The organism is Pseudoalteromonas sp. Of7M-16 (assembly GCF_022347805.1).
In the GTDB taxonomy this organism is placed as follows: Bacteria; Pseudomonadota; Gammaproteobacteria; order Enterobacterales; family Alteromonadaceae; genus Pseudoalteromonas; species Pseudoalteromonas luteoviolacea_F.
The window spans coordinates 173014-230684 of sequence record NZ_JAKRFY010000002.1; the positions used below are offsets into that span (position 1 = coordinate 173014).

50 protein-coding genes (2 of these 50 only partly in view) are annotated in these 57671 nt (G+C 42.1%); 22 read left to right on the forward strand and 28 right to left on the reverse strand.

Annotated elements, in window-relative coordinates:
* Both MHN81_RS02710 and MHN81_RS02715 read right to left on the reverse strand, forming a co-directional pair.
* Positions 1 to 916, reverse strand: partial view of a dihydroorotase gene (locus MHN81_RS02710; RefSeq protein ID WP_023400351.1) — the 5' portion only. The gene continues 416 nt to the left of window position 1, outside the view; the window shows 916 of its 1332 coding nt (coding positions 1-916); it begins with the start codon at positions 914 to 916; its stop codon lies off the left edge, out of view.
* Between the two features lie 65 nt (positions 917 to 981).
* Positions 982 to 1470: a transcriptional repressor gene (locus tag MHN81_RS02715; protein WP_023400350.1), complete on the reverse strand. Its 489-nt coding sequence runs from the start codon at positions 1468 to 1470 to the stop codon at positions 982 to 984.
* Between the two features lie 160 nt (positions 1471 to 1630).
* On the opposite strand from MHN81_RS02715, the gene MHN81_RS02720 reads away from it, so the two are divergent.
* Positions 1631 to 3010: an alkaline phosphatase PhoX gene (locus MHN81_RS02720; RefSeq protein ID WP_239424979.1), complete on the forward strand. Its 1380-nt coding sequence runs from the start codon at positions 1631 to 1633 to the stop codon at positions 3008 to 3010.
* 73 nt (positions 3011 to 3083) lie between these two features.
* Here the strand turns inward: MHN81_RS02720 and MHN81_RS02725 are convergent, their stop codons facing one another.
* The 5 genes from MHN81_RS02725 to MHN81_RS02745 form a co-directional block, all read right to left on the reverse strand.
* Entirely contained in the window at positions 3084 to 3599 is a 516-nt protein-coding gene (locus MHN81_RS02725; RefSeq protein WP_023400348.1) for a PepSY-associated TM helix domain-containing protein, read from the reverse strand.
* Positions 3600 to 3607: 8 nt separating this feature from the next.
* Positions 3608 to 5488, reverse strand: coding sequence for a TonB-dependent receptor (locus MHN81_RS02730; protein WP_239424980.1), 1881 nt, complete (start codon positions 5486 to 5488; stop codon positions 3608 to 3610).
* Between the two features lie 193 nt (positions 5489 to 5681).
* Positions 5682 to 8954, reverse strand: coding sequence for a glycosyl hydrolase (locus MHN81_RS02735; protein ID WP_239424981.1), 3273 nt, complete (start codon positions 8952 to 8954; stop codon positions 5682 to 5684).
* A gap of 358 nt (positions 8955 to 9312) precedes the next feature.
* Positions 9313 to 10320, reverse strand: coding sequence for a protease SohB (gene sohB, locus MHN81_RS02740; protein ID WP_023400345.1), 1008 nt, complete (start codon positions 10318 to 10320; stop codon positions 9313 to 9315).
* 277 nt (positions 10321 to 10597) lie between these two features.
* Positions 10598 to 13051, reverse strand: a complete 2454-nt coding sequence (locus tag MHN81_RS02745) for a VolA/Pla-1 family phospholipase (RefSeq protein ID WP_239424982.1) — start codon at positions 13049 to 13051, stop codon at positions 10598 to 10600.
* A gap of 251 nt (positions 13052 to 13302) precedes the next feature.
* Here MHN81_RS02745 and MHN81_RS02750 point away from each other — a divergent pair, with 251 nt between their 5' ends.
* A complete protein-coding gene (locus tag MHN81_RS02750; RefSeq protein ID WP_239424983.1) occupies positions 13303 to 14046 on the forward strand; it encodes a YciK family oxidoreductase in 744 nt (247 codons plus the stop codon).
* Between the two features lie 68 nt (positions 14047 to 14114).
* Here the strand turns inward: MHN81_RS02750 and rluB are convergent, their stop codons facing one another.
* Genes rluB through MHN81_RS02775 form a run of 5 tightly spaced genes read right to left on the reverse strand, consistent with a single transcriptional unit; the run spans position 14115 to position 17889 of the window.
* Positions 14115 to 14975, reverse strand: a complete 861-nt coding sequence (gene rluB / locus MHN81_RS02755; protein WP_023400342.1) for a 23S rRNA pseudouridine(2605) synthase RluB — start codon at positions 14973 to 14975, stop codon at positions 14115 to 14117.
* Positions 14972 to 15559: an SMC-Scp complex subunit ScpB gene (gene scpB, locus MHN81_RS02760; protein WP_023400341.1), complete on the reverse strand. Its 588-nt coding sequence runs from the start codon at positions 15557 to 15559 to the stop codon at positions 14972 to 14974. The genes rluB and scpB overlap by 4 nt, the downstream gene beginning before the upstream one ends.
* A 50-nt stretch (positions 15560 to 15609) precedes the next feature.
* Positions 15610 to 16416, reverse strand: coding sequence for a ScpA family protein (locus MHN81_RS02765; protein ID WP_239424984.1), 807 nt, complete (start codon positions 16414 to 16416; stop codon positions 15610 to 15612).
* A 2-nt stretch (positions 16417 to 16418) separates the two neighbouring features.
* Positions 16419 to 17039, reverse strand: a complete 621-nt coding sequence (locus MHN81_RS02770; RefSeq protein ID WP_023400339.1) for an L-threonylcarbamoyladenylate synthase — start codon at positions 17037 to 17039, stop codon at positions 16419 to 16421.
* A 1-nt stretch (position 17040) separates the two neighbouring features.
* Entirely contained in the window at positions 17041 to 17889 is an 849-nt protein-coding gene (locus tag MHN81_RS02775; protein ID WP_023400338.1) for a PHP domain-containing protein, read from the reverse strand.
* A gap of 504 nt (positions 17890 to 18393) precedes the next feature.
* On the opposite strand from MHN81_RS02775, the gene MHN81_RS02780 reads away from it, so the two are divergent.
* The 6 genes from MHN81_RS02780 to trpA are packed head-to-tail and all read left to right on the forward strand — an operon-like array spanning position 18394 to position 24913.
* Positions 18394 to 19974 carry an anthranilate synthase component 1 gene (locus MHN81_RS02780; RefSeq protein WP_023400337.1) on the forward strand — a complete coding sequence of 527 codons (1581 nt, stop codon included), beginning with the start codon at positions 18394 to 18396 and terminating at the stop codon, positions 19972 to 19974.
* Positions 19964 to 20548, forward strand: a complete 585-nt coding sequence (locus tag MHN81_RS02785) for an aminodeoxychorismate/anthranilate synthase component II (protein ID WP_023400336.1) — start codon at positions 19964 to 19966, stop codon at positions 20546 to 20548. The genes MHN81_RS02780 and MHN81_RS02785 overlap by 11 nt, the downstream gene beginning before the upstream one ends.
* Before the next feature lie 8 nt (positions 20549 to 20556).
* Positions 20557 to 21561, forward strand: a complete 1005-nt coding sequence (trpD, locus tag MHN81_RS02790) for an anthranilate phosphoribosyltransferase (protein ID WP_239424985.1) — start codon at positions 20557 to 20559, stop codon at positions 21559 to 21561.
* Entirely contained in the window at positions 21554 to 22918 is a 1365-nt protein-coding gene (gene trpCF / locus MHN81_RS02795) for a bifunctional indole-3-glycerol-phosphate synthase TrpC/phosphoribosylanthranilate isomerase TrpF (RefSeq protein WP_239424986.1), read from the forward strand. The genes trpD and trpCF overlap by 8 nt, the downstream gene beginning before the upstream one ends.
* Before the next feature lie 10 nt (positions 22919 to 22928).
* Positions 22929 to 24110 (forward strand): tryptophan synthase subunit beta, encoded by a 1182-nt coding sequence (trpB, locus tag MHN81_RS02800; RefSeq protein ID WP_023400333.1) that lies wholly within the window; start codon positions 22929 to 22931, stop codon positions 24108 to 24110.
* The gene (gene trpA, locus MHN81_RS02805) at positions 24107 to 24913 is read left to right on the forward strand and encodes a tryptophan synthase subunit alpha (protein WP_239424987.1); all 807 of its coding nucleotides are present in this window, start codon (positions 24107 to 24109) and stop codon (positions 24911 to 24913) included. Before trpB ends, trpA begins: the two co-directional genes overlap by 4 nt.
* Positions 24914 to 24919: 6 nt before the next feature.
* On the opposite strand, the gene MHN81_RS02810 is transcribed toward trpA, so the two are convergent.
* The gene (locus MHN81_RS02810; protein WP_023400331.1) at positions 24920 to 25195 is read right to left on the reverse strand and encodes an HU family DNA-binding protein; all 276 of its coding nucleotides are present in this window, start codon (positions 25193 to 25195) and stop codon (positions 24920 to 24922) included.
* Between the two features lie 122 nt (positions 25196 to 25317).
* Here MHN81_RS02810 and MHN81_RS02815 point away from each other — a divergent pair, with 122 nt between their 5' ends.
* Together MHN81_RS02815 and MHN81_RS02820 are read left to right on the forward strand one after the other, a co-directional pair.
* Positions 25318 to 25929 carry an inner membrane-spanning protein YciB gene (locus tag MHN81_RS02815; protein WP_023400330.1) on the forward strand — a complete coding sequence of 204 codons (612 nt, stop codon included), beginning with the start codon at positions 25318 to 25320 and terminating at the stop codon, positions 25927 to 25929.
* Between the two features lie 131 nt (positions 25930 to 26060).
* Positions 26061 to 26705: a CPBP family intramembrane glutamic endopeptidase gene (locus MHN81_RS02820; RefSeq protein WP_239424988.1), complete on the forward strand. Its 645-nt coding sequence runs from the start codon at positions 26061 to 26063 to the stop codon at positions 26703 to 26705.
* A 33-nt stretch (positions 26706 to 26738) separates the two neighbouring features.
* On the opposite strand, the gene MHN81_RS02825 is transcribed toward MHN81_RS02820, so the two are convergent.
* Positions 26739 to 28163, reverse strand: a complete 1425-nt coding sequence (locus MHN81_RS02825; protein ID WP_239424989.1) for a sodium-dependent transporter — start codon at positions 28161 to 28163, stop codon at positions 26739 to 26741.
* Between the two features lie 176 nt (positions 28164 to 28339).
* Between MHN81_RS02825 and MHN81_RS02830 the strand changes: the two genes are divergently transcribed.
* The 5 genes from MHN81_RS02830 (at position 28340) to MHN81_RS02850 (ending at position 31378) form a co-directional block, all read left to right on the forward strand.
* A complete protein-coding gene (locus MHN81_RS02830; RefSeq protein WP_239424990.1) occupies positions 28340 to 28639 on the forward strand; it encodes a YciI family protein in 300 nt (99 codons plus the stop codon).
* Between the two features lie 79 nt (positions 28640 to 28718).
* Positions 28719 to 28967, forward strand: a complete 249-nt coding sequence (locus tag MHN81_RS02835; protein WP_023400326.1) for a PepSY domain-containing protein — start codon at positions 28719 to 28721, stop codon at positions 28965 to 28967.
* 2 nt (positions 28968 to 28969) lie between these two features.
* A complete protein-coding gene (locus MHN81_RS02840) occupies positions 28970 to 29644 on the forward strand; it encodes a response regulator transcription factor (protein WP_023400325.1) in 675 nt (224 codons plus the stop codon).
* Positions 29638 to 30981: an ATP-binding protein gene (locus MHN81_RS02845; protein ID WP_023400324.1), complete on the forward strand. Its 1344-nt coding sequence runs from the start codon at positions 29638 to 29640 to the stop codon at positions 30979 to 30981. The genes MHN81_RS02840 and MHN81_RS02845 overlap by 7 nt, the downstream gene beginning before the upstream one ends.
* Entirely contained in the window at positions 30965 to 31378 is a 414-nt protein-coding gene (locus tag MHN81_RS02850; RefSeq protein WP_023400323.1) for a hypothetical protein, read from the forward strand. The genes MHN81_RS02845 and MHN81_RS02850 overlap by 17 nt, the downstream gene beginning before the upstream one ends.
* On the opposite strand, the gene MHN81_RS02855 is transcribed toward MHN81_RS02850, so the two are convergent.
* The gene (locus tag MHN81_RS02855) at positions 31368 to 32399 is read right to left on the reverse strand and encodes an AI-2E family transporter (RefSeq protein ID WP_036976696.1); all 1032 of its coding nucleotides are present in this window, start codon (positions 32397 to 32399) and stop codon (positions 31368 to 31370) included. The two genes, MHN81_RS02850 and MHN81_RS02855, sit on opposite strands and share 11 nt — an antisense overlap.
* Positions 32400 to 32547: 148 nt before the next feature.
* Between MHN81_RS02855 and MHN81_RS02860 the strand changes: the two genes are divergently transcribed.
* Together MHN81_RS02860 and MHN81_RS02865 are read left to right on the forward strand one after the other, a co-directional pair.
* Entirely contained in the window at positions 32548 to 33453 is a 906-nt protein-coding gene (locus MHN81_RS02860; protein WP_023400321.1) for a TIGR01777 family oxidoreductase, read from the forward strand.
* Between the two features lie 288 nt (positions 33454 to 33741).
* On the forward strand, positions 33742 to 35736 hold the full coding sequence (locus tag MHN81_RS02865) for an EAL domain-containing protein (RefSeq protein WP_239424991.1): 1995 nt from the start codon (positions 33742 to 33744) through the stop codon (positions 35734 to 35736).
* Positions 35737 to 35974: 238 nt separating this feature from the next.
* On the opposite strand, the gene MHN81_RS02870 is transcribed toward MHN81_RS02865, so the two are convergent.
* Positions 35975 to 36256 (reverse strand): hypothetical protein, encoded by a 282-nt coding sequence (locus MHN81_RS02870; RefSeq protein WP_239424992.1) that lies wholly within the window; start codon positions 36254 to 36256, stop codon positions 35975 to 35977.
* Between the two features lie 863 nt (positions 36257 to 37119).
* On the opposite strand from MHN81_RS02870, the gene MHN81_RS02875 reads away from it, so the two are divergent.
* On the forward strand, positions 37120 to 38694 hold the full coding sequence (locus MHN81_RS02875) for a serine hydrolase (protein WP_239424993.1): 1575 nt from the start codon (positions 37120 to 37122) through the stop codon (positions 38692 to 38694).
* 158 nt (positions 38695 to 38852) lie between these two features.
* Here the strand turns inward: MHN81_RS02875 and MHN81_RS02880 are convergent, their stop codons facing one another.
* The 8 genes from MHN81_RS02880 to MHN81_RS02915 all read right to left on the reverse strand — a co-directional run bounded on the left by MHN81_RS02880 (position 38853) and on the right by MHN81_RS02915 (position 50726).
* Positions 38853 to 39074 (reverse strand): hypothetical protein, encoded by a 222-nt coding sequence (locus MHN81_RS02880; RefSeq protein WP_239424994.1) that lies wholly within the window; start codon positions 39072 to 39074, stop codon positions 38853 to 38855.
* A gap of 397 nt (positions 39075 to 39471) precedes the next feature.
* The gene (locus MHN81_RS02885) at positions 39472 to 42282 is read right to left on the reverse strand and encodes a bifunctional aconitate hydratase 2/2-methylisocitrate dehydratase (RefSeq protein ID WP_023400316.1); all 2811 of its coding nucleotides are present in this window, start codon (positions 42280 to 42282) and stop codon (positions 39472 to 39474) included.
* A gap of 555 nt (positions 42283 to 42837) precedes the next feature.
* Positions 42838 to 45522, reverse strand: coding sequence for a DUF349 domain-containing protein (locus MHN81_RS02890; RefSeq protein ID WP_023400315.1), 2685 nt, complete (start codon positions 45520 to 45522; stop codon positions 42838 to 42840).
* On the reverse strand, positions 45512 to 45793 hold the full coding sequence (locus MHN81_RS02895; protein WP_023400314.1) for a DUF1315 family protein: 282 nt from the start codon (positions 45791 to 45793) through the stop codon (positions 45512 to 45514). Before MHN81_RS02895 ends, MHN81_RS02890 begins: the two co-directional genes overlap by 11 nt.
* A 2-nt stretch (positions 45794 to 45795) precedes the next feature.
* Positions 45796 to 46122 (reverse strand): hypothetical protein, encoded by a 327-nt coding sequence (locus MHN81_RS02900; RefSeq protein ID WP_023400313.1) that lies wholly within the window; start codon positions 46120 to 46122, stop codon positions 45796 to 45798.
* A gap of 72 nt (positions 46123 to 46194) precedes the next feature.
* Entirely contained in the window at positions 46195 to 47907 is a 1713-nt protein-coding gene (locus tag MHN81_RS02905) for an AGCS family amino acid carrier protein (RefSeq protein WP_023400312.1), read from the reverse strand.
* Between the two features lie 66 nt (positions 47908 to 47973).
* Positions 47974 to 49101, reverse strand: a complete 1128-nt coding sequence (locus MHN81_RS02910) for a M14-type cytosolic carboxypeptidase (RefSeq protein WP_023400311.1) — start codon at positions 49099 to 49101, stop codon at positions 47974 to 47976.
* 182 nt (positions 49102 to 49283) lie between these two features.
* Complete coding sequence (locus MHN81_RS02915) at positions 49284 to 50726, reverse strand: glyceraldehyde-3-phosphate dehydrogenase (protein ID WP_023400310.1); 1443 nt, start codon at positions 50724 to 50726, stop codon at positions 49284 to 49286.
* 331 nt (positions 50727 to 51057) lie between these two features.
* Between MHN81_RS02915 and MHN81_RS02920 the strand changes: the two genes are divergently transcribed.
* On the forward strand, positions 51058 to 51867 hold the full coding sequence (locus MHN81_RS02920) for a DUF2989 domain-containing protein (protein WP_023400309.1): 810 nt from the start codon (positions 51058 to 51060) through the stop codon (positions 51865 to 51867).
* A gap of 13 nt (positions 51868 to 51880) precedes the next feature.
* On the opposite strand, the gene MHN81_RS02925 is transcribed toward MHN81_RS02920, so the two are convergent.
* The 3 genes from MHN81_RS02925 to MHN81_RS02935 all read right to left on the reverse strand — a co-directional run bounded on the left by MHN81_RS02925 (position 51881) and on the right by MHN81_RS02935 (position 54773).
* A complete protein-coding gene (locus MHN81_RS02925; RefSeq protein ID WP_023400308.1) occupies positions 51881 to 52468 on the reverse strand; it encodes an ABC transporter substrate-binding protein in 588 nt (195 codons plus the stop codon).
* A 371-nt stretch (positions 52469 to 52839) separates the two neighbouring features.
* Positions 52840 to 54444: a bifunctional diguanylate cyclase/phosphodiesterase gene (locus MHN81_RS02930; RefSeq protein ID WP_239424995.1), complete on the reverse strand. Its 1605-nt coding sequence runs from the start codon at positions 54442 to 54444 to the stop codon at positions 52840 to 52842.
* Positions 54445 to 54530: 86 nt separating this feature from the next.
* Positions 54531 to 54773 carry a DUF465 domain-containing protein gene (locus tag MHN81_RS02935; RefSeq protein ID WP_023400306.1) on the reverse strand — a complete coding sequence of 81 codons (243 nt, stop codon included), beginning with the start codon at positions 54771 to 54773 and terminating at the stop codon, positions 54531 to 54533.
* 352 nt (positions 54774 to 55125) lie between these two features.
* Here MHN81_RS02935 and purM point away from each other — a divergent pair, with 352 nt between their 5' ends.
* From purM to MHN81_RS02950, 3 genes are read left to right on the forward strand one after another with little or no spacing between them, the layout of a single operon-like run.
* Positions 55126 to 56178, forward strand: a complete 1053-nt coding sequence (purM, locus tag MHN81_RS02940) for a phosphoribosylformylglycinamidine cyclo-ligase (RefSeq protein WP_239424996.1) — start codon at positions 55126 to 55128, stop codon at positions 56176 to 56178.
* The gene (purN, locus tag MHN81_RS02945; RefSeq protein ID WP_023400304.1) at positions 56178 to 56822 is read left to right on the forward strand and encodes a phosphoribosylglycinamide formyltransferase; all 645 of its coding nucleotides are present in this window, start codon (positions 56178 to 56180) and stop codon (positions 56820 to 56822) included. The genes purM and purN overlap by 1 nt, the downstream gene beginning before the upstream one ends.
* Positions 56770 to 57531 carry a DUF3108 domain-containing protein gene (locus tag MHN81_RS02950; protein ID WP_023400303.1) on the forward strand — a complete coding sequence of 254 codons (762 nt, stop codon included), beginning with the start codon at positions 56770 to 56772 and terminating at the stop codon, positions 57529 to 57531. Before purN ends, MHN81_RS02950 begins: the two co-directional genes overlap by 53 nt.
* A 38-nt stretch (positions 57532 to 57569) precedes the next feature.
* Here the strand turns inward: MHN81_RS02950 and MHN81_RS02955 are convergent, their stop codons facing one another.
* Positions 57570 to 57671, reverse strand: partial view of a class II glutamine amidotransferase gene (locus tag MHN81_RS02955; RefSeq protein WP_023400302.1) — the end only. 663 nt of this gene lie beyond the right edge of the window; the window shows 102 of its 765 coding nt (coding positions 664-765); its start codon lies beyond the right edge, outside the window; it ends in the stop codon at positions 57570 to 57572.

Sequence of the window (57671 nt, forward strand, 5' to 3'; positions counted from 1 at the left end):
CGGTCGCAATGATATCCAAACGACCATCATTTATCGCATTGATCAAAGCAAGTCGATCCGATTCAGCTTTGATTGCTGGATTACATTTTATTAAATTTCCTAAACGTTCATAATCGTCTTGGTTGAACCACAGGTGGTGTACACAAGCTTCCGCAGTAATTTGCTTGTTATCAATCGGTCCTGACTCAAATAAATCTAGTTCTTTGGCAGTGGTTAAATGCAGTACATGAAGCTGTGTGCCATATTTTTTTGCAAGGCTCACAGCATAGGAAGAAGACTGATAACAGGCGTTGGCATCACGAATAACCGGATGATCTTGTATTGTTAGATCCTTCCCTCCTAATCTAGCTAGGTTGTCACTGATCACATCACCTTTTTCACAGTGGGTCGCAATTAACACCGGACATTCTCTAAAAATGGCTTCAAGTGCGCTGGGATGTTCAACGAGCAAGTCTCCCGTTGATGCACCCATAAATACTTTTACCCCACATACAAAACTGGGATCACACGCCTTGATCTCATCTAGATTGTCAGGTGTTGCGCCAAGGTAAAAGGAGTAGTTTGCTACAGATGTCTCAGCAGCAATATGATGCTTTTGGATCACTGCCAGCTTGTCTGTCGTCGCAGGACTCACATTGGGCATCTCCATGAAGCTGGTTATACCACCAGCTACCGCGGCGCGTGATTCTGTTCCTATCGTACCTTTCCAATCTAAGCCTGGTTCTCTGAAATGCACCTGATCGTCAATCATGCCGGGAATTAGGAAGTCACCTCTCAAGTCAATAACTTGCTCTATCCCTGTAGGTGTAATATCAACTGCAATTTTGTCAATCCGTTGCCCGACAATTCTTACATCACAGCGCTCAACTTTGCCTTCATTTATTAGCTGAGCATTTTTTAATAGGATATTCGCCATTTCTACTTCACCTTTAAACACGCGTTAAAAAATCTATTTAGACAATACAGCAAGCTAGTCACTAACTAAGCGTTGGCCATTTGCCCTTCCTCCAGCGCCTGACAAGCAGTACAAATACCTTGAAACTCAAACTGGGGTGAGTTCAACTGATAACCATGAGATTGGATTTGCGCAGACAGTTGTGCCATCAAATCAGCAGGCATATGTACTTCTTCTACTTTTTGACACATGGAGCAAATTAAAAACTGGGTATGGGGGTGGGGCTTATGGCAGTCGATATGTGTGCAGCAGATATATTTGTTCACAGTATCTAATTTGTGCACCAAATCTGCCGCAACAAGTAAGTCGAGAATACGATAGATCGACACAGCAGGCAGCGTTAAGCCCAAATTCTGCTTACAATATTGAACTAACTCGTAGGGAGATAGAGCCTTACCAGCCATCTTCAGGCCTTTGAAAATCGCGATTCTTTTCTCTGTTGGTTTGATTCCTGCGTAATTAAAAATTTCCACAAATTCATCAGATTGGTTATTTTTATTATTTTTTTGACTCATATAGACTAATTTCCTTGCCACCCCGCAATTAATGTTACAGTATAACATATCACAAAATACCTACATTAAGTACTTATTTTCGTGTATCACGGCAAGTGACACGAAAGCATCATTAAGCACCGTTAAGATTATTACGTTAATTGCTTTGGGAGTATTAAGCATGGTCACACGTAGACAATTCACAAAAAGCACCGTGGCATTGGCATTTTTAGGCCTCAATAGCAGCATACTAGGTTGCGCACGCAAACAAGGTATCACGCCAACCCCAACTACCACGGGGTATGGTCCTCTTATCCCTGACCCAAAAGGTTTATTAGACTTGCCAAAGGGATTTAGTTATCAAGTTATTTCTGCGTTAAATGATAAAATGGACGATGGTTTGAGCGTGCCTGACAACGCGGATGGTATGGGTTGTATTGCTCTTAGTAGCAATCGTATTGCTTTGGTTAGAAACCATGAACTAAGTCCAAAACATTTGCAAAATGCGGCATCAGATATTGCCGCACATAGAACAAAAAAAGCCTACGATACATTCAACCAAGACGTCGCGCTGCCAGGTGGTACCACAACCTTAGTTTATAACCTTGATACACAACAAATCGAACAACAATACTACAGTCTTGTCGGTACCATTCGTAACTGTGCTGGCGGAACAACACCTTGGGGTACGTGGCTAAGCTGCGAAGAAACAGTGCGTTTAGCAGACAGTGAAATTGATAAAGATCACGGTTATATATTTGAAGTCCCGGTCGACCAGCCTGGTTTATGCGACCCTATACCACTGGTAGACATGGGGCGCTTCAACCATGAAGCCGCAGCAGTAGATCCCAGAACAGGTATAATCTACCTGACTGAAGATAGAGGCGATGGCCTTTTTTACCGTTTTATACCTCACCAAAAAGGTAGGCTTGCGCAAGGTGGCATATTACAAGCTTTGGTATTTAAAAGCCTAAATAAGTTCGACACGCGAAACTGGCAACAACAAAATATGCCGCTTTCAAATTGGTACGAAGCTGAATGGGTAACACTAGACAATCCGCAAAGCCCAGAAGACGATCTTAGAATACGTGGATATGACCTTGGTGCAGCAGTATTTGCACGCGGAGAAGGGATCCATTTTGGTGACAATGAACTGTACTTTTGCTGCACAAATGGCGGCGGGAAACAGTTAGGCCAGATCATGCGCTATCAACCCTCAGCATACGAAGGCACAGATAAAGAGGCTACTTCGCCCGGTCAAATTCAGCTTTTTTTAGAGAGCAGTGATAAATCTCTGTACGACTTTGGCGACAATCTAACCGTGACACCGCAAGGGCACCTTCTAGTATGTGAGGACCAGTATACATCCAACCCAAGCAACCACTTGAGAGGCGTTTCACCACAAGGAGCTGTTTATCCTTTTGCTAAATTGCGAACCACTACCGAATTGGCAGGAGCCTGCTTTTCTCCAGATGGTACAACGTTATTCGTCAATGTCTACTCTCCGACTAAAACACTAGCAATTACCGGAGATTGGCAAAATTATCACAGTGTGGGATAAGGACTATTGCAGCCAGTTTTCGCTGGCTGCAAGACGCACTCTCAGTGCAAAAATAGACTTAATCGCCTCAACGTTACGCGTGATGTCGTCTATTACGTCGTCTTTTCAGGTAGGGGAAAAAGAACAGCACTAGCCCTGTTACAGAAATCACTAAGGTCGCAAAGGACACAGGTAACATTAACCAAATATTGGCATTTTTCTCAAAAAAGGTGCCATCGTGAAGGCTTTCGATTAATTCTGAGTTACGTTTTGCGACATGCAAAATTTCACCGGTTTGGTTGTCGATCTGAATTTCTATTTTATTGTTGCTACGAATTTTAGTGATCCCTTTAGCTGGTCTCACATCCAAACGGTTAATATCATCCCAACTCTCGATTTGAGCCGCGTCGACTGACTTTGCAGCTGTTAGTATTTGCGTAAAGCTTAGCGTTGGTACAGTACCAACTCCCTGTGCCGAGGGCGGCTGAATAAAACTAAACTCTTTTCTTACCAGCAACAAAATACCGGTAATAATGATCACAAGTAACGGCAACGAAATAATAAAACTCGCCCACCTGTGAATACTTCTATTTTTTCTATTAAAGCTCATTGTTTCTTTTAGAATTGCATACTTGTTGATAGTTTAAAACTGCGTTCTGGCTGCAAAGCGGCATCTTCATCCAGACTCCCGTAGTAACGCTCATTGGTGAGGTTATTAACTCCGATATTAACAGTTTGCTGACTGTTAAGTTGATGCGCAAGAGATACATCCCATACTGTAAAAGATTCTCTCGACAATTCAGAACCCCCCACTTCATCCACTTTAAAAGTATGGCGGTAGGAGTTAGACAACGACCAATTGCCAAAATTCACTAATAAGGTCCAGCTGAGTTTTCTTGGGTGTAAATCATCAAGCCTTTGCTGACTACCATCCTCGCCGCTTTGTCGCTGATAAGCAAAGATATGCTCTATGTTGTCACTAGCATACCACCGTAATTCAGCCTCAAAGCCAACAATTTCAGCTTGATTTAAATTACGATAACTCAAATGACCAGCTTGGGTCTCGTAGCGATCGATGTAGTTATCTAAGTCGTAGTGATAAAGCGCGCTATACAGGCTCAGTTGCTCCGACGCATGCCAGTTTAGTGAGAGCTGCTTACCAACACTGGTTTCTGGCTTGAGCGACTGGTTCCCAACAATAAGGCCCCTGGGAGTTTGACCGTAAAACAACCGTTCTGATAACGTTGGATAGCGAAACCCACTGCCCACGTCCAGCCCTAATTCCAGCGTATCCGAGAGTGGCAACATGGCTGCAAACGAGGTATTCAAACGACTATCTGTTGTATCATCTGATTGTAAGCTTTGCTGCGTCAACCAGTCATACCTCAAACCAAAATCAAAATTAACCTTACCCCAATTCCAATGTGTTTTACCATACAATGCAAAGTTATCTTCTTCTGCATTCAACTCATTATTTATGCTGGTTGAAATATTGTTTTTTGTATCTTCGAGCAACTCGTAATCACTGGTAATTTTGACACCTTTTCGAGATAGCCAATCAATGCCCCAGTGACTTTCATTTTCCCCCATGGTTACTTGCTGCAACCATTGGCCACCAATCGTGTGGCTTTGATACTGACTCAGGCCATCATAACGTTCAAATCTAGCTGTCCTGCTGTCCCAATTTTGATAGTGGTGATAAAACTTTGCCATCCAATCTTGATCGCCATTCAATTGCACTTGCGCTAATGAATGCAGCTCATCAGGATAGTCGCTGATCTGCTTAGTAGGATATTTCGCGTTACTTTTACCAATGTCGCGACCATAACTAGGCAGCCAGGAATAAGTTGTGGTAAAACCATCATGTTTGGATTTGTATCTTACCAACCCAGAGAACCGCTCAAATTGTGTATGTAGTTCATCCCCATTGGCCGCATGGGCATTGTTCGCGTGTTGATATGCAATAGCAGCGGTAAAGTCATTGCTTTGATGCTTAAGATTCAAATCAACACCTTGGTTATGACTTTGTCCAGACACCGTGAGCTGTGTTTTATCGGGCATTTCTGTACTTAAACTAATAACCCCCCCCATGGCTTGGGAGCCATATAGCGTCGAACTTGGGCCTTTAATAACATGCCCTAGATTAAATAGCGCAGGGGAAATAAACGAAGCCGAATTACCTGCTCGCCTATCTGTAATGATTGGAATGCCATCAATCTCAGTACGTATTCTTCCACGACTGAAGCCTCTAATCGCATAACTTTGAAACTGACCACCTTGGCCGTTTAAACTCACCCCAGTGAGCGATGTCAGCTGATCTGCAATGGTCCTATTTAAAGAAAAAGTAAAGCGCTCATCTAAATACGACGAGGTATGATTGGATGCGGCAATAGTAAGAGATTCTTTTGGCGCTAAAATCTCGATGACTTCAAGTTGCTCACCATTTGCAATTACCACCACCGGCACACAAAGGCAAAAAAATGGAATTATCGTTTTCATAGTTAAGGTACAGCTCAATTAACTCATTATGCGTTTTGTTATCGTTGTTTCATCAGGACTTCTTCATTGTTAACTAATTAAAAGGCTAAGCATTTTTCGTCCTGGAAATATGCCAAATTACTTGATTAACATAAAGCTTAGCATTTGATCGCAAAACGGCGTCGCTAAGTACGACGCCGTTGAAAGGTAAAGGCTACTTGGCAATAACCGATGCACCCTTAGTCCAAGGACCGCCCGCATCAACAATTGCTTGTTGAATACTCGGGATAGTTTCTACTTTTAAGGTAGAAACACGCTTAATAACGTCTTCTAACCCTTGTTGAGCAAAACCAAACTGCTGACGATGCTGTTTAGTTGGCCCATACGTTGACCACAGCGCAGACATGGCATAACCCAAGCGGCTTGAGATATTGGCTGGCTTTGCACCCATTCTTGTACGCGACTTCAGGCCGTTTAACTCAAAGTTAATCGCATTAATATCAGCTTGTGCTTGTGCATAAGCTGATTCAAGAGCGTTAATATTACCCGGAGTACGATCGATTGCGGTACGCAATACTTCCATTGTTTTTGTCATTTCGCCTAATACAGCGGTTGTGGACGTGTAGCGTCTTTGTACATCTTTAAGTTGCTTACTGAATCGCGCGATTGATTCTGCTGTTGGACCAGATACTGCACCTTCCGTAATTGGTTGCAGTTCAAACTCTACAGGGCTTGCTAGTTGCGAGATTTCCCCTTTCACGCGCTTGTAAAGTGTTGCAGTGTATTTACCTGGCATAACCATTGTACTCATCGCAAACGGGTCCCACATGGACGCTTTTTCGCCTGTAATTGCTTGGTTAGCTGCGTACTCCATGTCCCAAGTCACACGGTGTATCCCTTTACTTGCTTTGCCTGCAACACGGTCGACGAACTGACCTTGCGCATCGCGAATTTCAAGATAGACCACAGGTTTTGGTTCTTGGTTTTCTTTTTCGATGTCTTCCCATGCTGGATACTTAGGATACTTCTCATCTTTAACCATTTCTTTTTCAGCTTTTTGGCGCTGCTCTTTAGCTGTTAGTAAGCTGTCTTTTAAGAAATAAGTTAAGGTAGCACCATGATCAGGATTTTTCGCCACATATCGATCATCACCATCTGTATTACTGTGGTTTGTATCTAGTTGGAACCATTTAACCGGGCGGCTTGGGCCCATCAGGATAGCCTCTTGCTCCATGGCTTGCTCTGTCAATGCACGCAGCGGTGCGTAATCATCAAGAATATAAATACCACGGCCAAAAGTACCCGCCACTAAGTCATTTTCACGGCGTTGTATTTTTACATCACGGGTTGAAATCGTTGGGATCCCGCCATTTAACTCGATCCACTTTTTACCGCCATCCACGGTGAAGAAAATACCGAACTCAGTACCAATAAACATTAAGTCTTTGTTGACGTGGTCTTGTACAATTCGCCACACTAAGTGATTCTCAGGCAAGTCTTTAGCAAGTGACTTCCAAGTTTTACCTAGGTTTGTCGACTTGATCAGATATGGTTTGAAGTCACCGTACTTGTGATTATCAAGGGCCACATAGACAGTATTTGGGTCGAACAAGTCTGCACGGATATCATTGACATAAGCAGTTTCAGGTACACCTTTCACACGCTTCAAATCAATCTTTTTCCAATTTTTACCACCATTGCTGGTCACTTGGATCAGGCCATCGTCGGTACCAGCCCACAATATATTTTCGTCAACAGGGCTTTCTGAAAAGTTCGCAATCGTATGATACTCAGACATGGCGTAGAGATCCCAACCGGCTTCTACCGACCAAGTCCTTCCCATCATTGGGATATGCATACGGTTGCCGTTTTTAGTCAAGTCACCAGAAATAGGTGTCCAGCTATCACCGCGGTCATCAGAGCGCCAAACTCGTTGCGAAGCAAAGTAAACGCGTTTGGGGTCGTGCGTCGAAACATTTACTGGCGCATCCCAGTTAAAGCGCTCAGCAGGATCACCTAGACGCGGCTGAGGTTTGATATAAACATTCTCACGAGTCTTAAGATCATGACGAGTTAAATTGCCCTGCTGCCATTGAGAATACATGATATCCGGGTTACCAGGCTCAACAGCTGGTTGATGTCCATCACCACCAAGGGTTAAGAACCAGTCTTTATTCTTGATACCTTCTTCACGTAGGGTGCGCGAGGGGCCACCTTGTGTAGAGTTGTCTTGCGCACCAGCATAAACTTTATAAAATGGCTTAGAATCATCAGGCGCGACCTTATAGAATTGCGTCAATGGTAAATTAGCCATAAAGCGCCAGTTAGCCATACGGTCATGAGACATATAAATGCCACCATCGGAGCCGATCAACACAAAATCAGGATCTGTGGGGTGAAATGCCATCGCATGGTCGTCTACGTGTTTACGCTTAGTATTGATAGGGGTCCAAGTTTTACCACCGTCATCGGAAACTTTACTGTAGTTGCTCGCGATGTAAATACGATCAAACTGGTGCTTGTCCGCGAAGATCTCTTGGTAATAGTGGGGACCTGTACCGCCACCAACTTCATCAGACATCTTCGTCCAGCTCTGACCCCGGTTTGCTGAGCGATATAATCCGCCCTTGCGGTTGTCAATTTCAACCGCTGCATATACGACATCTGGGTTGATAGGCGAAATCGCTAAACCTATTTTACCCATATTGCCAGTTGGCAAGCCTGTCTTTAGCTCTGTCCAAGTCTCACCGCCATCATCTGATGTGTGAATGCCTGAAGCGGGCCCAGTTCCAACGTAAGTTGCTACTTTTCTTTGTCGAGACCAAGTGGCTGCATACAGTTTATTAGGGTTTCTTGGATCAATTAATAGTGAGGTAACACCTGTCCACTCATCTTCTGGTTTGAGCACCAACTTCCAAGTTTCACCACCATCAGTGGTTTTATATAACCCGCGCTCTCCACCACCAGTCCAAAGTGGACCTTGCGCCGAAACCCAAACTGTATTTGAGTCTGTCGGATGAACAATAATGTCAGAAATACGCTCGGACTTCTTCAAGCCCATGTTTTTCCAAGTTTTACCGCCATCCATTGACTTGTAGACACCATCACCAAAGCTGATGTGTCGGCCCCCATTATTTTCTCCGGTACCAACCCAGATTATGTTTGAGTTACTCGGATCTATGGTCACATCCCCTGTTGAATACACCGCTTGTTTGTCAAAGATAGGTGTCCAGGTTGTGCCCGCATTCTCTGTTTTCCATACACCACCCGATCCCACCGCAGTGTACCAAGTAGATGGATTGTTTTGGTCAACTTCAATATCTGCAATACGTCCGGACATATAAGCCGGGCCAATATTGCGCAGTTTCATCGCTTCAAAGGTTTTGCTGCTAAAAATTGACTTTTCCACATCTGATTTCGCGGCCAGTGTATTCGAACTAGCGCACGCTAAAGACACAGCTACAGCTGCTTTTAGTAGTACATTCATTTTCCCACCGATGTTGATTTTAGTTTTTATCCTCGTCAACATTAACTTAAAAAATGATAGACGTATGTAAATATTCGCTGAGGTTACAGAAATTAGAGTCTAAAGTTATATTGTAACATTTTATGTCCCCAAACAGCCGAAATGAAATTTAAGCACCTGAAAACGGTACTTTTTCGCGAACACTTTAAAAACGCAAAATCGGAAAGAATAGAACTTTCAATAGTCCTAGTTACAAATGGCAGTATTTACTTGCTGTAACAAGTGATTATATTGTTGAGGTGAGAAATGTCAGGTTCTGCGCTTTCGCTTGTTTAAATTGGCCCGTCAAAGTTTCAGGAACGGGCCAAAAACTAAATGTTTACTTATAAGTATTTGTTTGCAGTTGAGATAGGAGCTTAATGCCAAGTTTTTCAGCAACAATACTCAGACCAAGCCCAAAACGCTCAGCCAATGCCTTTTTGGTTTTGTACTTCACACTGAAAAGCTGGTGAGTTTCGTTTAACTCCAATAGCAAATCGTCACTTGTTTTGATTTCATCTACCAAGTCAAATTCTTTTGCATGAGTCGCAAACCAATGTTCACCCGTTGCAACCTTATCAATATCTAGGCTCGGCCTGTGTTCGCTTACAAACTGCTTAAATAGCGTGTGGGTATGCTCTACTTCACTTTTGAATTTATCACGACCTTGGTCGGTATTTTCACCAAACATGGTTAACGTGCGCTTATATTCACCCGCTGTGATCTGTTCAAAATCCACGTCGTTCTTTTTCAAAATTTTATTGAAATTAGGAATTTGAGCCAGTACGCCAATCGAGCCAACAATCGCAAAAGGTGCAGCAACAATTTTATCTGCCACACACGCCATCATGTAACCACCGCTTGCAGCGACTTTATCGACACTGATAGTCAGAGGCAAACCCGCTTGCTTTAAACGGATCAATTGAGATGCGGCTAAACCATATCCGTGAACAACGCCACCACCACTTTCCACATTAACAAGCACTTGGTCTTTGTCCTTGTTGGCAATGGTCAAAATTGCTGTAATTTCTTCTCTTAAGCTCGACACCTCATGCGCGTCAATGCTACCAGAGAAATCAATGACAAACGCTTGCTTCTCTGGTTTTTCATCCGTCTTCTTCTTGTTTTCTTTAAGGTGTGCTTTTAATGCTTTTTTATCTAATGTTTGCTGTAAAAACTCTTCCTTCGTTTCTGCTAACTGAGAAGATAAGTCTTTGACTTCAATTTCTCCAGATTTGCTCTTTGGTTTTTGACTTGCGCCCACAATTAAAACGATAATGGCACCAATAGCAATTACGATTGTCACCGCTTTTGCCAAAAATAAGCCATATTCAAACAAAAATGCCAATGCTATCTCCCGACCTTTGCTGTAAAAGTATTTAATTAAAAACCGCTCAGCGGTAATTGTTAATCTTGTCCTAAATAAGATTACTTTGCAATAACAGTGCTAATTGCGATACCAATTATCGGTAAATCAGCCATATTCAGAGGAATATTTAGTCAATCGCTGTAGCCTTTCATTCACACCACTCTCCAAAATAAATTTAACAAGTGTCAGCGCGATTTAGGACGGATCACAGGCATAAAAAAAGCCGCTACTTAGCGGCTTTTTTTGATGTTTCATATTACTTCGCAATTACACTTGAGTCCGTAACTGGTAACTGTAGCCCTTTAGAAGCTAAGTAAGTCGCAACTTGCTTCTGCATCTCAGCAGTCGCTTGTGCGTGGCCTTGAGCCGTTCCACCAGTTTGCTGATCAAATGAAGGGGTTAGCAGCGAGCTATGATGGCCTTGTGAGAAGTTAACCACATATCGTCCAGCAGTGCCGTCAGTTGACTGCTGTGACTCTGTGACCGTTTCTAATCCCATCATTGCAGCCAAAGGTGTGCTGCCGCCAAGCGGGTTGCGCGGTAATGTTGTCGCAGGAATAACTTGGTCACCCTTATTCTCACCTTCACCGCCAACCACTACGCTCATATACATTGGCGTATTTACTGCGCGTACAAGCGGCGCGTAATTGAGAGGATCAGCGCTGTCCAACACGGTTTGTGATGCGTAGGCAAATTGATCAACTGTCGCGTTAATCGCACCTATAGACGCCAAGTCACCTTCCGCCTCTAAATTAGCAACAAAGGTATTGTATGCACATGCTGCAAATGCACTTGCACTACCTGCAAACGCGCTACAATCAGCCACTGCACCTTCTTGGAGGTAACCGCTAAACTTTTTAGACACAGCTAAATCTGACGCACCTTGCAGCACAGCAGTTTTAACAACCGGTCCAAAAGAAGCAGACTCAACTAGGAAGTTTGCAATGCCCGCACCACCACTAGACAATGCCGCAGGCCCTACCTTAAACAGCGCCTCAGCTTGTTTCAAACGTTCATCAGTAAACGGTAAATTAGCGTGTGCAATAAAGCTTGGCGCAACAATTGAGCCCAGTGACTGACCAACAAAGCTCACGTCGTGTGTATTAAAGTTAAGTGGCACTTGAGATGCCGCGTTAATAGCATGCAAGCCCAGTCTTAATGCTAATAAATCAGCTGTAGATTGACGTAAGTTATCACGCGCAACTAATAGTGACTGCAGATTCATGTAGTGCAGCACGCTTTTTGTCGACGCATTGAACTCGTCGTTGCCATCACCATCAACATCAATACCGCGCTCGCCATGTAATGGGTGGTCAATAGCGACCGTTGCAAAGCCAGCTTGAGACAGTGCTAACGTTAGGCCAAGCATATCTTCTTTTTTACTGGTAATTCCATGCTGCATGATCACAACACGGAAACCAGTTTCGGGTGCTGGTGACAACGGGAATGTGATTTGCACTGGTGCATTCGCAACCCACTGCTCTTCAGGAATAGGATTGTACTTAGTAACAAACTTTTGTGCATCCAAACCAAGGTCACGAAGTTGACCTCCGGACAGTTGTTGACACTGTTCGTCTAACGACCCAGCTGCCGGCTCTGGAAGCTGGCCACCCGCTGCAGCCGTTGCGGCCATAACAGCGACACCATTGTCACATTTTGCTTGCCAATAAGTATCAGCCAATGCAGCGCTTTCACCATTTTTCGGTCTTGAAAGATATTGTGGTAACTGGATGTTACCTTTTAGATACCTAATACCACCAGCTGCTTGAAGCAACTCAGGAGGCAGTGTTGCAGCAAGACCAAACTCTTCAAATTTGTCTGCAACCGAAACAAAGTCTTGCTCAGCTACCGTCACCATAGGTTGGCGCTCTGTATTAATCGTTGCGGCAAGTAACTGCTTGATGGAACCAACAACAGCACCTGTAGACTGAGTTGTCATTGCCGCTGTATACACAATCTCTTCAGCGCTAATTGATTCACTCGCAACCAATGCTCGTTCATAGCTGCGAATGACAGCTTGAAGCGACTGCTGAGCGTCGGTCACCAGTGGTGCTTCTTGTCTTAGCAATGTATAGGTCGATGAAGGAGTTAGACTACGTCCACCGTCGATGCCATCTTTAATATTTGTCGTCAAGACGGTAATGTACGTGGTATTCGTCTTAAATGGCTTAACAGGTATAATATTAATGTTCTGGCCATCGCTACTTAACTGAGATACGAAATCCCCAGTTGGACCAAACGTCAACTCACTGACGACACGACAGGCAAGTGCAGGCGTTAACTGAGCACACGCTTCAGTTTGACCATCATTACCCATCGCAACTTCAAAAATTCTTACCGCGCCTGGGGCTGCAACCGTCGCGGCGTCAATTGTCACGCCTGAAGGAGTATTCAAGCCAATTTGATATGGCATTTGTGTAGACCAACCGTCTAAACCACCGAGCGCTAGAGAAGGGTCTGCGTAACTCGCACGTGATACCTGGGGCTTTGAATCACCATCTAGCTCTCCTGGTATATTTAGTGTGCCATCTTGTGTCCCGCTAAACAGAATATCATTGGGGACGGAAATAACACCATTTGAGGGATCAAATTTAACCGATGCAACCGGTGTTACAGGTTTGGTGTCTTGCTTTACATCTTCTAGCGTTTCACCGCCACCACAGCCTGCGAGGGCGGCTGAGACAGCAAGTGGTAGTAACAGTTTCTTCATTGTTTTGGCTCCGACATAATTTTATTATTATTGTTTCTCGGTCAGCGCCTACATTTGCCTCTATGTTGTAAGCACAAATAAGCCGCCGAGAATAATTCGTTAAAACTATGTAATTTTGCTTTTAATAAGACATTAGACCAGTTTAACTTAACGCAAAGTGTAGCCTTTCGCCACTCCTATTTGCAATAAATTCGATAACTTGCGCCATGACTATGATAAAATATAGCAAATGTATTTGTTCGAGGTCCAATATGCAAACATATAATGCAGCTAACAACGCGTTAGAAAATAAAGTGATTTTGGTCACAGGTGCGGGTGATGGTATCGGCCGTATTGCCGCAATTAATTATGCGAAACATGGCGCCACTGTGATTTTGTTAGGGAAAACTACCAGCAAATTAGAGGCTGTATACGACGAGATCATTAACGCAGGTTACCCAAAACCCGCAATTGTACCTTTGGACTTAAAAGGCGCGACAAAACAACACTACAGAGACTTAGCTTCTACGATTGAACAGCAGTTTGGTAAACTGGATGGCTTACTTAACAATGCGGCAATTTTGGGAACAATGGGCCCTCTAGAACATTTCTGTGTATCGACTTTTGAAAGCGTGATGAAGGTGAATGTCACTGCACAAGCCATGATCACGCGTTTTCTTTTCCCGGTTATGCGTAAGGCCCCAAGCGCATCTATAATTTTCACATCCTCTGGCGTTGGTCGCCAAGGCCGTGAATTTTGGGGCGCCTACGCTATCTCAAAATTTGCGACTGAAGGTATGATGCAAACTTGGGCCTGTGAAGTGGGAAAAACAAACATTCGTGTCAACTGCATTAATCCTGGGGCAACTCGCACCAGTATGCGTGAAGCCGCTTTTCCTGGCGAAGACAGAGACAAGTTGAAGACAGCTGAAGACCTTATGCCAACTTATTTATATTTGATGTCTGATGACTCACTAGAAGTAAATGGCCAATCAATCGATGCACAGCCAAAATAGACATCTTTATTTAATCAAAAGCTAAAAACAAAAAAGGGCCTAAAGGCCCTTTTTTAATGTGCTTAATATTATCGACGCTTGTTTTGCTTCAAACGTTGATTGTGCTTGTGTACTGCTTTTCTAATACGGTTAACTTTTGCGCGTTTATCTTTGCGCTTTTCAGGCATAACAGACAACTTAGTTTGCGTTTCAGGTCTCAAGCTCACAGATTTGCGCAAGTAATTGACATCTTCTAACTTGAGCTCTTCCCACCCACCTTGTGGTAGACGTTTATTCAGTTCAAGCTTACCATAACGCACACGGATCAAGCGTGACACTTCAACTTCTTGTGATTGCCATAAACGACGTACTTCGCGATTACGCCCTTCTGTTAGCGTTACATTAAACCACTTGTTGATGCCTTCACCACCACGCGGCTTAATTGATAAAAACTTAGCTGGGCCATCTTCTAATTCAACACCTTGTGAAAGTGTTTTCAATGTTTGATTCGTGACTTCACCAAATACACGTACCGAGTACTCACGCTCTACCTCGTACTTAGGGTGCATTAAACGGTTGGCCAACTCACCATCATTGGTAAACAGTAGTAGGCCTGATGTATTGATATCTAATCGGCCGATTGCAATCCAGCGATCACCTTCTAAACGCGGTAGTCTGTCAAATACCGTACGGCGGCCTTCAGGGTCTTTACGCGTACACAGCTCACCTTCAGGCTTGTGATACATTAAAACTCGGCAAATACGCTCTTCTTTTTGCTCGATCTTAACCACATGGCCATCCACTCGGATCACCGCATTTTCTTCGACTCTGTCGCCTAACTTAGCAACTTTACCATCAACACTGACACGGTTTGAATCGATATATTTTTCCATTTCACGACGCGAACCTACACCCGCGCGCGCTAATACTTTTTGTAGCTTTTCACTCATTCTGATGGTTCTCTCACAGAAGGATCATTTAACATCTGATCTAGCTTCTCACTCTGCAACTCTGGTAGTTTTGGTAACCCATCCAGACCCGACAATGAAAAGTAATCTAAAAATAATTTGGTTGTCGCATACAGCGCCGGTTTACCGGGGACTTCTTTATGACCAACAACTTTTATCCACTGCCGCTCTAACAAACTCTTCATAATGTTGGAGCTGACAGTTACACCTCGTACCTGCTCTATTTCACCCCGAGTGATCGGTTGACGGTATGCAATCAACGCAAGTGTTTCTAAGGTAGCGCGTGAGTACTTCGGTGCTTTTTCTTGCCATAGCATATTGAGCCATGGGCTCAAGCTTTGACAAGCTTGAAAACGGTATCCTGTCCCAACTTCGACTAATCTGACACCTCGCGTTTGATAGTGCTCAAAAATTGTCTCGATAGCTTGATTTATTCGTTGATCAGATACATGGATATCTTGCAGCACAGTTTCTTTCATATGCTTTTTAGATAGCGGCTTATCTGCCACAAATATTGCAGCCTCAACCAACTCGACAAGTTGTTCATCACTGACTCGGCGTTTCATGTCACTTTAACTTCAATAAGGCTAGTCGAAAGCGCGGTATTATGACAGAGCTAGGACGACTCTTGTAGCTTTAATGACAAATAAATTGCACTGCCTAAGTTGACTTGTACAATTGAAATTAATTGCTCTTTAAGCAATTCAAGCATAGCGATAAATGTCACAACTACACCGCTTCGTCCCTCTTGTACACTAAATAAACGACTGAATTCGACCGGGTTAGTGTGCTCTCCTAAATATTGCAAAATCATCGACATGCGCTCCCGCGTTGACAGAGCTTCGGCGCTGACTTGATGATGCTCAAACTGCTTCGCTCTTGCCATCACCTCAGTCATTGCCAACAGCAGTTCTTTGAGTTCGACATCGGGAAAAGATTCATCACTTTGTTCGGTATCTTCAATCAATGCACGAGCAACAAAGATATCGCGTTCCACACGAGGAATTTTATCTAAGTTTTCAGCGGCCACCTTAAACTGCTCATATTCTTGCAACCGTCTCACTAACTCCGCGCGAGGATCTTCTTCTTCTTCAAGCTCTTCATGGGTTGGTAATAGAAGCCTCGACTTAATTTGGGCCAACAGCGCAGCCATCACCAGGTATTCGCCAGCCAGTTCTAGCTGCAATTCTTGCATCATTTCTACATAGCGAACGTATTGCTGCGTGATACTCAAGATAGGCAGCTCTAAAATATCCAGCTTATGCCGCTTTATTAAGTACAACAAAAGATCCAGAGGACCTTCAAAGCTCTCGAGGATCACTTGAAGCGCATCAGGGGGAATATAAAGATCTTCTGGCTTTTCTAATACGGCTTCACCGTTTAAAAAAGCCAGCGGTGGTGTTGGCGAAGTAACGTCAGTCATATCTATTCGAAAGGTGCGGCATCGCCACAGCCATGGCGTAATATCTCAACACTATCCTCTGACATATCAATCACTGTTGTCGCTTGCTCTATTAAATAGCCACCATGGACGATGAGATCAACATGCTTTTCTAGCTGCATGCGAATATCATCGGGATCAGATTCTGTAAACTGCTCTCCTGGTAAAATCAATGAACACGACATAAGCGGTTCATCCAACTCTTCTAAAAGCGCGCTCGTAATCGGATGTTCTGTAACTCGTATTCCGATGGTTTTTTTCTTATCGTTAATCAATCGTTTTGGTACCTCTTTGGTACCTTTTAAAATAAACGTATATGGACCAGGAGTATTGTTCTTAATTAGTCGGAACATCTGATTGTCGACACGAGCATAAGTAGATAGCTCAGACAAATCACGACACATTAACGTAAAATTGTGGTGCTTTTCGATGCCTCGAATGCGCTCAATTCGTTCTTTCGCCTGTTTGTTGCCCAAACCACACCCAATGGCATACCCTGAATCGGTCGGATAAACGATTACCCCTCCCTTTTGGATAATCTCAACTGCTTGGCGGATTAATCTAGCCTGCGGGTTATCTGGGTGGATATGAAAAAATTGACTCATGCTAACATTCCTCTGTGGCTCCCCAAAATTGCCAGACGCCTTGGCAATCTTTTGGTAAGTATAGGTTTCTTCCTAGATCTAACCAGCTGGTTGGATAATGAAAATCAGATCCTTGACTGGCCAGTAAATTATATTCTTGAGATAACTGGCCAAGAAATTGTCTTTCACTAGGCGCTTGTTGAGGTTGCGCAACTTCCATGGCTTTACCACCGACAACAGTGAATTCATCCAACAGTTTACGCAACCATTTGTTGGACATTTGATAACGCCCGGGGTGTGCTAATACAGCAATTCCACCAGCCCCTTGAATAGCATCTATGGCTTCGCTCATTGAACACCAACTGCTGGGAACATAACCTGTTTTATTGCGTGCCAAAAACTTTTTGAATACGCCTTGAATATTTTTCGCCACTCCGCGTTCCACCAGCGCCTTTGCAAAGTGCGCACGGGTAATTTCAGCTCCGTTAGCCAATTCTAACGCTTGCGTATATATACCTTCATAGCCTCGCTTTTCTAGCCTTGCGCCTATCTCTTTTGCTCGTTCTCGACGCTTTTGTTGCTGTGAAGTCAAAAGTGCTTGCAATTGAGGGTGGTTAATCTCAATATTAAGCCCAACAATATGGATCTCAAAACTCTCCCACTTGGTCGAGATTTCAACGCCAGAAACAATTTTTAAATCAAGGTTTTGCTGGGTAATATAGTCTAGTGCGACTGGTATTCCTGCAACGGTATCGTGATCGGTTAAAGCCAGTACATCAACGCCCTTTTCTGTTGCCCGCTCAAGAAGCTCAGGTACCGTTAAACGCCCATCAGAAAAAGTGCTATGACTGTGTAAGTCATACTTAATCAAAGTTTTCCCCTTAAAAACAAACACCCGCAGTATACCATGGCAAACTTATCCAAGTACGGTTTTATTTACCATATACATAGCGAGGTCTGATTACTCGGACTCCTTTACTAGGTCAAAATGCTTATTATTTATAAGTAAACCATGCTATTGGTTATTTTTTAATAATAGTGCTTGACAGTTTGCACCTGAGTAGGGTTTACTGTAGGTACTTAAATTGACATAACGAAATCTTTACAAATGAATCTAACACAAAAAACAAAAATCGTTTGGTGGTGGCACTCGTAACTGCGGGTGTGATTCGTTGTGTCTAACGACTTTAAACCCGCGCTGAGTACGCGGGTTTTTTTATGGAATTTTTATAGTGATTAACAATTTTTGCAACAATTCATCTACAAAATCTTGGTGGTGGTGCCTGAATTAGCGGGAAGGCATTGTTGTAACTAAATACACCCCCCGCAAGTTAAAATACTTCGGGGGGTTTTTTGTACTAAAGAGGAATGAGGTTTGATTTTTAGTCATATAACTACAACACCGGGTGAGGTGACGAGTATAAGGCAGCGGCGCGATTATATCGCAAGCCCCCTGTCTTTATATGCGGCCCTGAATAAGCCCAATTCACTGTTGTTGGAGTCTGCAGAAATAGACTCCAAAGACAATGTCAAAAGTATTATATTGGCCGATGCCGCACTGCGTATTGAGTGCAATGGCCTTGAAGTGAAAGTACGCGCGCTCTCAAACAACGGTGAGCAGCTGTTGAACTACTTGGCAGACCAAGTAACCAACTGCACTGTTGTTAAAGAGTACGCGGTACTGACACTGACATATAATGCCCAAGACTTATCTTTAGATGAGTACAGTAAACTGAAGGCCGACAACGCGTTTAGTGCTTTACGTACTTGTATCAATTCAATAAAAAGTAACTCAGACACGCCATTTTCTGTTTTTCTGGGTGGTGTCTTTGCCTATGATATGGTTGCAAACTTCGAAACTTTGCCAGCTGTACCTGATGGTAAAAACGACTGTCCTGATTACGTATTTTATCTGGCTGAAACTTTGGTCATGATTGACCATCAAGCCCAAACGACAGAGTTAATTGGCAATGTATTTAATGGCCCAGATGTCCATGCAAACTGTTTCGAAGTTGGTAAACAACTAGAAGAGCTCAATCGCCAGTGTGATGCATATGAGTCTTACAAAGAAGACCCTGAGCAAATATCACATGATGTGACTGTCGACATCTCAGATGATGTATTTAAAGCTCAGGTAACTCAGCTTAAGAAGAACATTGTTGATGGAGATATTTTCCAAGTTGTTCCATCTCGCACTTTCTCTTTGCCTTGCGAAAAGCCGTTAGCTGCGTATAAGCACTTAAAGAAACAAAACCCAAGCCCATATATGTTTTATATGCGTGATGAAAAATTTGTGTTGTTTGGCGCGTCTCCGGAATCTGCACTCAAATATTGCCAAGATAGCAATCAAGTTGAAGTATACCCAATTGCTGGCACGCGACCTCGCGGTAAGTTTGCCGATGGCTCTATCAATCCGGATTTAGATAGCCGTATCGAACTAGAGTTACGCGACGACAAAAAAGAACGTGCCGAACACTTAATGCTGGTTGATTTGGCTCGTAACGATGTCGCTCGTATTAGTGTACCTGGCACTCGTCATGCGAAAGAATTATTGAAAGTTGACCGCTACTCGCAAGTTATGCACTTGGTATCTCGTGTCGTTGGTCAATTGAAACCTGATCTCGACGCGCTTCATGCATATCAAGCCTGCATGAACATGGGCACCTTAGTAGGTGCACCAAAAGTGAAAGCAGCACAGCTGGTTCGTGATACCGAGCAACAGCGCCGAGGAAGTTATGGTGGTGCCGTGGGGTACCTAACCGGTGACGGTGCGATGGACACGTGTATCGTAATACGCTCTGCATTTGTGAAAAATAACACTGCATATGTTCAAGCTGGTGCTGGGGTTGTTTATGATTCAGATCCGCAATCTGAAGCAGACGAAACCAAAGCAAAAGCAAGCGCGGTAATAAAAGCCATACAGTCTAGCTATCAAGGAGTGGGTCATGACGCCTAAAGTATACTTTTTAGATAACTTTGACTCATTTAGCTACAACTTAGTTGATGAACTATCTCAGCTTGGCAGTGAGCTTGTAGTATATCGTAACCATATTGATGCACGTACCATCTACGACAAAATGTGTAATGAAACTGCACCTGTGGTGTTGGTATTATCGCCAGGTCCAGGTAAACCAACCGAAGCTGGTTGTCTGCTTGAACTGATTGAACTGTGTAAAGGCAAGTTCCCAATGCTTGGTATTTGTCTTGGCCAGCAAGCGCTGACGCAAAGCTATGGCGGTACAGTTGGTCATGCTGGTGAAACGGTACATGGTAAATCTTCCCAGATTGATGTGGAAGAGCATCCTGTTTTTGCAGGGCTAGGTAGACGGTTCCCAGTGGCTAGGTATCACTCTTTAATGGCTACAAGCGTGCCTGATTGCCTGAAGATCATCGCTAAATACCAAGATATCCCAATGGCCGTATATCATGAAACTGACAAGGTAATTGGTTACCAATTCCACCCAGAATCAATTTTAACGCCAGATGGTGCCAAGCTATTAAAGCAAAGCATCGATTACTTGACCTGTTAGGAGGCAACATGGAAAGTTTAAATCAACTAATTGACCAGCATTCATTAAGCTTTGAGCAAGCTACTGAGCTTTTTGGCCAAGTAATGCAAGGACAGTTATCTGAAATTGAATTAACTGCTGCACTTATTGCGCTAAAGATAAAAGGTGAAACGGCATCTGAAATAGCGGGTGCGGCGAAAGCGATGCGCGACCACGCCGTCGCTTTTGATAATCGTGGGCTTTACTGCGCAGATAGCTGCGGTACGGGTGGTGACGGAACGAATACCATCAATGTCAGTACGACGGCTGCAATTGTTGCTGCGGCGTGTGGTATCCCTATGGTCAAACACGGCAACCGCAGTGTCTCAAGCAAGTCTGGATCAGCTGACTTGCTACGCACTTTGGGGATTAATCTAGAGATGAGCCCTGAACAAGGGGCAAACTGCCTTGAAAAGACCAACTTCGCCTTTTTATTTGCCCCGCTCTATCACAGCGGTGTGAAACACGCGATGCCAGTTCGTACTAAGCTAAAAACTCGCACCTTGTTCAATATTTTAGGTCCGCTAGCAAACCCTGCAAAACCGCAACTTCAATTGCTCGGCGTCTATGACCCTAGTTTGTGTCGCCCAATGGCTGAAACGCTAAAAATGCTCGGCACTGAACGTGCAATGGTTGTGCATGGCGCTGGGTGTGACGAAATTGCACTACATGGCACAACCTTGGTGACAGAGCTAAATAATGGCGAAATCACTGAGTATGTCCTGACACCCGCTGACTTTGGGTTAGATAATTATTCTTTGGAAGAAATTGCTGGCGATACGCCAGAGTACAATGCCCAAGCAACTCGCGATATTTTAGATGGCAAGGGTAAAGCGGCACACAATGCAGCTATCGCAGCGAACGTAAGTGCACTTTTAGTTATGTCCGGTAAAGTAGATAACTTAAAAGAAGGTACTAAGTACGTACTTGACATATTAGCTTCAGGAAAGTGTGCGCAAACACTAAAAGCCATTGCGGAGGTTAGTCATGGCTAATGTATTAGAAAAAATTGTTGCGGACAAAAAGATTGAATTAGAAGAGCGTAAAATGACTCTGCCACTCAGTGAATTTCAATCTTTAGTAAAGCCGAGTGAACGAGACTTTTATGGTCAAATGTCTAAGCCGGGCATACAGTTTATTTTGGAGTGTAAAAAAGCCTCTCCTTCAAAAGGACTTATCAGAGATAACTTTGATCTAGATGAAATCACTTCTGTCTATGCCAAATACGCAACGTGCATCAGCGTGTTGACAGACACTAAGTATTTCCAAGGCAGTTTTGATTACTTGAGCTATGTGCGTAGTAAAGTTGAACAACCACTCATCTGTAAAGACTTTTTCATCGATGAATACCAAGTCTATTTAGCGCGTTTAAAAGGTGGCGATGCAATTTTACTCATGTTGTCCGTTTTAGATGACGAGACATATGAAAAGCTAGCCGCGCTTGCACACTCTCTAAATATGGCGGTATTAACAGAAGTCAGTAACGAAGAAGAAGTACACAGAGCGTTGAAGCTGGATGCAAAGCTTATCGGTATCAATAACCGCAACCTTAGAGATCTCAGCACTGACTTGGCAACCACTGAGCAATTAAGAAAACTCATCCCGAATGATAAAACAGTTATCTCGGAATCTGGGATCTATACGCATAGCGACGTTAAACGCCTTACTTCACATTGCAATGGGTTTTTAGTCGGTAGTTCTTTAATGGCTGAAGATGACTTAGAAGGTGCATGTCGTAAGCTTATCTTAGGTGAGAACAAAGTATGTGGCTTGACTCGCATTGATGACGCAGTTGCAGCTTACCAAGCGGGTGCTGTATACGGTGGTTTAATTTTCTATCCTAAATCTCCAAGATTCGTAGATTTCGATTGTGCAAAAGCCGTTGTTGACAGCGCCCCTCTCAAATATGTCGGTGTCTTTGTCGATGCGCCTATTGAGCAAATTGTAGACTATGCACAAAGCTTGAGATTGAGCGTTGTACAACTACACGGTCATGAATCACAAGCGTTTGTAAGTACATTGCGCAAACAACTACCTGTCAATTGCCAAATCTGGAAAGCACAGGGAATTGTCGATGAGTTTCCGGCACCTTTTGACGAAGTTGATAAGCACCTTTACGACACCAAAACTGCATCTGCTTTTGGCGGTACCGGTAAAGTTTTCAATTGGCAATTACTTAAGAGCGCTAAAAAGCCATTTATGCTTGCAGGTGGCCTCAATGCTGACAATGTTAACGACGCATCCTATTTAGGTGCAGCAGGTTTTGATCTTAATTCAGGGGTAGAAACGAGCCCCGGTAAAAAGTGTCCAGAAAAATTACGCGACGCTTTTAACAATATTCGAAAATACTGAGGTGGATAGAATGAATACAGGATATTTTGGTGATTTTGGCGGCATGTACGTCCCAGAGTTACTCGTACCAGCACTAAAGCAACTGGAAAAAGAGTTTGAAAAAGCGCAGCAAGATGAGAGCTTTAAAGAAGAGTTCTATGCACTATTAAATGAATATGCAGGTCGCCCGACGCCACTAACGCTGTCTCGCAACTTAATTAAAAATCCAAAAGTTAAGCTCTATTTAAAACGTGAAGACTTATTGCATGGTGGTGCTCATAAGACCAACCAAGTATTAGGTCAAGCGCTATTGACCAAGCGCATGGGTAAACAAGAAGTGATTGCTGAAACAGGCGCGGGTCAGCACGGTGTTGCCACAGCCCTTGCATGTGCGCTACTGGGATTAAAATGTCGTGTATACATGGGTGCCAAAGACGTCGAGCGTCAACAGCCAAACGTATTTAGAATGCGCTTAATGGGTGCTGAAGTCATTCCAGTGACAGCGGGATCTGGTACCCTTAAAGATGCCGTCAATGAAGCATTACGCGACTGGTCTGCCAATTATAAAACCGCACATTACCTGTTAGGTACTGCCGCTGGTCCACACCCATTCCCTACTATTGTGCGAGATTTCCAACGCATGATCGGTGAAGAAGCTAAACAACAAGTTATCGAAGCTGAAGGTCGTTTGCCTGATATCGTAATGGCTTGTGTTGGTGGCGGTTCAAATGCGATTGGTATGTTTGCAGACTTTATCGATGAAAAAGACGTTAAACTTGTAGGTATAGAGCCTGCTGGTAAAGGTTTAGATAGCGATGAGCACGGTGCAGCGCTGTGTAAAGGCAGTAAAGGTATTCTGCACGGAGCATATACGTACATTATGCAAGATAGCGACGGTCAAATTGAAGAGTCTTATTCCGTATCAGCAGGTCTTGACTACCCTGCAGTGGGACCACAACACGCTTACTTACATGAAACAGGTCGTGCCGAATACGTTGGGATCACGGATACCGAAGCATTAGATGCGTTCCAAGCTCTGGCAAAAAATGAAGGTATTATTCCGGCGCTTGAATCCAGCCATGCCCTTGCTTATGCATTAAAGTATGCAGAACAGCAAACTGAAGAAACCGTAATTGTCGTAAACCTAAGTGGCCGTGGAGACAAAGACCTTGCCCATGTACACAACGTATTAAATGAGCGAGGTGCACTATGAGCCGCTACAGCAACTTATTTACACGCTTGAACGATGCAAGACAAGGTGCATTTGTACCGTTTGTAACACTGGGCGATCCGACTAAAGAAATCAGCGTAAATATCGTAAAGAGCTTAATCGATGGCGGTGCCGATGCATTGGAGCTAGGTATTCCTTTTTCTGACCCAATTGCCGATGGACCAGTTATTCAAGCGGCAAATATTCGTGCACTTGAGAGCAAAATTAATACCCAAGATTGCTTTGATATTATTCGAGAGATAAGAGCGTATAATGCCGATATTCCAATTGGGTTGTTGCTTTATTCAAACTTGATTTTTGCGCAAGGACTTGAGCACTTTTATCAGCAAGCTAAAGAAGCCGGTGTTGACTCTATTCTAGTGGCTGACGTGCCTTTGCATGAATCTAAAATGTTCAGACAAGCCGCTCAGCAAGCCGATATCGAGCCGATATTCATAGCAACACCAAATGCCAGCGATGATACATTACGTCAATGTGCAAGCTATGGACGCGGCTATACATATTTGCTTTCTCGTTCTGGCGTAACTGGTACAGAAACAAAAGCGGAAATGCCAGCGGATACCATGATCAATAAACTCCATGACTATAATGCAGCACCTGCATTATTAGGATTTGGTATCTCTGCCCCTGAGCACGTTCAAGCAGCTATTAAATCTGGTGCGGCAGGCGCGATTTCAGGCTCTGCGGTTGTGAAAATAATTGAAGATAACTTGAATGAGCCAGCACTGATGTGCGAGCGTTTACGTGAGTTTGTTGCAACCATGAAGGCTGCAACAGCGAAGTAACCGTGATTAATCAGCTAGGGCATCTTTAAATGCCTTAGCTGGTTTAAATAACACTTTATTTTGACCTTCGATAATAATCTCTTCCCCTGTCTTAGGGTTTCTTCCTGGTTTGGCAGGATGATAACTTAGTGTCAACGTACCAAAACCAGATAAAGCAACAGGATCGCCTTCTGACAAACGTTTTGTAATGGCATTTAAAATACTGTCCAAAGCAGCTTTTGAATCCTTTTTAGTCAGCTCATTGCGCGCAGACATCGCTGAAACTAATTCACTCTTATTCATTGAGTTCTCAAATTATTTTTAATGTGTGCGGAGGCTAGAAGTTTAGCATCAAAAAGTCAATCTTGAACTTAATTCCATAACTTGCTAAAACGCAATAGAGGCATGTTAATAAGAGTGATTAAATGGCATTTATCCTAGAGTATTTACCCTTAATTTTATTTTTTGCAGTCTATAAGCTTATGGACATATTTTGGGCTACAGGTGTATTGATCATTGCATCGCTGATCCAAATGACCTGGCAGTACATTAAACACGGTACGGTATCTCAACGGCACTGGATATTTTTTGCTATTGCCTTGTTGCTAGGTGGAATGACTATCCTGTTTCAGGATGAAAAGTTCATTATGTGGAAGGCCACAATTATCTACGCATCACTTGGCGCTTCCCTTCTGATATCGCACTACCTATTAGGAAAAAATCTGACAAAAAAGGCTTTACTTGGGATCCTCGATAGCGCCATGAAGCAAATGCAGCAAACAAATGAAGATGCCGACTCTCTGCCCAAAAGGCAAAAAGCAGAGGATCTCCCTATTCCTACAGCACTGTATGAACGGCTGAACTTAGCATGGTCGATATTATTTTTCTTTATTGCCGTTTTGAATCTCGTAGTCGCTTATTATTTTCCGCTAGACTTTTGGGTGAACTTCAAAGTATTTGGGTTAATGGCAATTACCTTCGTCGCGGTGATGCTGACAATTGCGACAGTTTCAAAGTATCTACCTGAAGATGAGTGATTAGAATAGTTGGAACTGCACCACACATACAGCTGAAGGCCTTTCTCAACTTGGGCCACTAAAAATTTCCAACCAATGTAATAGCCCTTGCTATATTTTAGTCAACAGTGTTTTTGCATTTGGGTGATCTTTTGAACGCACATCAATACCGTTGGTTTGAGTTATTTTCGGTCTTTATTCTACTTCCCTGTATTGCTTATCTTTTTCGCGCGGAGCTCGCAAACTGGCTTTTTCCAGCCCTTATCACACTAATGGTAGTATGTACCTACCTGCTGCTTGCTGATCCGCACTTTAAGCGCTTTAGGCTAACCAGTTTAGGGCAGTTTTCCGCTATAAAAAAGCGGCTGTTTTCGATGTTTTTTATCGGCGCATTATTCTCAGGCATGCTGTATGGCTTAATCAGTCAGGAGAGTTGGTTTGACTTTCCGATCAACTCTACTCTTGATTGGTTGGTGTTGCTCATCGCCTATCCGATTTTATCGGTACTGCCTCAAGAGCTCATTTTCAGAAGTTACTTTTTCCATCGGTATAAACGTATCTTGCCTAGCAAAACAGTCAGGGTAGTCCTCAGTGCCAGCCTATTTGCGTTTGCACACTGTGTCTATGATAACTGGATGGCCATTGTATTGTCTTTTCTAGGAGGTCTGTTGTTTTCATATACCTACGCCCATAGCCGCTCTTTAGCAGTATGTGTTTTAGAGCACAGTTTATGGGGGCTGTGGATATTTACCATTGGGGCTGGAAAATATTTGGATGCGGGAGTTACTTTTACGTAGCTGTGAGGCTACAGCCTCACAGCTACGTATTTATTAGAAGCCGAACAAACTCACAGCGAAGTACTTAGTCGCTACTGTATTGACGAATATAACTAATAGAATGACTGGAATAAAAGTCGACAGCGAAAAGTTCACATACTTCTCCATAAAGCTCCCTTTATAGTTTTCGCAGCCCTGTGACAATTCGTCTGAAAGACTTGCCTTTCTCCAGCGGTAAGTAACAAATAAGCAGAGTAACAAGCCGTTGAACGGTAAGATGGTGTCGTAGAATACGTCTGACACAATATCAAAGAAGCTCTTATCAACACCACCGTACTGGGTAAACTTGGTAAGCCATTCAACCATACCGAATGACATTGTGCACATAACAGTTAAAATGCCCGTTGATACCGCTAACACTGTAAGAGACTTCTTACGGCTGTAACCTTTGGCTTCCATTAAGCTCGCAGTCGGAACTTCAACAATCGATACCAATGATGTAATCGCTGCGAAGAAAACTAATAAGAAGAAAATGCCCGCTACAATTGATGCACCTGCATACCCGATATCAGCTTGCATAGTCAGAAATAGCTGAGGCAAGTACACAAAAATCATAGAAACCGATGAATCTGATAACTCTTCAGGATTAACATTAGGGTTAAAACTAAAAATGGCTGGCAGCACCATTAGACCTGCGATAAACGCAACTAGTGAGTCTGTAACAGCAACCATTTTGGAGCTGCCGACAATATCTTCTTTTTTGGAAATATAGGATGCATATGTGATCAAGATACCCATACCCAAAGACAGCGAGAAAAATGCTTGTGACAAAGCACCATTTAAAACACTGGCATCCATTTTTGAAAAATCTGGAACTATGTAGTAACGCACGCCCGCCATCGCATTATCGAGTGTTAGTACATAACCGACTAAACCAATAAGGAGTACGAATAATGCAGGCATCATCAGCTTGGCGGCCTTTTCAATACCCTCTTTAACGCCACCAACTAAGATCAAATTAACCAATACAACAACACCAGCCATGTAGCCAAATACACTGTATTCATTAATGAATATGCCAAAATTATCTGAGTTTGCTAACTGGTCTAGATTACCCGTTACGGTTTGCACTAAATACCCAAATATCCATACCGTAACCACCATATAAAAGACAGCGATCATAAATGGCGTCAGAACCGCCAACGCACCAGCAAGTGACCACTTTTTATCTCCGCCAGTTAAAGAATGGTAAGCACCATAGGGGTCTTTTTGCGCTTTTCGGCCAAGCGCCATTTCAGCGATCATGACAGGCAAACAGATAAATATAACAAATAGAGCGTAAACAATTAAAAACGCGCCGCCACCATTTTTTGCAGCAGATACTGGGAAGCCTACCAGATTTCCGATCCCCACAGCGGACCCTGCCGCTGCTAAAATGAAACCCAGCCGAGAGCTAAACTGCTCGCGATTCGCACTCATTAAAACAACCTTATTATTATTTTTTCACGATAGTCGAAGGACTGTACCAGCCATAGCCTGAGGATTTCAAGTATAAATCTAGATTCTGATCAGATAACGTCATTTCATTTACATTTGGGGACAATCCAGTCTATGATACGAAACACAAAATTAATTACGCATTATTTCTGATTATTATGCTTTACATGATTTACTCAACGGACGTAGAAAACTCTCTCGAAAAACGTATGAATGCGCGACCTGCTCATCTTGAACGTTTAACCGAACTAAAAGAACAAAATAGATTGTTTGCTGCTGGTCCATTACCTGCAATAGATGATGAGAACCCAGGAGAAGCTGGGTTTACAGGTTCATTGGTAATTGCTGAGTTTCCCTCTTTAGAAGAAGCTCAAGCTTGGGCCAAGGCAGATCCTTATATTGAAGCAGGTGTGTACGCGAGCAGCGTAGTCAAGCCATATAAGAAAGTACTCCCTTAACAAAAGTTCAGCACGGGTTAAGACAAATCTCTTTACCCTGCTGTCCAAGATGTTAAGCAACCCCTACGTGGAGCTTAAAATGCAGTTGCCTTTATGTTTTGCAATGTTCATTTTTGTTTGTTCCCTGATTTTTAATCAGGCACATGCAACACCGCAAGACACCATAAGTAAAAAAGAAGCCGTACAATTGGCAACCACCAAGCAGCCTGGGAAAACACTAAAGATTTCTCTCGAAGGTGATTACTTTGTTGTGCGTATACTTCAAAGCGACGGCAGAATTATTGATGTAAAAGTTCACAAAGTAACGGGTGAAGTGAAGAAGGATTGACGATGCGAATTTTAGTAATTGAAGATGACATTCAGCTAGCCGAAAACCTCCGCAATGTGCTGGAAAAAGAGAAATACAGCGTTGACCTATGTCACGATGGCGAAAACGGCCTTTTTCACCTGACAGAGTATCCGCTGGACTTGGCAGTCGTCGATTTGGGTTTACCTAAGTTAGATGGCATTGAGTTGATTAGACGAGCACGTGCGCAAGATATCAAAATTCCAATTTTGATTTTAACCGCTCGAGATCGTTGGCAAGAAAAAGTCGAAGGTTTAGATGCAGGTGCCGATGACTACCTCACAAAACCATTTCATGTAGAAGAGCTTATAGCTCGCTGCAACGCTTTAATAAGGCGCAGTGCAGGTCAAGCTAACCCTGAAATTAGCATTGGCCCAATCACTTTACATACGCGCTCTCAACAAGTTTTTGTCAATGATAGAGAATTGTCGCTGACCGCTTATGAATACAAGGTGCTTGAGTATTTAATGGTGAATCCGCACAAGGTCATTTCTAAATCAGAGCTTACAGAACATATCTATGACCAAGATTTTGACTTAGATTCCAATGTAATCGAAGTTTTTGTCTTACGTCTGCGTAAAAAGCTTGACCCTGATGGGACACTAAACCCTGTAGAAACCTTACGTGGTAGAGGTTATAGGTTTAAAACCCAGTGGTAAGTAGCGCACAAGTTTCTCTCAAAATAAGACAAGGATTTATCCTTGTCTTTGTCTTAATTGTCGCGCTTCCCGCTTTATTTTTCTCAATTGGACGTGCCTATTACGCCACGTTAGTCGATGCCACTGAAAAAACATTAGAAGCGCACCTTTATTCTTTGATCTCTGAAGTAGAGTTTGTCTCCGATGGCATCTCTATGCCTAGAACCATACTCGCTCCTGAGTTAAATCGTTTAAATTCTGATACGTATGCACTGGTATATCAAGAAAACACGCTTGTTTGGTATTCAGAATCGGCGGTTAGTCTTACCGTTACACCTGATGTGTCACAAACCCAAGCCGGTGCATCTGAATTTAAAAAAGTACGATACAGTGGTGAAGACTTTTGGCAATTAAGTTTAACCGTCATTCTAGGTAATGCCGAGCAATCACAACAAGCCAAATTTATCTTACTCAAGAAAAATTCCGCCCTGCTTGCATTGATGTCAGAATTTAGAAACACCTTGGTCAATTGGATGCTCATTATGGGCATCGTGATTGCGGCACTAATGGCATTTGGTTTTGTCTGGAATGCCCGCCCTCTGCAACGACTGGACAAAGAAATAAAAGAAGTCGAATCAGGTGAACGCGATAAAATATCCGGCCTCTACCCTGTTGAGCTCAATACCATAAAGGCTGACCTCAATTTGCTGCTTGATTCGCAAAGGCGTCAAAAAGAACGCTATAGAGCATCGTTAAGTGATCTTGCCCATGCCTTGAAAACACCACTTGCAGTGCTAAAATCAAGCCCTCTGGCAGCCGATACAGAAGCTCAAGAGCAACTAGATCGCATAAACGCCATGATAGAACACCAGCTGAAACGAGCGGCCACAGGCGCATCTGATACGTGGAAAAAGCAAACTAAGGTCAAACCCGTCCTGGATTCAATTCTCAATGCAATGAGTAAAGTATACTTAGATAAGGGGATCGCGTTTACAACTGACTGTGAGCAAGGTGCAGCTTTTCTAGGCGATAAAACCGATTTGATGGAAATATTGGGTAATATCATCGATAATGCTTGTAAAGCATGTGCGCATAAAGTTGATATTACTGTTAAAACAGACGCCAAAAAAGGCATCGCATTTGTTATTGGTGATGATGGCCCAGGCATTCCTGAGAACAAACGAGATGAGCTTTTACAACGAGGCTCGAGACTAGATACTTATGAAGCAGGACATGGTGTAGGTATGGCAATTGTCTCGGATTTAGTCGCCTCTTATCATGGGCAAATCATTATTGATTACAGTGAGCTTGGTGGCGCCGAATTTACGATAGAGTTTAACTATGATCAAAACCATTAATATTTTTCTATTTTTCACAATAGTATTTAGTTATGAAACGCTGGCTCGTTCAGAAGCGCTAACCGATTGTAGTCACCTAGAGTCAGACCACCCACAAAAAGCAAAAAGATACCTAATGTGCTTAGATGGTAATATCGAATTACTTGAACGCAGCCGTCAAACGTGGATCACCAAGTTGCTCATGGATACTGAAGAACTTGAGAAGAATACTGGTAATACACAATTGATGCCCATCATTAAGCGTAGCCTGCTTAGTCAGAGCCGATATATGGAAGACTCCTGCAAATGGCGTTACCTAAAAGAGCTCCCTAACTCAACAAGAGCAGCTAAAGTGTTTAAGCGCTGTAAGATTTCCTTCTTACAGCAGCATGCGCAAGAGTTACAGGCTAATTTTTAGCGTCTTCATAGCTACCAAGCATGGTCGCCAGCCAGCGGCCATCTTCACTATTTTCCAGACCAATTTTTACAACCATAGTCAACGGCACTGATAGCAACATACCAACAGTCCCTAATAACCATCCCCAAAATATCAGTGAAACAAACACCACTAGAGTCGAGAGACCCACGCCTTTACCCATATATTTTGGTTCAATTATATTCCCCATAATAGTGTTAATAGACAAATAGCCCGCCGCGACAAGACCACTGATAACAGGCCCATGTGTAACAAGTGCCAATAATACCGGAGGGACAGCCGCTATTATGGATCCAATATTGGGAATATAATTCAATAAGAATGCCAATACACCCCACAAAACAAAGTAGTCCACATCAAGGAGCCATAATAACAAACCTGCCAGTGTGCCTGTCGCTAATGAAACCACTGTTTTAATTGCTAGATAACTATTAATTGAATTTAAAAAGCGGTCAATTTGCTGCATCTTCATTTGTGGGTCATCCAATGCGACATGCACTTTTTTGCTTAGCATAGGTGCTTCAAAAAGCATAAATACGACAGTTAACAAAATGAGGAAAATATTTGCCATCACACCACCAAACCCCGCAAGCATATTGGTGGCAACGTCGATCATTTTACCAGGGTCAAACAGGGATATTAGCTGCTGCTTATCAATTAATATATTGTACTGCGCCGCTGTATCAACTAGCCAAATAAATTTACCCTGTAATGCTTCCCGGTAGCTCGGCAGCTGCTGTGAAAAGTCATTTAGTGACTGCCCAACCAATCCGGCGAGACTCATGCCTAATAAAGCTACAAGTGCAATAATAATGACAATGGCAGCGCCTTTGGGGATCCGGTAGCTGGCAAAGAACTTTAATAATGGGTTACAGATAATCGCAATAAATGCAGCCAAGATAAATGGCACTAAGATATCGTTTGCCAGTTTTATTCCTGCCAATACAATGAATAATGAAGCCATAACAACTAGGCTCTTGTTTATTCCAGTCAATGATGACACTGTTGATCCTTATGCGCAGTCGCAACGTTGAAGATAAAGTTAACACATAACTTTCGAATGTTTCTGCTACTATTGTAATTGAATTTAAATTCAAAGCACTAGGGCACATTAAAAAACATATATAAACCAGAGACTAATTGAGCGTGGAATGAATATACTGATCACGGGTGGAACCGGACTAATTGGGCAAGAACTTTGTAAATTTTTAGTCAATAAGTATAACTTAGTCATACTGACTAGAAATGAGCTAAAAGCAAGGCATCTATTAGGGCAAATAGGACAAAATTCTCGATTTGTTGCATGTTTGTCTGAGGTCGATTTTAACGACATCGATATTATTATCAATTTAGCTGGAGAACCTATTGCTGATAAACGCTGGAGTGATAAACAAAAGCAGGCAATAATTCAAAGCAGAGTTGGCATCACTGAGCAAATCGCAGCCTATGTTAACGCCGCTCACAACCGCCCTCATACGTTTATTTCAGGCAGCGCCATTGGATTTTACGGTAGACAACCTGCTGATGTCGCAGTTGACGAGTCGTACGATAACCCTTACAACGAATTTAGCCATCAGCTCTGCCGTGATTGGGAACAAGCAGCCTTGAAAACTAAAAGTGAGCATACGCGAGTATGTTTACTACGCACTGGTGTCGTACTGTCTCGCCGTGGCGGCGCTTTGAAAAAGATGTTGCCTGCATTTTCTTGGGGGATGGGTGGACCCATGGCTTCTGGAGAGCAGATGATGTCATGGATACATATTGACGATATGATACAACTCATATTGTTTCTTATTCGCCATGATGAACTTGAAGGTGCATTTAATGCAACTGCCCCCAACCCTGTTTCAAACAAAGAATTTTCAGATTGCCTTGCAACGGTACTTAATCGTCCCGCTTTTTTTTGGTTACCAGAAAGCTTTTTGAAATGGGCCTTTGGTGAAATGTCTGACATTTTAATATATGGCCAAAAGGTCATTCCCAAAAAAGCTCTTGATGCCAATTATCGCTTTAGATATCAATCTCTTGAAGAAGCCTTAAAACAAATAATGCACTAATGTAAAACACTTGGCCGTGAAAAGATCGAGTCGCCATATAGTGAATCATGCTTTTGCCAACTGTGTTGCAAAAGCACTGATTAACTAACCTAAAAATAAAAACAGCCGATGATTGGTCGAGGCCATAATAAAATTTAAATAGCGATAGAACAAAACCCCAAATTCATTGCTCAGCATTTTTCTGATCATAGATGCAGATTCAGCCAGCGTGGTTATACTTAAACCTACATCAAACGAAGAGCTTTTTGATTGTTTTACACCCGACTCTCACATGCTATTAAAACCATCATGCACAGCAAGTACTTACTATCGCTGCGCGAAGCTTTTATTTCCCTGCTTCCCTATTTTGTCAGTAGTGCTTTAGCCTTGTTGGTTCTCAACAGTGCAATATACTTCAACCTACTCACACCTACACATACTCTATATCGAATCTTGTTCAATGGCGCGTCGTTGATTTTGGGCCTTTTCCCAGTATTTGTAGCCACTTCAATCGGTTTTTTCATCAGCAAAAATTATGGTCATAGCGGTATTATTGGTGCAATGCTGGCGCTGCTTTGCTTCGCTGTACATGGTCAGTACATTGTCTATAACAATGATGCCTACGAACTAAACCCAACAGGCGCGACACCTTTTGCGATCATTATACCTAGTATCAGTAGTTTATTATTAATTGTTTGTATGGAGTTACAGCCAAGTTTTGAACGTTATCTGTATCAAGTCAGCCATTTTTTAAGTGAAAAGTTACGGACAATTGTGCCTTTTTCTGTGGTATTTTTTAGTTTCTATTTGTTTATGCCACTGCTGTATACAGCCGGTGAAGAAATAGCGTATTGGCTGACACCCGATATGACCAACACTTCCGTGGCTTGGCTCGCCTTCCAAAGAATGCTTATTACCCACGGGTTATGGTTTCTCGGTATCCATGGTGATAACACATTCGATATGTTGCTAAGTTCAGGATTTTTATCACAACCCATTCTGCCCGGAATTTCAGCAAAAACGTTTTACGATACCTTTGTACTAGTGAGTGGAACTGGTTGCTTTGCTGGATTAATTCTTGCTGCTCTTTGCCTACGACGCAGTGGACATGAGCGCAACATTGCCAAACTCTCTATTCCATTTACCGCATTTAACTTTTGCGAAATCATCGTCTTTGCCTTACCGATTTTTTTAAACCCCATCATGTTGTTACCTTTTATGCTGGTTCCTTGCTTAAACTTCGCAGTATCTTACGTTGTTTTAAGCCAAGGCTGGGTTGATGTTAGCAACATTGAAATAAGCTGGATGACGCCAGCCATCATTAGTGGCTACAGAGTGTCTGGAGGGCTTGATGGCGCATTCTTGCAAATTTGTTTAATTGTACTTAGCGCTATCGTTTATTACCCTTTTTTAAGATGGCACAATCGACAAATCAATTTTGAAAACGCCATAAATAAGCTCAGCGACAAACTGAATATTTCGGAACAATTGCGCTCTTCAGGTGAGTTAGCATTTATCTCACATCAAAGAGATATAGAATTTGCCAGTAAGGAGCTCAATCAAGTGCTTACTGATATCAGTACGGGCAAGCTCAAGCTATTTTATCAGCCTCAAATTTGTCAAATTTCAGAAACTATAAACGGACTCGAAGCACTACTGAGGCTTCAAAAGCCAAATGGGTCCCTAGTAGGCCCCTACTTTTTGGACACTTTAATCAAACATGACCAAACGGATATCATAGACAAATGGGTAATCGAACAGGCGCAGCGAGATTTAGAATACTTTAATAAAAAGGGGTTTACGCCAATTATAAGCATCAATGTCAATCCGAAAGTCATGATTGACCATGTCCTCATTAATTACATCTGTGACAAGTTCCAAAAATTCCCAAATCAATTAAAAATTGAAGTCGTTGAGTCAGGTTATTTAAGTGATAAAAATAAAGTCATCCGCAATATCCAAAAACTTCGGGCATTTAATATCATCACTGTCATAGATGATTTTGGTACTGGGTATTCTAGCTTGTCTATGTTAGCTGACTTACCTATTGATATCATAAAATTAGACAAATCACTTCTAGATAACGCACAAGAAGAATCCGGCGCAGATTTCTATACATATGTCGTCGAGCTGCTCCACAAAATGGATAAACACTTAATCGCAGAAGGCGTAGAAACACGTTATCAACTGGAGTTTGTTCGAGCACTTCAAGTTGAAACTGTACAGGGGTGGTATTATCAAAAAGCATTACCAAAACAAGAAGTAATTAAATTCACAACTCAATTCAATTCGAATAAACCCTAGCCAACTTAAGATAGCTATCTGATATAGCAATTAATTGCACAAAGTGTTAGCTTCCCATCACGACCTGATAAAAACTACGCTAAATCACAAGCCAAAAAACTCTGAGAACTTCCCAGCCTTAATGTGTGCATTTAATATGGAGGACGCCGATTTTGAGGAAGAGAGTTTATAAAAGAAGCCATGACATAAAATAAAACCTCACAACATTAAGTCGCAAGGTTTACCTTATCAATTAAAATTAACGATATCGGCCATAGGTATGTGTTTGGCTGTCTAATACATATCTGAAACCACTTACATACACGGGTCCTCGGCACTGAATATGCCCTTGATGTGTAAAAGATACCATAGTTCCAGGGAACGAACCGGATTCAGGAAAAGACGAACCAATGTGCTCATATTGGCAAATTGTGATCTTGCCGTAAGCGCTAGAAGTTACTTGATCTTCTTTAACCTCTTGAGATGAAGCTGATGCAAAAAGTGGGGCTAAAAGTAGTACTGCTGCGATATGTTTTTTCATTATATTTCCTTTATATTTGTTAAGTACCGCTAAAAAATATAAACAAACAAAAACAACATATCAACATTACAAAACAATAAAATTTCAATATATATTAAAAGCTTAATTACTCTATACTTACAAAAACCTCAAACCAGACAAAATAATTCAATCCAACCCACCAGCAATTTCATTATTCACAACAAACAAGATACCACTTTAACAGCTGCAAAAGTAACACCGCCATAAACCATGAATATAAAAATAAATATTTATGATAAAAATAAAAAAACACAACAAAGTGACCACGAAAAGGGTAATTTATTGCGAATTTTACAGAAGCAATCCTGGAAGTATTTCAACACTAAATCTTTGACTTTACCTGAGGCAATATTACATTAAATAGCCCCAATGAAGTTTGTGAATTATGAAACAGAGTGGTTTTCACCCAACAGCGATAAGTTAAGCTTTGTTACGAGCTAAACTTATATAAATAAATTGAAATGTTTGGTTGGTACTTAAACTTATTAGTCATATACCTGAAACTGCGCTTGTAGCAAACTTTTAGATGACTCTGCTGCGGCACTCTAGAGGATAATAGTCGATATGTTGTGCCTGTGCTTTGGGGTGCAACCACTAATACCCTAAAAGTTCGATAACCATCATAACACACAACAAACGGAATATTGGCTGAACGCTGGAAAGGATCTCTATAACTTCCAATCTACATTAAAATTAACCAACACAAAAAACGCAAATTTAAAAGTGCGCCAACAGCCCTACATATCAATACAACCAGCTACAGCTTGATACAGAAGAAAGGACGGCTATTTATTATATTTCAATCGACAAACCTTTATAGTTTTTCGATGAGATTAAATTAAATGATTAGATTAAAAACCAACAAATACAGTCGAACTTCTCTTTTAGTCTTGATTGCGGCAACTTTAGCCGCATGTGGTTCAGAAAGTAAAAATACGGCGCCGAGTATTAAACTAAGCAACAACAAAATATCTGTCGTTCAAAATAGCCGAGGCGTTCTGTCTGCCACTGTAACTGACATTGACAACAACCTAGACTCAATCAGATGGCAACAAATTAGTGGTAATGAGCAAGCCTTGATAGAGCAACTAGACAAGCCTTCAACTCAATTTTTAGCGCCAAAATTACCTGGCCAATATCAATTTCGTATAACTGCTGTGGATAAACTAGGCAGTCATTCAAACGCTGAGATAAATGTCGAGGTTGTACCCATTGAGGAAGTTGCAGGATCAGAGCTGAATAAATTAATGGATACCCTGTACACAATGCACCAACCGCTCATTGCCAACATGGCTTTGTCGGTGACTTTTAACGATCTAGATTACACATGGCAAGGTGCCACCGGGTTTGCAAACGTACAAGCACAGCAAGAAATGACCATTTCCCATCCATTTAGAGTCGCAAGTATTTCAAAAACAATCACAGCAGCTGTGACCATGAAAATGATTGAAATGGGAAATTTCAGCTTGGATACTCAATTGTCTGAATTATTGAGCGACTCAGATTTACCGCAAGGCTTTCGAGTCGCAGATCTACACCAGAGCAATGGAGTCAAGCGAGGAGGACAAATCACTATACGCCAATTGCTCGACCAAAGCACCGGAATTAAAGATTATATATCCTATATGTATGATCCTGCATCACCTGATTATATAGAGTTGGATAGAGCACTCAGTGGCAAACAACAACAAAATATGCTGTGGGAACCACAAAAAATATTGCAGAATATGCTAGAGAGAGGGCTGACAAACAACCTTAATTCAGCACCTGGTGAGCAGCACCTTTACTCAGACAGTAATGCTGTTTTACTCGGTATTGTACTTGAAAAAGTCGCCAATGCTCCCCTACATCAATTAATGGAACAATTGGTATTTGCTCCATTAGCAATGGACAGCACTTTTATGGACTTTCATGGCAATCACAAAGCCCAAGACCCAGCTGACCACTACTACCTTCTAAGCAAAGACAATCATGAAACAAGCTATCCAGAGCATTTTTATGCAAACCATAATATAAATGCAATCAATATGAATACTTCATTTGCTTGGGCTGGCGGAGGAATAGTCTCAACACTTGGTGATTTGAACCGCTTTTACCGCGCGATTCATGAAGGTACACTTATTCAAGACCCTGAGTTACGCGCCCAGTGGTTATCGTGGAGTATACCTGTCGATGCGCAAGGTTCCGAATTTTATGGCTTGGGCCTCCAATCAGCAATTGGCGAACTAAACGCTTCTGATACCCAGATAGAAATGATTGGACACGCAGGCTCTTGGGGAGCGTTAGCCTTTGACTTTCAACCTTACAATATCAGAATAATCGCTTGGGCTAGCCAATTTGATACACAGGCGCATTGGATGTTTGCCGAGTCCGTTCTCACAACACTTGAAGAGATGGGCTATAACAAAGCTTTTTAAATCGATGATGATCGAACCTAGCCGTTCGATCATCTTAAACAATAAACTCACCTCAAGTATGACCGCCAAATTACCTCTAAACGCCCACCCTAGGCAGTATACGAACAAAGCCCGAAATCGAGAAAACTGTATAAAGTCGTTAACTGATACTACAAGGGCTATGTACTTTGCTCTGCACGAGTAAACCATGCCACTACCTGCTTTAAGTAAGCATCTCCATACTTGGCAGCAAACTCTCGTGTATGAAGGTCATTTGGGTCACTCAACGCATGGATCCGGGCTCTTGCGTATTCTGGTGTTAAATTGATATTGCAACGCACTGTAATTGCATGACGCCACTGTTCATAACTTTGAAAATAAAAACTACTGTGCTCATTCATAATGCCTGAGTCCCTCTGTTTAAGCGTGTATATTAGCGCGGTGTGTAGAGTACTAAGCTGTACCTTGGAAACAGTAGAGCACTCAACTTATGTTACTATATAACGATTCGACAGAGGTAAAGTTTAGACTAGCATGTAAAAATACGCGCCATATTTACGCCTCCAATACATAATAACCAAGTCTATTTTTAAGAACTAATAGCTAGCAGCAACTCGACAGAACAACTGTTATCCCGGCTAATGTGTCACGTGTCATGTGTGGCAAGAAGTTGAAGGGAAATATAATTGTGGCGAAAAATAAGTACTAGATATTTAATATTTCGGCTCAAAAGGTCGAAACCAAGCCATAAAAAAAGCGCGTTTTACAACGCGCTTTTTTAGTCAATAATTTTTACGATTAAACAACTTTAACTGGCACGGCTTGCTCAGAACCAAACTTAGTCGTTAGCTCTTCTTCAAGCGGAGTAAACGCTGTTAGGTCGATACCTTCTACTGCAGCTTTGTACTCATCCATCGTTGGGAATCGACCAAGTACAGTTGAAAGTACAACTAGTGGTGTAGAACCAAGTAGTGACTCACCTTTCTTCTCTGATGTATCAGCTACAACACGGCCTTGGAATAGACGTGTAGAAGTTGCGATTACCGTATCACCTGGCTCAGCCTTCTCTTGGTTACCCATACATAGGTTACATCCAGGGCGCTCTAGGTAAAGGATGTTTTCGTACTTAGTACGCGCTGCTGTTTTTGGCTTCTCATCGTCAAACTCGAAACCAGCGTACTTAGCTAGAATTTCCCAATCACCTTCTTCTTTAAGCTCATCAACAATATTGTATGTTGGTGGCGCAACAACTAGAGGTGCTTTGAACGCAATTGAACCATTTTGCTTCTCAAGGTTACGTAGCATCTGTGCAATGATCTGCATGTCACCTTTGTGAACCATACAAGAACCAACAAAACCAAGATCTACAGGCTTGTCGTTATAGTATGATACAGGACGAATCACATCGTGCGTGTAACGCTTAGACACATCTTCATTGTTTACGTCAGGGTCTGCAATCATTGGCTCAACGATTTCGTCAAGGTCGATTACTACTTCAGCGTAGTACTTCGCGTTGTCATCTGGTGCAAGCGCTGGTTGCTCGCCAGACTTCACACCTGCGATACGCTCATCAGCAAGATCAATAAGACCTTGTAGTGTCTTCGCTTCGTTTTCCATACCTTTGTTGATCATGATCTGGATACGGCTCTTAGCAAGTTCAATTGACTTGATAAGCGTTTCATTGTTTGAAATACAGATTGACGCTTTCGCCTTCATTTCTGCAGACCAGTCAGTGAATGTGAACGCTTGGTCAGCCATTAGCGTACCAATGTGTACTTCGATAATACGACCTTGGAACACGTTCTCGCCGCCAAATTGCTTAAGCATCTGCGCTTGAGTAGCGTGTACAACGTCACGGAAGTCCATATGCTCAGCCATGCTGCCTTTAAAGGTCACTTTTACAGACTCAGGAATTGGCATTGCCGATTCACCAGTTGCAAGAGCAAGCGCTACAGTACCTGAGTCGGCGCCGAACGCGACACCTTTAGACATACGGGTGTGCGAGTCACCACCGATGATAATAGCGCGGTCATCGATTGTAATGTCATTCAATACTTTGTGGATAACGTCAGTCATTGAATGGTAGATGCCTTTTGGATCACGCGCAGTGATAAGACCGAACTTGTTCATGAATGCCATTAGCTTAGGAATGTTCGCTTGCGCTTTCTTATCCCATACAGACGCTGTATGACAACCAGACTGGTATGCACCGTCAACAAGTGGAGAAATCGTTGAAGCAGCCATCGCTTCAAGTTCCTGCGACGTCATTGGACCCGTTGTATCTTGCGAACCAACAATGTTCACTTTAACACGAACGTTTGAACCTGCGTGTAGTGGCGCGTCTGAAGCAACACCTACAGCGTTACGATTAAAGATTTTCTCAACCGCTGTTAGGCCTTGGCCCTCGTGAGAAATTTCTTTTGAAGGTGCATAAACAGTTGGTGCTTCAATACCAAGCGTTTCTGCCGCTAGTGTTTGAAGTTTCTTACCGAATACGACCGCGTAAGAACCACCCGCTTTCATGAATTCTACTTTTTGTGGCGTGAAAGCAGATGAAATATCAGACAGTTCTTCTTCGCCGTTATATAGTTTTTTCGCTTTAGTATCGATAGTAAGCACTGTGCCAGTAGCTACTGAGTATGCTTCTTCTAATACTGGGTCACCGTTTTCATCAGTCACAGTGTTACCGTTAGCATCTACTTTCTTAACCCAGTTTTTAAGGTCAAGACCAATACCACCTGTTACATCAACAGTAGTAAGGAAGATTGGTGCAATACCGTTAGTACCAGCAACAACTGGTGCGATGTTGATGAATGGAACATAAGGGCTTGCTTGAGTACCAGCCCAAAGCGCTACGTTATTCACACCAGACATACGTGAAGAACCTACACCCATTGTGCCTTTCTCAGCGATAAGCATTACTTTTGCGTTAGGGTGCTTCTCTTTAAGCGCAACGATTTCTTGTTGTGCTTCAGGTGTGATCATACATTGGCCGTGAAGTTCACGGTCAGCACGTGAGTGCGCTTGGTGACCAGGAGAAAGCAAGTCAGTAGAGATATCACCTTCACCCGCGATGAAAGTAACAACTTCGATTTTTTCTGCAACATCAGGAAGCTTTGTGAAGAACTCTGCTTTCGCATAGCTTTCTAGGATATCTTTAGCAACTGCATTGCCTGCTTTGAACGCGTCTTGTAGACGAGCAGTGTCCGCGTCGTATAAGAATACTTGTGTTTTAAGTACTTCAGCAGCTTGCTGTGCAATCGCTTCGTCATTGCCAAGTGCAAGATCAAGAAGTACCGCAATTGAAGGGCCACCTTTCATGTGAGAAAGAAGCTCAAATGCAAAGTCAGCTGTGATTTCAGCAACAGTCTCTTCACCTAAGATAATTTCTTTTAGGAATTGTGCTTTAACACCAGCAGCGCTTGTTGTGCCTGGAAGTGTGTTGTAGATGAAGAATTTAAGCGAATCTTCGCGGTGCTCATGCCCAGCGTCTTTGATTTGGGCAATAATTTCAGATAATAGCTCTGCGCTATCAATTGGTTTTGGATTTAGTCCTTGTTCCGTTTTACGGGTTTGGATCTCTTCCAAGTACTCAGTATACAAACTCATATGAACCTCGTCAGGCAGTAATACGCATAGATAAAACAGGGTTATTTTACCCTAATTTAGTGCGCTAGTAATCATTTAACTAAAAAGCGATTTTAGTTTTAGTTTGCGCCGCAAAATACACTAAATTCACTAGGTTACGCTAATTTATAAAGTTAATGCGCGGTATAAATAAGAATTATGTGATAATGATTATTATTTCCGAGATAAATATTTGTCACTTTCCTACTCAAAAAGTAGATATGTGACTAACCAATATCAAACTCATTACGCAAATAAATAAAACCAAAAAAACAACGTAACCACTTGATATAGAGTTAAAATAAATAATCTTTGTGGCCTCTCCGTGCCAAGATAACTTTTACCCTATAATGAGCGCACACGGTATGTATGAAGGAATCTTTGAGCACCGCTCACAATCGCGTAACTCATCATTGGACTTGCTCAATTTTGTACAGTGAAATGAGGACCTAAAAAACACTGAGTTGGTTCTTATGTAGCTGAAAGTAGATATAAAAAACGGCCATTAAAAAAGGCCCTTAGTAGGGCCTTTTTTATCTATGCATTTAACACGCTTAAAACTCGAGTTGAGTTTAAATCAATCCCTTCAATTTTTGCTTGGGCAAAATAGCTGACTAAGTAAAAGTCCAACTTATGGGAATCACCTTGCAGCTTTTCATCAAGCAATGCAACTTGCTCCGCCATTCTTGCCTGCTGCTCCCCCTCAGGTGAATCAACATTGGTCAAAATTTCAAGCCTTAACAACAATCTTTCAGCACTCAAGCCCAAGGTGTTTTTACCTTGCCAACAAGCTGGGATATCTTGATTATTTTCAACAGCGCTTACTAGCTCTGAAAACTTTTCTCGATTCAGAGTTGAAAACAACTCATTCAACTTTACTTCAACTTGTTCAAGCAATGACTTTTTGATTTTATTCAAACCGCCTAACACTTCCAAGCTACCAATCTGAGCCTGCAACTGCGTTAATTCAGACTGCGTTTTTGCATCGATCACTAAACTGTCCAGATTAGCAAGCTCCTGACGCTGCTGCGTTTCAAGAGCCGCATTCTCGCGTTTTTGTTGTGCTACTATCTCTTCACGTTTAGCAAATACCGCATCATTGTGCTTTCTAAACGATTGCCACAAAACATGTTCATTCTTACTGCCAGCAAATCCAATACCCTGCCACTGCTTCTGCAGTGTCTTTAATACCTCACAGGCTTCAGCCACATTCTCATTGTCAACTTGTGCCAATGCTTCGTCAACCAATGCTTGCTTTTGCTGCGCATTGTTTTGGTGGTGCGCCTTCAGGCGTGCATTTGCTTTTGCATATGCATCGCGATATTGACCATTTAATGATTGGTAAGTTTGGGCATCCAAGCTACCTGCACTGCGCCAAAGTTTATTGATCCGGTTAAACTGGCTTTCAAGCTTGCGCCAACTGCCTTCTTCTTCAACTGAGAAGCTTTCCAATTCTTGCATTTCTGTAATGAGCTTTTTACGATCAACAACGACTTGTTTACGTGCTTCTTCTTGTTCAGCGAAATACGTACGACATGGCGCGAACAACAATTCTATTTTTTCGTCGAACACTTTTGCTTGTTGTTTCTCTTCTTCACTTTCGATACGACCAAGTTCGTTCCAACGAATTCGCAACATTTTAACGTCTGCTGCTCGTACTTTAGGATCAACGTCTGTTTCTGCTAGTTTTTCATCTAACTGTTCAAGGAGCTCTGTACGTTTTGGTGCAGATGCGTATTTTTGCCAATCTTTGAACTCTGCAAGTTGCGCTTGCAATGTATCGTACTGCTTGCTCACTTGCTCTTTGTGCGCTTCAGTAAGTTGCTCATAACTTTCAGATAAACCATTGAACACACCAAACGCAATATTAAAGCGCCCTTGTTCAATCAACCTCTGTACATCACGTGCTTTCTTACGCGATTCTTTAAGTAATTTCTGTTGCTGCTCTACTAGTGGTTTCATCCCATCTAAAAAGGATTTAGACACCTGATTCAACTCACTTTTTGCATTCTGCTTTAACTCACCTGGCAAAGATTTTAACGCCACATTACATGTTTGATATGCACGTTTTTGCTCACCAAGTAACGCATCAAGACGCTCAATATCTTCACTGATCTCAACCTGCTTCAATACATCCAATGCAGTTTGAAACTCTTTCGTTGCAGCAATCATTTCTGGCAAGGTTGTCAGTAAGTCGTTTAATTGCGTAAGTTTTCGCATTAGACCTTTAACTTCCGCCGTTTCATTATATGCAGAATCAGCCAATGTACTGTGTAATTGGCCGAATTGACTTTGTAATGAAGTTTGTGACTCAACATCCAGCTTACTTACTGCCTCATTCAGTACTACTTCAAAAGCACCGATCTGAGACGTGTATTGTGCAATAGTTTGCTGCTTTTCTTGTTGCGCTTTTTGTACCGCTGCTTCAGCTTCAAATTGTGCTTTGAGTTTTTCTATATGCGCGGTCAGTTTGTCCGTTAACTTTTGGTACTTTTCAGACTGTACACCCAGCGTTTCTTCATCTAGCCACTTTAACTCAAGGCTTTGCCACTGTTGACTCAATTCGTTGAACTGGCCACTAACCGTTTCGTAATCAAGTTTTTCTCGCAGTGCATTAAACTTAGCCAAAATCAGTTTTACCTGCTCAGCTACCTGCTTCGGCATAACTTTCGCCAAGTGAGCTTGCTCTATATGCGCATCAATTTGAATTTTAGCTTCGCCTTGCGCACTTTTCGATACCGTTTTTGTTAGTTCATACTGAAAAACCAATTCTAACAAAGCAAGTTGAATAGATTCTTCACCTTCCCTAAAAGCTTTCTCAATAAGACGCGCATTTGCTATCCGCTTTAATAACTTTACACGTTGTGTTTGTGCAATATCTGAGAAAGCAAGCTTTTCTAAGGTCTTCTGCGGAGCATATCTGTCAATATACTCTTCACGGATATCATTGCTTAACATTTGTGAGCCAGACAACACTGCTTGACTGATATGCTGCTCTGCAATTTCTTTGAGTTCTTGGTCTTGTTTGTAGACTTTCCACCACAGACCCAAATCGTCAATTTTATTGAGGACTTTTTTTCTTATTTGAATTGAGTCGTCCTCAAGTGCCAGAGTCGTTAGTGCTTCGACGTCCTTGGTTGTATCTAATTTATCCACCGCCGCTAAGCGCACTTGCGCCTTAGGGTGCTTCCATTTAGGTGTAAATAAGTGTTTAAAGATCATTTTCAGTGAACCTAGCTATTTCGTTTTCTGCTTTAAATTCTTTTTGCAATTCGCGTTTCGATTTTTGAACCATTTCACCACTTTCATTAATCGTAAATTGCTCGTTCGATTTTGCGATTTTTGCCTGATATAACATGACGAGTTGAACAGTTTGTTCTTTTTGTGCTTCAGTTAATTCTGTGCCATCGGGCCAACGCCCTGTAGAAGCACCATACTGTAAGCGTTCAAATACTTCTGGGGTAATGCTACTTACCAAATTATCTACATTCATCGTCACTTTTTCTTTTTCAAAATTACCAAGATCACGCGATTAATTAGGTACCAAACCATACCTATGCCAATTGCGGATTTAGCTGCATACATTTCAATGCTGCCTTCAACTGGGTGGTGCCAATACAAATATAAAAAACCACCCAAAAATAAAATCAGAGCCAGAAATGAGTAATTCATAATACTCTGTTGTTTCTTAATTCGGTTTCTAGCCGAAATTCGACGTATTTCGTCGTCACTTATTTTCCCAATTTCTACACCACAGTGAGGACACTCAGTGTGCTTTGAAGAAATCGATTTACTACAACTCGGGCATTGGGCAATTGCCATACTTTCGCTACTCCGAATAAAAAATAAGGCGCCATATGGCGCCCTATTCTACTTGGTTTGAGTTAGTTTGTCTTATTGGAAATCGCGAGATTTTTCGATTTTATCGCTATCTGAAGCTTGATCTTTTCCATTTTCAAACTTTTCCCAATAATCATCCACGGTTTCTTTCATTTCTTTTCTCAAAACCATGATGCCGAATAAGTTCGGTAAGGTCATCACAACAATACCTACTGCAGCCAACTTCCAAATTAACGTGGTATCTGCAAAGGATGCCCAAAAGAAGCCTGCAACATAAAAGACGCGATACGGCATCACGGAGCGTGGGCCTAGTAGGTATGTCATTGCTCGGTCACCGTAGTAAGACCATGCAATCGCTGTTGAAAATGCAAATAATAGCAGGCCTATTGAAACAATATACTTACCACTGTCGCCAAAGTACCCACGTGTAAAAGCTTTTGTTGTTAATTCTGCTGAGTGAACAAGCGATTTACCTTGAATAGAAATACTCGGGTCAACGGGCATACCACTTTCTATTTCAACGACTCCGGTGTATTGATGCGAATCAGAAATGCCAAAGCGAATATCTTCACCAATCGAGCGAGAATGCAGCACGGTAAAATCTTTGTTTACTGCTATGCCTTGTACGACCTGAATTGTTCCATTGTATTCTTCAACTTTATGATCAGAATACCCATTCAGATATTTATACAGTTCAGATCTGTCTGCGTCATTACTCTCATCATAATTGCCTTTTATAAAAGTCATCGACGATCGTTCAAATTCTGTTTCGAATTTTTCTGTCCATACCCCAGATGATAAAATAACCAACCCAGTTAATGTACAAATAATAATGGTATCAATGAAAGGCTCTAAGATAGACACCATACCTTCTGACACTGGTTCATCAGCTTTTGCTGATGCGTGTGCGATTGGCGCAGAACCTTGACCTGCTTCGTTAGAAAATAGACCTCGGTTTACACCTCGGTTAAATGCATAAGCGAATGAAGCGCCCAAGAAACCACCCGCAGCTGCAGAGCCGGAAAATGCATTTGTAAACACAGCAGCAAATGATGGTGCAATATTTTCAATATTGTAAAAAATAACCGCAAACGCACCTAGGATATAAACAGCCGCCATCACAGGCACTACTTTTGAAGTAATCGCAGCAATACGTTTGATGCCACCTAAGATAACCAATGCCAAAAGAATTGAAAGCACAGCACCAGTTGCCATTCTTTCAAATCCAAATGTCGCTTCCATACCTTGAGCGATGTTGTTAATTTGCGGCAAGCTACCTGTACCAAAAGAACTTATCACAGTTGCGATAGCAAAAAGCACCGCTAACCATTTCATGTTTAAGCGTCTGTCCATATAGTACATAGGACCACCCGCCATTGTGCCATCTTCTGTCTTAACACGGTATTTGTGCGAGAGCGTCACCTCTACAAACTTGGTTGTCATACCAAAAAAAGCGGTCATCCACATCCAAAACAGAGCAGCGGGTCCACCGATTGATATCGCCAAAGCCACACCACCTATGTTACCGGTACCAACGGTACCTGACAGAGCAGTTGATAATGCTTGGAAGTGTGTCGTGTCACCTTCAAGAGACTTTTTGTCATATTTGCCCGTTACAACTCGGCAAGCATGTTTGAAATAGCGAATTTGCGGGAACTTTAAATAAACTGTAAAAAAGAACCCCACCCCAAGCAATACATAAGGAAACCACCACGAGCCTCCTAGCATGGCATCTAAGCTATCAAGAAAACTTCCTAATGCGTCCACGACTTATCCTCTTCTAATTGTTGTTATATAAAAAAAGGCAACCTCAAAGGCTGCCTTAATTACTTATTATCGTAAGTTATCTACAACTTTTACGATTGCTGATAACGTATCCTGTCCAAACTGGTAAGAGCGTTTGTCAGACCAGCCATAATGTGGATCGGGCAGATCCGCATTGTCTTTAAACGGCATTTCGATGGTGTATGAAAGTGCTTTAAATTCTTCACCAACTGCACAAGAAGCAACGGTTAGATTTGCTTGTCCCGGCTCATCTTTAGGATAACCGTAGACATCTTGAAAATCAGGTGTGATAGTCAATAATGCATCTTTAAACTGACTCTCTAGACTTTCAAGGCGTGCATCATAACTTGGAATACCTTCACTGCCCGCGACAAAGTTGTATGGAAGAGCTTCATCACCGTGAATATCCAAATACATGTCTAGACCAACCGCACGCATTTTTTCAAGTACGTAATAAACTTCTGGAGAATTTTCAATACTTGGAGTCTGCCACTCTCGGTTGAGGTTAACGCCATTGGCATTTGTTCTTAAATGACCACGAACACTGCCATCCGGATTCATATTAGGCACAATGTAAAAAACCGCCTTAGATAACAATGCTGCCGCATGAGGGTCTTCATCATCTAGCAATTTATGCAATAAACCTTCGACAAACCATTCCGCCATGGTTTCACCTGGATGTTGACGCGCAGTGATCCAAATTTTCTTTTTGGTTTCACTTGGCTCACCAATAACAAGCAAGCTGATATCTCTACCATCGATAGTTTCACCCAAAGTTTCTATTTGGCATGCATCGTGGCTTTGTGCCCAATAAAGTAAATCCAAATGGCGCTCATAACTGTACGGCGCGAAATAAGCAAAAAATGTATGGCTATATTCAGGCTCAAAGTCGATAACCAACTGACCATCTTTGTACTCTGAAGGCACTCTGAACCAATTTTGTCTATCGTATGAAGCAACAGCATGGTAGTCATCCCATCCTTCAGGGTAAGCAGATGCCTTTAAATTATTGATGTGTAATTTATGTTCTACAAAAGGAGTTGACTCTAGACGGAAGTGAAACCATTGAAAAAAGTCTGAGTTATTGTCTTTGTTGATTTCAAGCTGAATATCACGAGGCTGCTGCGCCGAAATGACCTTGATATTTCCGCTGTCAAAATTACTGGAGATTCTCATATATACCCTAAATTTATTGGCAATCATTCTTGCCGTAATATTGCGTTTTCTTTGCTAAAGAATGAATTGTTATCCATGTTAGCCAGATGTAGCTAAAAACATGGAAAAGCCTATCATACATAACGCCAATCAAAAACTAAAAAAGCCAGCAATTGCTGGCTTTTTTCATCGTCAAAGCGAAATTATGGCAGACTTGGGAAAGCTACTTCCGCCATGTCACGCATTACACGTACTACCTGACAGCTGTAACCAAACTCATTATCGTACCAAACGTATAGTACAACACGATCGCCATCTACAATTGTTGCTTGAGAATCAACAACACCTGCATAGCGGCTACCAACTAAGTCAGTAGATACGATTTCTGTTGATGCTGTGTAGTCGATTTGGTCACGAAGATCTGAGTACAGAGATGTTTCACGTAAGAACTCATTCAGCTCTTCTGCTGTCGTCTCTGCATTTAGATTCAGGTTTAAAATCGCCATCGATACATTTGGCGTAGGAACACGGATTGCGTTGCCTGTTAGTTTACCAGCAAGCTCTGGTAGAGCTTTTGCTACCGCTTTTGCCGCACCAGTTGAAGTGATAACCATGTTCAGTGCCGCACTGCGACCACGACGCTCTGCTTTGTGGTAGTTATCAATTAAGTTTTGGTCATTTGTGTATGAGTGAACAGTTTCAACGTGACCATTCTTAATACCAAACTTATCATTAAGCGCTTTTAGTACAGGTGTAATCGCGTTAGTTGTACAACTTGCCGCAGAAACAATCTTATCTTCATTAAGAATATCAACATTGTTAACACCATATACGATGTTTTTGATGTCGCCTTTTGCTGGTGCTGTAAGTAATACTTTTGAAGCGCCTTTTGAAGCAAGGTGTTTGCCCAAACCATCTTCATCTTTCCATACACCTGTGTTATCAACAACAAGTGCATTCTCGATGCCGTACTTAGTGTAATCTACTTCTTCTGGTGAATTAGCGTAGATAACTTGGATGTAGTTACCGTTTGCTTTAATCGCACCCTTTTCGTGGTCAACAGTAATTGAGCCATCGAATGGACCGTGGATAGAGTCACGACGTAGTAAACTTGCACGTTTTTCAAGGTCACCATCACGGCCACCACGTACAACGATTGCACGTAAACGTAAATCAGCGTGAGAGCCGCCGCGCTCGATAAGCAGGCGCGCTAATAAACGTCCAATACGACCAAAACCATATAGTACAACATCGCGAGGTTCAGGGCCTGTGCCTTTATTTAATAAGTCAGCAAGCTCACTATTTAAGTACTCTTCGATAGAGCGGCCTTCACCTGCATTTTTGTAGATGTATGCATAAGCTAACTTACCTAAATCGATACGACCAGGTGCAAGCTCCATTTTGCTGATAGCTTCTAGGAAAGGGAAGCTTTCACGAAGACGCAATTTAGTCTCTTCAAAACGTGCTACTGTTTTATGTGCTTTGATAACGTCAATAGTACTTGTGTTTACAAGTGGACGACCATAAACAGCAATTTCAACACCCAAGTTACGGTACAAACGACCAATGATCGGTTGCATATTTTCAGCGTAATCTTGGCGCTCTTGCCAGCTATTTTGATATTCTTGCTCGTGAGATAAGGTCATTTTTTCTGCCTAATAAACAATTTTTTTGAACGGATAGCCCTATTGGGCACCGCCATTCTAATTTAATCTGCAATTATTCTCCACTCTTACCCATATATTTCCGTTTGTTTTCGTAAAAGGAACGACCAATACACAGAAAAATGTCTTATTTTTTCTTCATATTGGAGAAAATATGCGTATTTATTATTTTTGACATGCGACTAAACTAAGTAATTAGTAGTAAATACTGCGGCTGTAGAACTAAACTTGCTGCACTTCAACTCGTTTAAGCTGTTTCGTAAGGTGCAAAAGTGTTATGTTGTGCCCGATTGAAGATTACGTAGGATAAACAATGGCTAATAGGTGGATGCTTGCTGTCGCTGGCGCTTCTTTTCTGACCTTTCTTAGTGGGTGTGAAGAACCGTTGACATTAGCAAAGGTATGTGAAGAAACTCCAGGTTTTTGCAATGACTTAAATAAAGACAGTCACTGTAAAGAGGAAAGAGCATCATTAATCATAGGCCGCTACATAGAGTACAAAGACCCAACTGACGAAAATAAGTATCAACTGTTAAAGCAGCTAGAGACATATAATGCATGTGTATCACTGGCAGCCCAAATTGAGCACATCAAACTAAAAGAGAAAACAACATCTCGCGTTGAAGGTCACTTAACCAGCCTTAAAGAAATGAATCGCATCTATCAGGATACCAAACAAACTTCTCACCCAGGGTTGCTTTACTATCACTGGTCAAGAAACAACAGCCAATTTGCCATGAATAAACTGTTGCGCCAAGAAGATGAACCGTATGTGCGAGAAAGCCAAGAAATTCAGATGTTCTTAGCAACCTATTATGCGAAGTTTGATGATGACAAAACAATCGACTTTCTGTATCGAGTTCTGGAGTTAAACCAAGCTGGCCAGACACCAGATTTAGAGGTTTACAAAGCGCTGGTTAGTATTTTCTACAAACAAAAGAAATATAAACATGCCTATACATTTGCAAGAATTGCTCAGCTCTCTGGGTTTGAAGAGATTGACATTATTGATATAGAGCATGAACTGACTTCACGGGGTAAGAGTATCGGTGTGCTGGAGCAATTGGCGCTGAAAACCCGAGAAGAAATAGAAACAGGCAAGTTTCTATCTCCTCGTGGCTAACTAAATAAAAGCTTTAAACTTTTTTATTTAGTTCAGATGTGACCTGTGCAAGGCCGACTTGAGAAATGCGCGTAACGATTTCTTTTTGTTTCGCGCTCAGAAGAGATATCCCCTCTGCAACAAGGTCATATACCTTCCATTTGCCATCTTTTCCTTTGCGAAATTTAAAGTGCAAATCAATATCAGGCCCTGCGCTTTCTTTGATCACCGCTTTCACCGTAGCATACTTACTGTCTTTTGGTGCTGGCGCTTGCTCAAAAACAACCTCTTGTCCTTTATATTGCATAAGGGCACTTGCATACGTAACTTCAAGGTAATGTGTTACCGCATTGATAAATTCAATGGCTTCTTGGCGTTTAAGCCCCTTAATATGCTTTCCCAATAACTTTCTCGACACAAACCGCGTGTCGATATGTGGCATTAATCGTTCTTTAACGATACTACGCATTTCCTTTGATGTTGCCTTTCCTCCTGCATTGACTTTTTTTATGTCAGCAAAGAGCCCCTCACCTACTTGATTGATTAGCTGATAAGGTGTCTCATTGGCTACAGCCATCGTTGAGCAAACAAGTAGAAATAAAAAGCTGATGACTTTTTTCAATTTTAATTCCTCTAAAAAGTTTACGCTTCACACGGCTCAAATGTGAGAGCTGGTTAATTTATTCAATTACCGCACCTATTGGCCTGAATAACCTAGTGCGTATATTACGGTTTTATGATCTCAAAAGTTGTCAAAAATTGTATGGGATTTTACAGAATGATACATTCTTCCCAACAGAATGGACCGCACAATACCTGTTTTACGTTCACGACCACTGCTTTATATGCAAAAAGTTCTATAACGTAGATTTTGTACATTGATTTTATTGACTAAAAACTTAACATACTGGTTTCAGGGACAATTGTTACGCTTGCAAAGTTTTGTAATGTTTCAATATGCAAAAAAGGGGCGAGAGGATACAGCTTCTAACCTTAATACTTCCTTAACGCGGTCTGAACCAAACCATTGCTGGAAATCCATCGCTGAATTTCACCCAGTGATAAAGGTTCACTGATATTGTAGCCTTGAATATATTTACATCCCTGATTGGCCAGATACTGAGATGTTTCATCATTCTCAACCCCTTCGGCAACCACTGAACAGCCCAGTCGTTTCGCTAAAAAAAGTGTTGTTTCAATGATGGCACGGTCTTTATCCTGAGATAAACATTGGGTGACAAAAGATTTATCTATTTTGATCTGTGAAATCGGCAACTCTTTAAGAATTGAAAACGATGAGAAGCCGGTTCCAAAATCATCTATGCTCACCGAAAATCCCATATCAATGAGATGCTCGATCAATGTTTTGGTTTGTTCAACGTCTGTCATCACCATACTTTCCGTTAACTCAAATATGATCCTTTTCGGATCTACATTTTTGCTATTGAGCTGTGTATTCAAGACATTAATTAGATTTTTTCCTAATAGATCCTGGCAGGATAAATTTATATGTACCGTCAACTTATCATTTAATTTCAGAAGTAACTCAATATCGCTAAATACTGTGTTTATCACATACGCACTGAGATATTTTATCATGTTGTTCTTTTCAGCTATTGGAATAAAGCGCTCTGGCAAAATATACTCGCCATCCTCAGATGGCCATCTGACTAAAGCCTCTACACCATGCACTGTGGAGTTTTGCGCATCAACAATTGGCTGGTAGAAAACAGTCAGGTCTCCTCGCGCTAGTGCCCCTTTAAAGTCGTTGAGCATGTGAAATTCAGAAACCACCCCTTGATGCAAGGTTTTATCGAACAAGACTAAGCTTTGTTTACTTCTTTTAGCCGCATACATTGCAATATCTGCTCGCTTTAAAAGCTCAGAAGCAGATATATCTTCGCTTACAATATTTAAGATTGCACCGGAGCTATATGTCACATCCACCGCGGTATGCTCTACGACAAGTCCACTGTGTAGAGCACTTAATATGGCGTTGTTTTGAGCAAAAAGCGCAGGCTCATTGCGCGCTTCACTGACAACCACAAATTCATCACCACCGATTCGAAACAGCTCGCTACCTGGTAATAGACTACTTGAGATAGCTTGTGAAAATGCCACCAGCAACTGGTCGCCAAAGTAATGCCCCATCGCCTCGTTGATCTGTTTCAAGTTATACAAATCGAAAATCACAACAGCAAAGGCATCACAATGCTTTTTTCTCAGCTCTATACACTCAAAGCATCGTGCGCGGTTTTGTAGTTTGGTGAGGTGGTCATGTTGGGCGTTATACTTTTCCAGATCAAGGGCTGCTTGTAGTCGCATTAAACTTACCTTGCCCAAATTAACCACCACAATAACAAACAGTCCACCCAGGGCAAGAATCACAGATAAGGCTAAAACCACTCGCGAACTGTCTACGCTCAAGTAAACATAGGCCGCAAAGCTTGCATAACCTAAAGTAAAAAAGCAAATAAGTGCAAGCAGCAACCACCATCCTTTAGACTGTGCAATGCGACATATTTCTATTGCGGGCTTTACTGAAAGCAACAAAAAAGACAGCCCCATCAATATTAAGCAAAGGCTAATAGTTTCCAAAAAGAGCGCCTGTGAACAAAACCTGACTTTATTATAGTTTAATATTCGTACTCTGCTGGACACTTGCACTTGCATAACGCCTTTGCTCATGGAGCGTGTTTAAGCCGAATATATAGCCGGTCTTTTATCGTTATGCATCGCGTTTTTAAGTCTTTTATATGCAACTCAAAATCGGCGACAGTATTTTGTTCCATCGCTGTAATTTGCTGTTCGAGCGCACAGTAATCAGCTAGCAGTTTGGCAAACTCTTTGTCTGTGAGCTCTAATTCAGCGATTTTGAGCCTAAACTCTGGTAGTTCTTTGATTAAATTACAAGTTTTCTTACACATATTGAGTTCCTGCTTTATTGAAATATTGAAGGTGCTGAATTGAAATCTCACAGCGCTACTTGAACCAATATGTCCTTACCTACTCAGTCACTAACTATTTGCGGTGTTGCGCTCAGCCTGGCAAGCCCACTCCCGACAATTCAAATACTAAGCGGATATCCGTATAGAGTCTTGATCTAACGCAAATTGCACGCTTCTCAACATACTGAAAATCATGATTAAACATCGTGATCTAAGTCGTAACGCACACTGTGTTGCTCTGACCTCTTATTTCAACTAGCCGCTTGGGCGCAATTGTTGTAAAATGTGCGCGTTTCTAAGCAAATCTATACTGTTATTTTGAGGAAAACCTGTGAGCGAACAAAAACAGTCTCTGAGCTACAAAGACGCAGGCGTTGATATTGATGCGGGTAACGCATTGGTTGAACGCATTAAAGGCGTAGTGAAAAAAACTCGTCGTCCAGAAGTAATGGGTGGCATTGGTGGTTTTGGTGCACTATGTGAACTTCCAACAGGTTACAAAGAGCCTGTGCTCGTTGCCGGTACTGACGGTGTTGGTACTAAGCTTCGTTTGGCCATTGATCTGAAAAAACACGACACGGTTGGTATCGATCTAGTCGCAATGTGTGTTAACGATCTTATTGTACAAGGCGCTGAACCGCTTTTCTTCCTAGATTACTACGCGACAGGCAAGCTGGATGTAGATACTGCTGCTGACGTAGTTAGCGGTATTGGTAAGGGCTGCGAGCTTTCTGGCTGTGCTTTAATCGGTGGTGAAACAGCTGAAATGCCTGGTATGTATGAAGGTGATGATTATGACATGGCTGGTTTCTGTACTGGTGTTGTTGAAAAATCTAAGATCATCGACGGGACTAAAGTTAAAGCTGGCGACCAACTAATCGCACTTGCTTCAAGTGGCCCTCACTCAAACGGCTACTCATTAATCCGTAAAGTATTAGAAGTATCAGGTGCTGATACAAATGAAGAGTATGCGGGTAAACCCCTAGGCGAACATTTACTTGAGCCTACTCGCATTTACGTTAAGGCAATTCTAGAGCTTTTGAAAGACGTTGACGTTCATGCACTTTCACACATCACAGGTGGCGGTTTCTGGGAAAATATCCCGCGCGTACTACCTGAATCTGCAAAAGCAGTGGTTAAAGGCGATAGCTGGGAATGGCCAGCCATTTTTAACTGGCTACAAGAAAACGGTAACATCAGCACTCACGAGATGTATCGTACATTCAACTGCGGTGTTGGTATGATCTTGGTCGTACCTGCTGAGAAGTTAGCGCAAAGCCTAGAAATCTTAACGGCACAAGGCGAAAATGCATGGCACATTGGTGAAATCCAAAATGCAGTTGACGGCGAAGAGCAAGTTGAAATCCTAGGTGGTGCCGAGTAATGGCACCCACTCGGATCGTTGTATTGATCTCTGGTAGTGGCTCTAATTTACAAGCAATTATTGACCACTGCCAAGCTGGTAAAATTAATGGTGAAATTGTTTCCGTCATCAGTAATAAAGACGACGCTTATGGGCTTGTTAGAGCTGAAAAAGCGAACATAAACACTCACCTTTTAAGCCACAAAAACTTTGATAGTCGCGAGGCTTATGATGAACAACTGGCAAAATTAATTGACTCTTGTAATCCAGATTTAGTTGTATTGGCTGGATTTATGCGTATTCTAACCCCTGGCTTAGTGCAAAAATTTAAAGGGAAAATGTTGAACATTCACCCTTCTTTGTTGCCTAAGTACCAAGGGCTGAACACCCACCAAAGAGCAATTGACGCAAATGATGCGTACCATGGCGCTAGTGTTCACTTCGTAACAGAAGAATTAGACGGAGGTCCTGTTGTTGTCCAAGCAAAAGTTACCATTTTGCCTGATGACACAGCAGAGACATTAGCTAAGCGGGTACATGAACAAGAACATGTCATTTATCCTTTGGTGGTCAAGTGGTTCAGTGAACACAGACTAACAATGGAAGCAGACTATGCAGTTTTTGATAAACAACCCCTTCCAGCGCAAGGCGTCGATTACAGCTAAAATAAAAATCCACAGCGCTTTGCTATTTGGCTTAAGCGCTGTTTTATCTTCTTCCCTTCATGCCTCTACGCTCACCGAATACACAGCCGAGTATAATGTACTACGAAAAGGAAAAATTCATGGCAAAGCAACCAGAGAGTTTATGCAGGTTGCCGACAATACTTATGCGCTGAGCTATGAGACCGATGTGAAGTGGATGATATTCACAGAAAAACGCACTGAACAAAGCTTGTTTAAATTTGAAAACGGCCAGACTAAGCCACTCCACTACAGCCTTAACCGAGAAGGCACGCGTCCTGACAAAAGTTTCAAAATTAAATTTGATAGAGAGAACAAGCAACTGTTTTCCAAAGAGCAGGAGTACCCACTTAAAGTCGAGTGGGATGAGTCAAGGCAAGACGTTTTATCCTACCAAAACCAGCTCCGCAATGAGCTGAAATCTGGCAAAACCCAATTTAGCTACCCAATCATAGATAAGAATGGCAACGTTCGTATGTATAACTTTAAAGTAGTGGGAGAGGAAACCATCACACTACCTATTGGTAATGTTAAAACCATCAAAGTAAAACGCCTTTATGACAGCAACAAACGCCATGCAATCGCTTGGTTTGCGCCAAAATATGACTACATGCTGGTGCAAATGCTAAAAGGAAAAGACGGCGTTGAGCAGTTTCAAATTCAAATGACGGCTCAAACCGTTAAGCAATAAATAAAGCAGGCATTAAAGCAGGTGCAACAGCACCTGTTTTATACTTTCTCGCCCAATTTGAATAACACTGACTGCCCAGGTTCCATTTTCGTCCACTCTTCATCATTGGTCAGTGGTCGAGTAGCAATCACAGTTACGAT

What these genes read in the sequence shown, in the direction of transcription:
- MHN81_RS02810 (WP_023400331.1), bottom strand. Translation starts at nt 25,195, where the DNA reads ATGAATAAGAGTGAATTAGTTTCAGCGATGTCTGCGCGCAATGAGCTG.
- trpB (WP_023400333.1), top strand. Translation starts at nt 22,929, where the DNA reads ATGAATACAGGATATTTTGGTGATTTTGGCGGCATGTACGTCCCAGAG.
- MHN81_RS02815 (WP_023400330.1), top strand. Translation starts at nt 25,318, where the DNA reads ATGGCATTTATCCTAGAGTATTTACCCTTAATTTTATTTTTTGCAGTC.
- MHN81_RS02920 (WP_023400309.1), top strand. Translation starts at nt 51,058, where the DNA reads ATGGCTAATAGGTGGATGCTTGCTGTCGCTGGCGCTTCTTTTCTGACC.
- purN (WP_023400304.1), top strand. Translation starts at nt 56,178, where the DNA reads ATGGCACCCACTCGGATCGTTGTATTGATCTCTGGTAGTGGCTCTAAT.
- MHN81_RS02915 (WP_023400310.1), bottom strand. Translation starts at nt 50,726, where the DNA reads ATGACCTTATCTCACGAGCAAGAATATCAAAATAGCTGGCAAGAGCGC.
- MHN81_RS02935 (WP_023400306.1), bottom strand. Translation starts at nt 54,773, where the DNA reads ATGTGTAAGAAAACTTGTAATTTAATCAAAGAACTACCAGAGTTTAGG.
- MHN81_RS02890 (WP_023400315.1), bottom strand. Translation starts at nt 45,522, where the DNA reads ATGATCTTTAAACACTTATTTACACCTAAATGGAAGCACCCTAAGGCG.
- MHN81_RS02885 (WP_023400316.1), bottom strand. Translation starts at nt 42,282, where the DNA reads ATGAGTTTGTATACTGAGTACTTGGAAGAGATCCAAACCCGTAAAACG.
- MHN81_RS02715 (WP_023400350.1), bottom strand. Translation starts at nt 1,470, where the DNA reads ATGAGTCAAAAAAATAATAAAAATAACCAATCTGATGAATTTGTGGAA.
- MHN81_RS02730 (WP_239424980.1), bottom strand. Translation starts at nt 5,488, where the DNA reads ATGAAAACGATAATTCCATTTTTTTGCCTTTGTGTGCCGGTGGTGGTA.
- MHN81_RS02865 (WP_239424991.1), top strand. Translation starts at nt 33,742, where the DNA reads ATGCACAGCAAGTACTTACTATCGCTGCGCGAAGCTTTTATTTCCCTG.
- MHN81_RS02770 (WP_023400339.1), bottom strand. Translation starts at nt 17,039, where the DNA reads ATGAGTCAATTTTTTCATATCCACCCAGATAACCCGCAGGCTAGATTA.
- MHN81_RS02870 (WP_239424992.1), bottom strand. Translation starts at nt 36,256, where the DNA reads ATGAAAAAACATATCGCAGCAGTACTACTTTTAGCCCCACTTTTTGCA.
- MHN81_RS02895 (WP_023400314.1), bottom strand. Translation starts at nt 45,793, where the DNA reads ATGAATGTAGATAATTTGGTAAGTAGCATTACCCCAGAAGTATTTGAA.
- MHN81_RS02785 (WP_023400336.1), top strand. Translation starts at nt 19,964, where the DNA reads ATGACGCCTAAAGTATACTTTTTAGATAACTTTGACTCATTTAGCTAC.
- trpA (WP_239424987.1), top strand. Translation starts at nt 24,107, where the DNA reads ATGAGCCGCTACAGCAACTTATTTACACGCTTGAACGATGCAAGACAA.
- MHN81_RS02840 (WP_023400325.1), top strand. Translation starts at nt 28,970, where the DNA reads ATGCGAATTTTAGTAATTGAAGATGACATTCAGCTAGCCGAAAACCTC.
- scpB (WP_023400341.1), bottom strand. Translation starts at nt 15,559, where the DNA reads ATGAAACGCCGAGTCAGTGATGAACAACTTGTCGAGTTGGTTGAGGCT.
- MHN81_RS02860 (WP_023400321.1), top strand. Translation starts at nt 32,548, where the DNA reads ATGAATATACTGATCACGGGTGGAACCGGACTAATTGGGCAAGAACTT.
- MHN81_RS02835 (WP_023400326.1), top strand. Translation starts at nt 28,719, where the DNA reads ATGCAGTTGCCTTTATGTTTTGCAATGTTCATTTTTGTTTGTTCCCTG.
- MHN81_RS02745 (WP_239424982.1), bottom strand. Translation starts at nt 13,051, where the DNA reads ATGAAGAAACTGTTACTACCACTTGCTGTCTCAGCCGCCCTCGCAGGC.
- MHN81_RS02750 (WP_239424983.1), top strand. Translation starts at nt 13,303, where the DNA reads ATGCAAACATATAATGCAGCTAACAACGCGTTAGAAAATAAAGTGATT.
- trpCF (WP_239424986.1), top strand. Translation starts at nt 21,554, where the DNA reads ATGGCTAATGTATTAGAAAAAATTGTTGCGGACAAAAAGATTGAATTA.
- trpD (WP_239424985.1), top strand. Translation starts at nt 20,557, where the DNA reads ATGGAAAGTTTAAATCAACTAATTGACCAGCATTCATTAAGCTTTGAG.
- MHN81_RS02875 (WP_239424993.1), top strand. Translation starts at nt 37,120, where the DNA reads ATGATTAGATTAAAAACCAACAAATACAGTCGAACTTCTCTTTTAGTC.
- MHN81_RS02830 (WP_239424990.1), top strand. Translation starts at nt 28,340, where the DNA reads ATGCTTTACATGATTTACTCAACGGACGTAGAAAACTCTCTCGAAAAA.
- rluB (WP_023400342.1), bottom strand. Translation starts at nt 14,975, where the DNA reads ATGAGTGAAAAGCTACAAAAAGTATTAGCGCGCGCGGGTGTAGGTTCG.
- MHN81_RS02850 (WP_023400323.1), top strand. Translation starts at nt 30,965, where the DNA reads ATGATCAAAACCATTAATATTTTTCTATTTTTCACAATAGTATTTAGT.
- MHN81_RS02950 (WP_023400303.1), top strand. Translation starts at nt 56,770, where the DNA reads ATGCAGTTTTTGATAAACAACCCCTTCCAGCGCAAGGCGTCGATTACA.
- MHN81_RS02900 (WP_023400313.1), bottom strand. Translation starts at nt 46,122, where the DNA reads ATGGCAATTGCCCAATGCCCGAGTTGTAGTAAATCGATTTCTTCAAAG.
- MHN81_RS02880 (WP_239424994.1), bottom strand. Translation starts at nt 39,074, where the DNA reads ATGAATGAGCACAGTAGTTTTTATTTTCAAAGTTATGAACAGTGGCGT.
- MHN81_RS02765 (WP_239424984.1), bottom strand. Translation starts at nt 16,416, where the DNA reads ATGACTGACGTTACTTCGCCAACACCACCGCTGGCTTTTTTAAACGGT.
- MHN81_RS02725 (WP_023400348.1), bottom strand. Translation starts at nt 3,599, where the DNA reads ATGAGCTTTAATAGAAAAAATAGAAGTATTCACAGGTGGGCGAGTTTT.
- MHN81_RS02735 (WP_239424981.1), bottom strand. Translation starts at nt 8,954, where the DNA reads ATGAATGTACTACTAAAAGCAGCTGTAGCTGTGTCTTTAGCGTGCGCT.
- MHN81_RS02910 (WP_023400311.1), bottom strand. Translation starts at nt 49,101, where the DNA reads ATGAGAATCTCCAGTAATTTTGACAGCGGAAATATCAAGGTCATTTCG.
- MHN81_RS02720 (WP_239424979.1), top strand. Translation starts at nt 1,631, where the DNA reads ATGGTCACACGTAGACAATTCACAAAAAGCACCGTGGCATTGGCATTT.
- MHN81_RS02825 (WP_239424989.1), bottom strand. Translation starts at nt 28,163, where the DNA reads ATGAGTGCGAATCGCGAGCAGTTTAGCTCTCGGCTGGGTTTCATTTTA.